Annotated in this window: 43 protein-coding genes; 26 read left to right on the top strand and 17 right to left on the bottom strand. The window is 65.8% G+C overall.

Going from position 1 to position 48398, the window contains the following annotated elements; all coding sequences use genetic code 11:
- Positions 1 to 3056: efflux RND transporter permease subunit (locus OC373_RS18115; RefSeq protein ID WP_261998235.1), on the top strand; the 3056-nt coding region annotated here is incomplete at its 5' end.
- Between the two features lie 30 nt (positions 3057 to 3086).
- On the opposite strand, the gene OC373_RS18110 is transcribed toward OC373_RS18115, so the two are convergent.
- From OC373_RS18110 to OC373_RS18100, 3 genes are read right to left on the bottom strand one after another with little or no spacing between them, the layout of a single operon-like run.
- Positions 3087 to 3335, bottom strand: coding sequence for a hypothetical protein (locus OC373_RS18110; protein ID WP_019183681.1), 249 nt, complete (start codon positions 3333 to 3335; stop codon positions 3087 to 3089).
- Entirely contained in the window at positions 3332 to 4684 is a 1353-nt protein-coding gene (locus OC373_RS18105) for a TFIIB-type zinc ribbon-containing protein (protein WP_261998234.1), read from the bottom strand. Before OC373_RS18105 ends, OC373_RS18110 begins: the two co-directional genes overlap by 4 nt.
- A gap of 21 nt (positions 4685 to 4705) precedes the next feature.
- Positions 4706 to 5845 carry an SPFH domain-containing protein gene (locus OC373_RS18100; RefSeq protein ID WP_261998233.1) on the bottom strand — a complete coding sequence of 380 codons (1140 nt, stop codon included), beginning with the start codon at positions 5843 to 5845 and terminating at the stop codon, positions 4706 to 4708.
- Between the two features lie 149 nt (positions 5846 to 5994).
- Here OC373_RS18100 and OC373_RS18095 point away from each other — a divergent pair, with 149 nt between their 5' ends.
- Together OC373_RS18095 and OC373_RS18090 are read left to right on the top strand one after the other, a co-directional pair.
- Positions 5995 to 6621 carry a sigma-70 family RNA polymerase sigma factor gene (locus OC373_RS18095; RefSeq protein WP_070425183.1) on the top strand — a complete coding sequence of 209 codons (627 nt, stop codon included), beginning with the start codon at positions 5995 to 5997 and terminating at the stop codon, positions 6619 to 6621.
- A complete protein-coding gene (locus OC373_RS18090) occupies positions 6618 to 7292 on the top strand; it encodes a ChrR family anti-sigma-E factor (RefSeq protein WP_070425182.1) in 675 nt (224 codons plus the stop codon). Before OC373_RS18095 ends, OC373_RS18090 begins: the two co-directional genes overlap by 4 nt.
- Here the strand turns inward: OC373_RS18090 and OC373_RS18085 are convergent.
- Positions 7282 to 9069, bottom strand: a complete 1788-nt coding sequence (locus tag OC373_RS18085) for a sensor domain-containing phosphodiesterase (RefSeq protein ID WP_261998232.1) — start codon at positions 9067 to 9069, stop codon at positions 7282 to 7284. The genes OC373_RS18090 and OC373_RS18085 overlap by 11 nt on opposite strands.
- A gap of 122 nt (positions 9070 to 9191) precedes the next feature.
- Complete coding sequence (locus tag OC373_RS18080) at positions 9192 to 10778, bottom strand: SDR family oxidoreductase (protein ID WP_261998231.1); 1587 nt, start codon at positions 10776 to 10778, stop codon at positions 9192 to 9194.
- 211 nt (positions 10779 to 10989) lie between these two features.
- On the opposite strand from OC373_RS18080, the gene OC373_RS18075 reads away from it, so the two are divergent.
- Positions 10990 to 11289 carry a hypothetical protein gene (locus tag OC373_RS18075; protein WP_070425179.1) on the top strand — a complete coding sequence of 100 codons (300 nt, stop codon included), beginning with the start codon at positions 10990 to 10992 and terminating at the stop codon, positions 11287 to 11289.
- A gap of 124 nt (positions 11290 to 11413) precedes the next feature.
- Here the strand turns inward: OC373_RS18075 and OC373_RS18070 are convergent, their stop codons facing one another.
- Together OC373_RS18070 and OC373_RS18065 are read right to left on the bottom strand one after the other, a co-directional pair.
- The gene (locus OC373_RS18070) at positions 11414 to 11608 is read right to left on the bottom strand and encodes a hypothetical protein (protein ID WP_019183689.1); all 195 of its coding nucleotides are present in this window, start codon (positions 11606 to 11608) and stop codon (positions 11414 to 11416) included.
- 6 nt (positions 11609 to 11614) lie between these two features.
- Complete coding sequence (locus OC373_RS18065; RefSeq protein ID WP_261998230.1) at positions 11615 to 11860, bottom strand: hypothetical protein; 246 nt, start codon at positions 11858 to 11860, stop codon at positions 11615 to 11617.
- A 181-nt stretch (positions 11861 to 12041) separates the two neighbouring features.
- Between OC373_RS18065 and OC373_RS18060 the strand changes: the two genes are divergently transcribed.
- The 4 genes from OC373_RS18060 to OC373_RS18045 are packed head-to-tail and all read left to right on the top strand — an operon-like array spanning position 12042 to position 16936.
- On the top strand, positions 12042 to 12587 hold the full coding sequence (locus OC373_RS18060; protein ID WP_261998229.1) for a sorbitol dehydrogenase family protein: 546 nt from the start codon (positions 12042 to 12044) through the stop codon (positions 12585 to 12587).
- Between the two features lie 46 nt (positions 12588 to 12633).
- The gene (locus OC373_RS18055; RefSeq protein WP_261998228.1) at positions 12634 to 14274 is read left to right on the top strand and encodes a GMC family oxidoreductase; all 1641 of its coding nucleotides are present in this window, start codon (positions 12634 to 12636) and stop codon (positions 14272 to 14274) included.
- Positions 14271 to 15668, top strand: coding sequence for a cytochrome c (locus OC373_RS18050; RefSeq protein WP_261998227.1), 1398 nt, complete (start codon positions 14271 to 14273; stop codon positions 15666 to 15668). Before OC373_RS18055 ends, OC373_RS18050 begins: the two co-directional genes overlap by 4 nt.
- Positions 15665 to 16936 (top strand): carbohydrate porin, encoded by a 1272-nt coding sequence (locus tag OC373_RS18045; RefSeq protein WP_261998226.1) that lies wholly within the window; start codon positions 15665 to 15667, stop codon positions 16934 to 16936. Before OC373_RS18050 ends, OC373_RS18045 begins: the two co-directional genes overlap by 4 nt.
- A 97-nt stretch (positions 16937 to 17033) precedes the next feature.
- Here the strand turns inward: OC373_RS18045 and OC373_RS18040 are convergent, their stop codons facing one another.
- Positions 17034 to 17438, bottom strand: a complete 405-nt coding sequence (locus OC373_RS18040; protein WP_261998225.1) for a response regulator — start codon at positions 17436 to 17438, stop codon at positions 17034 to 17036.
- Positions 17439 to 17599: 161 nt separating this feature from the next.
- Here OC373_RS18040 and OC373_RS18035 point away from each other — a divergent pair, with 161 nt between their 5' ends.
- Positions 17600 to 17956 carry a YkgJ family cysteine cluster protein gene (locus OC373_RS18035; RefSeq protein WP_019183696.1) on the top strand — a complete coding sequence of 119 codons (357 nt, stop codon included), beginning with the start codon at positions 17600 to 17602 and terminating at the stop codon, positions 17954 to 17956.
- A 32-nt stretch (positions 17957 to 17988) separates the two neighbouring features.
- Here the strand turns inward: OC373_RS18035 and OC373_RS18030 are convergent, their stop codons facing one another.
- Genes OC373_RS18030 through OC373_RS18015 form a run of 4 tightly spaced genes read right to left on the bottom strand, consistent with a single transcriptional unit; the run spans position 17989 to position 22643 of the window.
- Positions 17989 to 19101 carry an ABC transporter permease gene (locus OC373_RS18030; protein WP_261998224.1) on the bottom strand — a complete coding sequence of 371 codons (1113 nt, stop codon included), beginning with the start codon at positions 19099 to 19101 and terminating at the stop codon, positions 17989 to 17991.
- The gene (locus tag OC373_RS18025; protein ID WP_261998223.1) at positions 19098 to 20285 is read right to left on the bottom strand and encodes an ABC transporter permease; all 1188 of its coding nucleotides are present in this window, start codon (positions 20283 to 20285) and stop codon (positions 19098 to 19100) included. Before OC373_RS18025 ends, OC373_RS18030 begins: the two co-directional genes overlap by 4 nt.
- The gene (locus tag OC373_RS18020) at positions 20282 to 21298 is read right to left on the bottom strand and encodes an efflux RND transporter periplasmic adaptor subunit (protein WP_261998222.1); all 1017 of its coding nucleotides are present in this window, start codon (positions 21296 to 21298) and stop codon (positions 20282 to 20284) included. The genes OC373_RS18025 and OC373_RS18020 overlap by 4 nt, the downstream gene beginning before the upstream one ends.
- On the bottom strand, positions 21291 to 22643 hold the full coding sequence (locus OC373_RS18015; RefSeq protein ID WP_235318882.1) for a TolC family protein: 1353 nt from the start codon (positions 22641 to 22643) through the stop codon (positions 21291 to 21293). Before OC373_RS18015 ends, OC373_RS18020 begins: the two co-directional genes overlap by 8 nt.
- 202 nt (positions 22644 to 22845) lie before the next feature.
- Between OC373_RS18015 and OC373_RS18010 the strand changes: the two genes are divergently transcribed.
- From OC373_RS18010 to OC373_RS17960, 11 genes are all read left to right on the top strand, one after another.
- Positions 22846 to 24003: an alpha/beta hydrolase gene (locus tag OC373_RS18010; protein WP_261998221.1), complete on the top strand. Its 1158-nt coding sequence runs from the start codon at positions 22846 to 22848 to the stop codon at positions 24001 to 24003.
- Positions 24000 to 25622 carry a D-aminoacylase gene (locus OC373_RS18005; RefSeq protein WP_261998220.1) on the top strand — a complete coding sequence of 541 codons (1623 nt, stop codon included), beginning with the start codon at positions 24000 to 24002 and terminating at the stop codon, positions 25620 to 25622. Before OC373_RS18010 ends, OC373_RS18005 begins: the two co-directional genes overlap by 4 nt.
- 37 nt (positions 25623 to 25659) lie before the next feature.
- Positions 25660 to 27120, top strand: a complete 1461-nt coding sequence (locus tag OC373_RS18000; RefSeq protein WP_261998219.1) for a serine hydrolase — start codon at positions 25660 to 25662, stop codon at positions 27118 to 27120.
- A gap of 184 nt (positions 27121 to 27304) precedes the next feature.
- The gene (locus OC373_RS17995) at positions 27305 to 28303 is read left to right on the top strand and encodes a dipeptide epimerase (protein ID WP_261998218.1); all 999 of its coding nucleotides are present in this window, start codon (positions 27305 to 27307) and stop codon (positions 28301 to 28303) included.
- A 247-nt stretch (positions 28304 to 28550) separates the two neighbouring features.
- The gene (locus tag OC373_RS17990) at positions 28551 to 30782 is read left to right on the top strand and encodes a TonB-dependent receptor (protein WP_070425164.1); all 2232 of its coding nucleotides are present in this window, start codon (positions 28551 to 28553) and stop codon (positions 30780 to 30782) included.
- 111 nt (positions 30783 to 30893) lie between these two features.
- Positions 30894 to 31832: a hypothetical protein gene (locus OC373_RS17985; RefSeq protein WP_261998217.1), complete on the top strand. Its 939-nt coding sequence runs from the start codon at positions 30894 to 30896 to the stop codon at positions 31830 to 31832.
- A 52-nt stretch (positions 31833 to 31884) separates the two neighbouring features.
- The gene (locus OC373_RS17980; RefSeq protein WP_261998216.1) at positions 31885 to 32790 is read left to right on the top strand and encodes a LysR substrate-binding domain-containing protein; all 906 of its coding nucleotides are present in this window, start codon (positions 31885 to 31887) and stop codon (positions 32788 to 32790) included.
- A 119-nt stretch (positions 32791 to 32909) separates the two neighbouring features.
- Positions 32910 to 34073, top strand: coding sequence for an MFS transporter (locus tag OC373_RS17975; RefSeq protein WP_237393543.1), 1164 nt, complete (start codon positions 32910 to 32912; stop codon positions 34071 to 34073).
- A 164-nt stretch (positions 34074 to 34237) separates the two neighbouring features.
- Positions 34238 to 35893: an acetolactate synthase large subunit gene (locus OC373_RS17970; protein ID WP_261998215.1), complete on the top strand. Its 1656-nt coding sequence runs from the start codon at positions 34238 to 34240 to the stop codon at positions 35891 to 35893.
- 33 nt (positions 35894 to 35926) lie between these two features.
- Complete coding sequence (locus OC373_RS17965) at positions 35927 to 37309, top strand: aldehyde dehydrogenase family protein (RefSeq protein ID WP_261998214.1); 1383 nt, start codon at positions 35927 to 35929, stop codon at positions 37307 to 37309.
- 155 nt (positions 37310 to 37464) lie between these two features.
- The gene (locus OC373_RS17960; protein WP_070425159.1) at positions 37465 to 37986 is read left to right on the top strand and encodes a DUF6622 family protein; all 522 of its coding nucleotides are present in this window, start codon (positions 37465 to 37467) and stop codon (positions 37984 to 37986) included.
- A gap of 54 nt (positions 37987 to 38040) precedes the next feature.
- Here OC373_RS17960 and OC373_RS17955 read toward each other — a convergent pair whose 3' ends face one another.
- Positions 38041 to 39243: a hypothetical protein gene (locus OC373_RS17955; RefSeq protein WP_261998213.1), complete on the bottom strand. Its 1203-nt coding sequence runs from the start codon at positions 39241 to 39243 to the stop codon at positions 38041 to 38043.
- 191 nt (positions 39244 to 39434) lie between these two features.
- Between OC373_RS17955 and OC373_RS17950 the strand changes: the two genes are divergently transcribed.
- Entirely contained in the window at positions 39435 to 39965 is a 531-nt protein-coding gene (locus OC373_RS17950; protein WP_070425156.1) for a BRCT domain-containing protein, read from the top strand.
- Between the two features lie 141 nt (positions 39966 to 40106).
- Here OC373_RS17950 and OC373_RS17945 read toward each other — a convergent pair whose 3' ends face one another.
- A complete protein-coding gene (locus tag OC373_RS17945) occupies positions 40107 to 41684 on the bottom strand; it encodes a PQQ-dependent sugar dehydrogenase (protein ID WP_261998212.1) in 1578 nt (525 codons plus the stop codon).
- A gap of 65 nt (positions 41685 to 41749) precedes the next feature.
- Between OC373_RS17945 and OC373_RS17940 the strand changes: the two genes are divergently transcribed.
- The gene (locus OC373_RS17940; protein WP_261998211.1) at positions 41750 to 43228 is read left to right on the top strand and encodes an NAD-dependent succinate-semialdehyde dehydrogenase; all 1479 of its coding nucleotides are present in this window, start codon (positions 41750 to 41752) and stop codon (positions 43226 to 43228) included.
- 720 nt (positions 43229 to 43948) lie between these two features.
- Here the strand turns inward: OC373_RS17940 and OC373_RS17935 are convergent.
- Both OC373_RS17935 and OC373_RS17930 read right to left on the bottom strand, forming a co-directional pair.
- The gene (locus OC373_RS17935) at positions 43949 to 44308 is read right to left on the bottom strand and encodes a DUF6713 family protein (protein WP_261998210.1); all 360 of its coding nucleotides are present in this window, start codon (positions 44306 to 44308) and stop codon (positions 43949 to 43951) included.
- Between the two features lie 104 nt (positions 44309 to 44412).
- Complete coding sequence (locus tag OC373_RS17930; protein WP_156785655.1) at positions 44413 to 44502, bottom strand: fasciclin domain-containing protein; 90 nt, start codon at positions 44500 to 44502, stop codon at positions 44413 to 44415.
- Between OC373_RS17930 and OC373_RS17925 the strand changes: the two genes are divergently transcribed.
- The 3 genes from OC373_RS17925 to OC373_RS17915 all read left to right on the top strand — a co-directional run bounded on the left by OC373_RS17925 (position 44492) and on the right by OC373_RS17915 (position 46060).
- Entirely contained in the window at positions 44492 to 44776 is a 285-nt protein-coding gene (locus OC373_RS17925) for a hypothetical protein (RefSeq protein ID WP_261998209.1), read from the top strand. The two genes, OC373_RS17930 and OC373_RS17925, sit on opposite strands and share 11 nt — an antisense overlap.
- Before the next feature lie 134 nt (positions 44777 to 44910).
- A complete protein-coding gene (locus OC373_RS17920) occupies positions 44911 to 45660 on the top strand; it encodes a hypothetical protein (protein ID WP_261998208.1) in 750 nt (249 codons plus the stop codon).
- Between the two features lie 58 nt (positions 45661 to 45718).
- The gene (locus OC373_RS17915) at positions 45719 to 46060 is read left to right on the top strand and encodes a hypothetical protein (RefSeq protein WP_156785654.1); all 342 of its coding nucleotides are present in this window, start codon (positions 45719 to 45721) and stop codon (positions 46058 to 46060) included.
- Positions 46061 to 46191: 131 nt separating this feature from the next.
- On the opposite strand, the gene OC373_RS17910 is transcribed toward OC373_RS17915, so the two are convergent.
- Positions 46192 to 46332 (bottom strand): energy transducer TonB, encoded by a 141-nt coding sequence (locus OC373_RS17910; protein ID WP_261998207.1) that lies wholly within the window; start codon positions 46330 to 46332, stop codon positions 46192 to 46194.
- Positions 46333 to 47171: 839 nt separating this feature from the next.
- On the opposite strand from OC373_RS17910, the gene OC373_RS17905 reads away from it, so the two are divergent.
- Complete coding sequence (locus OC373_RS17905; protein WP_261998206.1) at positions 47172 to 48386, top strand: tetratricopeptide repeat protein; 1215 nt, start codon at positions 47172 to 47174, stop codon at positions 48384 to 48386.
- Positions 48387 to 48398 lie beyond the last annotated feature (12 nt).

Raw genomic sequence — 48398 nt, 5'->3', positions numbered from 1 at the left:
TCGCCGGTGGCCTGGCGGTGCTCAAGCTGCCGGTGTCGATGTACCCGGAAGTGGCGCCGCCCACGCTGACGATCACGGCGATCTACCCGGGGGCGTCAGCCACGGTCATCGAGGAAACGGTCACCAAGGTCATCGAGCAGCACCTCACCGGCCTGGACGGGATGCTGTACTTTTCTTCACAGAGTTACTCCTACGGGGGTTACGCCACCATCAGCATCGTCTTCGAGCCGGGCACGGACCTGGAGACGATCCAGCCACACGTACAGAATCGCGTACAGCGCGCGATGCCCTCGCTGCCCGAGCAGGTGCAGCGGCGCGGTGTCAACGTCTCAAAGTCCGGTGCGGACGTGCTGCAGATTCTGGGCTTCGTGTCTGAAGATGGCAGCATGGAGGCCGCCGATGTGGCCGATTACGTGGGCTCGTCCGTGGTGGATGTGATCAGCCGAGTGGAGGGCGTTGGCTTTGTACGTGAGTATGGCGGCAAGTATGCGATGCGCATCTGGCTGGATCCTGCTCGCCTTCACGCCTATCGTTTGACGGTCGATGAGATAGCGCAAGCCATTCGCGCGCAGAACGCGCAGATTGCGCTGGGCGAGATGAGCGGCGCGCCCGGCTTCGAGGCGCAGGCGATGACGGCATTCGTCGATGCGGGATCGCGTTTGTCCAGTGCTGCGCAGTTCCGGGCGATCATCCTGAGGGGGAATCCGGATGGAAGCCAGTTGCGGCTCGGTGATGTGGCCCGCGTTGAACTCGGCGCGGAAAGTTACGATTTCAGCAACCGACTCAATGCACGGCCCGCTGCCGCCATCGGGATCTACCTGGCACCGGGGGCCAACGCACTGCGCACGCGCGAGGCGGTAGACAAGGCATTGGAAAGCATGGCCCCGGACATGCCCGCCGGGCTGCGCGTCGTGGTGCCGTATGACTCCGTGCCCTTCGTCAAGGCCTCCATCCGCAGTGTCATCTCCACGCTGCTGGAGGCGATCGTGCTGGTGTTCCTGGTGATCTACCTGTTCCTGCAGAACTTCCGCGCGACCCTGATCCCGACGATCGCGGTGCCGGTGGTGCTGCTGGGCACGTTCGGCATCCTGTCCGCGCTGGGCTTCTCGGTGAACATGCTGACCATGTTCGCGATGGTGCTGGCGATCGGCCTGCTGGTCGATGATGCGATCGTGGTGGTGGAGAATGTCGAGCGGATCATGGCCGAGGAAGGACTTTCTCCGCTGGAGGCCACGCGCAGGTCCATGGGCCAGATCACCGGTGCGCTGGTCGGCATCGGCCTGGTGCTGTCGGCGGTGTTCGTGCCGATGGCCTTCATGAGCGGGGCCACCGGCGTCATCTACCGCCAGTTCTCGGCCACGATCGTCTCAGCCATGGCGCTGTCGGTGCTGGTCGCGGTCGTGATCACCCCAGCGCTCTGCGCAACCCTGCTCAAGCCGGTCAGGACCGGCGGGCATCAGTCACCACCGTCAGGCGCGCTGGCCCGGGCCTTTGGCAGGTTCAACACGGGTTTTGAACGCACCAGCGCCACCTATCAGCGCGGGGTCGCCGGTCTGTTGGCGCGTCCGTGGCGGAGCATGGCGTTGTTCGCACTGTTGTCCAGCGCGATGATCGTGCTGTTCATGCGGCTTCCCTCTTCTTTTCTGCCGACCGAAGACCAGGGAACGCTGGTGGTACTCGTACAGGGCCCGGCCGGTTCGACACTTGCCCATACCGAGGCAGCGTTGAAAGCGGTGGAAAAGCACTTCCTGGAGGATGATCCGGTGGTCGATGCCCTTCTCACCGTGGTCGGCTTCAGCTACTCGGGCATGGGGCAGAACAACGGGCAGGCCTTCATACGCTTGAAGGACTGGTCCACGAGAGGGGGTGATGACGAGGCGGACAAGGTGGCGGAGCGCGCCAGGTCCGCGCTTGCCTCATACCCGGGGGCCACCTTCCACGTGCTGACGCCTGCCGCCATCCCGGCGTTGGGAACGGCCGCAGGATTCAGCTTCTTCCTGCGGGATGGCATTGGCCAGGGCCATCCCGCGCTGTTGGAGGCGCAGGACAGGCTGCTGGCACTGGCGGAGGCCAGTCCGATCCTTGCTGGCATGCGCGCCAATGGGCTGAGCGACATGCCTTCGCTGCAGGTGAATGTGGATGCCGAACGGGTTGCGGCGCTGGGACTGTCGATCGATGAGGTCAACAGCACCCTGGCCACCGCCTGGGGGAGCCGTTATATAGACGACTTCAACGACCGCGGTCGGCTCAAGCGCGTCTACCTTCAAGCCGATGCATCGTTCAGGACGAGCCCGGATGACTTCGCACTCTGGTCGGTGAGGAATGCGGCGGGTGAGATGGTGCCGTTCAGCGCGTTTGCTTCGATCGAGTGGAGGCATTCTTCACCGAGATTGGAGCGCATCAACGGGATGCCCGCCCGGGAAATCCTCGGGGCAGCGGCCCCAGGGACAGGCTCAGGCCGCGCGATCGCCGAAATCGAACGTCTTGCCCAGCAGCTGCCGCCGGGCTTCGGCATCGAATGGACCGGCACGGCACTCCAGGAAAACGGTGCGACGTTGCAGACCCCGCTGCTGTACACGCTGTCACTGCTGATCGTGTTCCTGTGCCTGGCCGCGCTGTATGAAAGCTGGAGCGTGCCGACCGCGGTGCTGCTGGTGGCGCCGCTGGGCATCCTCGGCGCGGTGTTGGCCAACACCTTCCGCGGCATGGAGCGCGATATCTACTTCCAGGTGGCGATGCTGACCACAGTGGGCTTGACCAGCAAGAACGCGATCCTGATCGTGGAGTTCGCCAAGGAAAACCTGGAGAAGGGCGCCGGCCTGATCGAAGCGACGATGCATGCCGTGCGCGACCGTCTGCGCCCGATCATCATGACCTCGCTGGCCTTTGGCCTGGGCGTGCTGCCGCTGGCGCTCGCGTCGGGTGCCGGTTCCGGCGCTCAGCGGGCGATCGGGACTGGCGTACTCGGCGGCATGGTCGTGGGCACGCTGCTGGGTGTGTTCTTCGTCCCGCTGTTCTTCGTCATCGTGCAGCGGGGGTTCAACCGAACGCTTTGATGCCATCGGCAGTCAATGCCGATGGAGGTGTCATCCATCGCGCTGCACCCGCGTTCGGTACGCCGCCACATTGTCACCGCGGATGCGCCGTTCCTGCGTGCCCGTCACCGTATCGACCTTGCGGTCTGAACCGGTGACGGGCTTGGCGTCGATCGCGGTGTCGCGCTCGAACGCGTGGGATTTGTCGGTGTTGCGGTAGTACCGGTACAGCGCCCAGTACAACGCCGTTGCACCGGCGGGGCCGGCGGCAAGCAGCCAGAGACCACTGTCATCGCTCATGAGGCAGCTACCAGGAAGAAAAGCACGAGGGCTTCGATGATGGTGCCGGTGGTGAGCGCGGCCAGCAGCAGCTTCCACTGCTGCACCGGCACGCTGCCCATGGTTTCACCGGTGCGGCCGTTCACCGCGATGTAGTGCAGCATGCCGCCATTGCGGCCGGGTTGGTGGTAGGAGTACAGCCACACCGGCAGGTACATCGACACCCAGCGGGTGCCATGCACGTCCACGCGTTCACGTTCCCAGCGTACGCCCCGATCGTAGCGGCGCACCGAGCCTTCCACCTGCGCGCGGGCGATCGACAGCAGCTGGTCTTCCAGCCGCGGGCGCAGCGTCTCGACATCGAGGTTGCGCTTCTCCGAAGTGAAACCGGCCAGGTAGGAGGCGTTCCACTTCAGCGCGTTCTTGGTATCGAACGGCAGGATCGCGTTGATGATGTTGTTGGTATTGCTCTGGATGTCCAGATTGCCGCGTTCGGCGGAGGACTCCAGGGTCAGGTCGTCCACGGTGAAATCGACCTGGCGGTCCACCTGGTACACGTCGGCGTCGTAGTAGGTCTGCTTGTTCTTTTCGGTGCCGCGCGTGTACTGCCGCGTCTGGATTTCACCCTTGCCCGAGACGCTGGCACTGACGTTGCTGTCCACGATCATGTAGGGCAGGTAGACGCCGGTGACGTTTTCCGGCGTGAACTGGTCCTTGAAGGCTTTCAGCGCGAACAGGCGCCGCTTGTCCACGAACTGCCGGATCCGCGCGACCGCGTCGTCCTTGCTGATGCGGAACGGCAGCACCGCATCGGGCACCGCGCCGTTGGCGATCTGTTCGTTGACCCCGAACACGTGGCGGCACCAGTGGCAGCGTGCGGTCATGGTGCTTTCGGTGTTGATGGTGACTTCCGCCCCGCAGCCGGTGCACTTGAAGCTCATCAGGCTGGCGGTGCCAGTGTCGATGTCGCGCGCGCCGGACGCGACCACGGTACCGCGAAGCTCGCCGATCCCTTCGCCGAACCCGAACGCTTCCTCGACCCGGTCGCCGTGCCATTCGTGACGGCAGAACTGGCAGACCAGTACATCGGTGCCGAGCTTGAGCCGCACATCGCTGGAGCCGCAGTTCGGGCAGCGGTTGACGCCGTCCTTGAGCTCGGCCGCAGAGGTGTTCAGCGCGGCCGGATCGGGCGCCAGCACTTCATCGCGGATGGGCTGGGGCAGGGTGGCCGGGTCGATCGGGAAACTGCCCGGCACCGGCGGCACCTCCCGGGGCGAGCCTGGGCCGGTGACCGGCGCCGCGGGCGAGGGCGAGGGCGGCAACGGTGGCGGACCCGCCGGGATCGGCGGTGGCATCTTTGGGTCGGACATGGTGTCGGTGCGCTCGGTGTCTTACAGCCCCAGCGCCTTGGCCTTGAGCTTGTCGTAGTCGTCCTGGGTGATCAGGCCGAGATCCAGCATCTCCTTGGCCTTCTTCAGCTTGGCGACCGGGTCGTCCGCGGCCGGGGCGACCGGCTGCTGCATCCCGCCAACCCCGAGCATGCCCGAGGCCATGCCGACGCCGACCAGGCCGGCGGCACCGCCGTTCTCGCCCGCCGACTGGATGCCCTGGGCCACGCTGGCCTGCAGGTTGGAGTTGCCGCGCGAGCCGGCCAGCGCATCGGCGCGCTGCACGGTCTTGAGCAGTTCACGCGTGTTGGCGTCGTACTCGATCGAGACGATGGCGGTCTTGACGATGGCCAGGCCGCGATCGGACTTCCACTGGTAGCCCTGCTCGACGGCGGCGGACAGGCTCTGCGCGAAGCCCAGCGAGTCCTGCTGCAGCTTGGTGATCCGGTTGCCCTTGCCCGGGTCGTTCGTATACAGGCTGAAGGCCGGGGCCAGCGAGCCCACCACTTCGTTGAACAGCTGGCTGGCGGCGGCGTTGTCCAGATCGGTGAAATCGAACACCTGGCCCGGCTGCAGGTAGCTGGCCGGCACGAAGTTCTTCACGAACAGGATCGGATCGACGATTTTCAGCGTGTACGAGCCGCGCGTGACCGCGCCGACCTGCGTGCCCAGGAAACCATCGTCCCAGTAGATTTCGGACTGCGTGCCGAAGCGGTTGTCCGGCAGCTCTTTCAGCGAGACGAAGAATGCCGCCTGCTGCGACCCGGGCTGGCCGCCGAACTTGAAGCGTTCCCAGCTCTGCTTGATCAGCGGGCTGACGAAGCCGTCGCCGGCGAAGATCGACTGCGAGTTGGTATCGTCCGAGCGCCATTCATAGCCACCCGGCTCGGCGACGAAGCCGGTGATCGCGCCATCCTGGAACAGCAGCAGGCCGTAGCCTTCGGGCACGACGATCCTGGAGCCGTTGGTGATGATGTTGGAGGAGGCGCTGGCGTTGGAGCCGCGCCCGGCATTGGTGCCGCGCGGGACCGCCGCGAACAGCGCTGCCGTGGAGGGCAGGCCCGTCGGCACGGTGTAGAAGTCCTTCCACTGGTCGGCCAGAACACCACCCACTGCACCTGCCACCGCCTGACGAAGACCCATGACCAACTCCCTGTGATTCGTGGCCGGGCACCGTGCCCGCCATGCTCGGCCGACTATATCAGCAGCCAACGCACCTGCATCCAGAACGCCGCTTTGCTCGTACAAGCGCCATGAACCCGAAGTCGCCGATCCCCCGGAAGTGGCCTACCATGGAGGCTGACCCGCCTGTTGCCAGGATGACGCCCTTCGAGGCCGCCCGGATGATTGCCGCTCCCGCTCAATCCACGACGGAGATCAAGACCTGGGCGCCGGAAATGGCGGCGGTGGCCGGCTCGCGCGACCGCGAGTGCTTCCTGCGCATCTACGACCACTTCATGCCGCGTCTGTGCCGCTACCTGGGCGGGTTGGGGGCGGCCGATGGCGTGGCCGAGGATCTTGCCCAGGAAGTGCTGCTCAAACTGTGGAACCGTGCCGACCTGTACGATCCGGCGCGCAGCAGCCTGGGCACGTGGTTGTACCGGGTCGCGCGCAACATGCATATCGACCGCGTGCGCCGGGAACATATCTGGGTGCATGCCCACGAGGTGGTCGAGCAGGCCGCCGAAGAGGCCGACGGGGGCGGCTCGCTGGCCGAACGCCATACCGAGCACGTCAGGCTCAAGCAGCGGCTGGACGAACTCTCCGCAACGCAGGCCCGTTTGATCCGGATGTCCTATTTCGAAGCCAAGACCCACGCCGAGATCGCCACCGAGCTGCATATGCCACTGGGCACCGTGAAATCCCATATCCGGCGTGCGTTTCTGCAATTGCAGTCGCTGATGGGAGAGTCGCGATGAATCCTCGTCATCACCTGGATCCGACCACCGTCCTGGGCTTTGCCACCGGAACCCTGGCGCCGGAAATGTCGGTGGTCGCCGCGGCGCACCTGGAAGCCTGCGCCTACTGCCGGGAACAACTGCGCGCGGCCGAACGGGTCGGGGGACTGCTGCTGGAGCAGCAATTGCCGCCGCCCGGCGCGGAGGATCGCCAGGCCGCGCTTCGGCAGACCATGCTGACACGCCTGGATGCCGCGCCAGTGGAGGATGGCATGCGTGGCCAGGCAGCGGTGCGCGTCGCGCCTGGGCACGACCCGGATCAACTGCCGGCGGCGCTGGCACCGCATTTCGGAACGTCCTACCGCTCGCTGAAATGGCGGTGGATGGCGCCGGGTGTCCACTGCATCCGCGCAGCGGCGCACCCGTCGTTGATCATGCTGAAGATCGCCCCGGGCAAATGCCTGCCCATGCACAGCCACGGCAGCAGCGAGCTGACCCAGATCCTTCGCGGTGCCTATGATGATTCACTGGGGCATTTCGCCCCCGGCGATGTGGCCGATCTCGACAGCCAGGTCGAGCATCAGCCGGTGACCACCCCCGGGGTGGCGTGCATCTGCGTTTCAGCGCTGGATGCGCCCCTGGTCTTCAGCGGATGGTTCGCGCGGAAGCTGCAGCAGGTGTTCAAACTCTGACCGGGCAGGCCGTGATCGCGGCGGCTTCGAACACCTGCATCACCAAGGCCGGGGACATCGGCCGGGCAAGCAGGTAGCCCTGGACTTCATCGACCCCCATCGCAGCCAGCACCTCCACCTGCGCCTGATGCTCGACTCCCTCGGCCACGGTGAGGTAGCCCAGCTCATGCGCCAGATGATGGATGGCCGAGACCTTGGCGCGCGCCCGGGGATTGATGGCGATGCCATCGATCAACGATTTGTCCAGCTTCACGGTGTGGATGGGAAGGTCGGACAGATAGCTGAAATTGCTGTAGCCGCTGCCGAAGTCGTCGATCGCCACAGTGATGCCGGCCTGCGCCATCGCTGCGATATGGCCGATGGCCGGGGAGCCCGGGCGCAGCCATTCGCCCTCGGTGATCTCCAGTTCGATCATCGAGAACGGCAGCGCCCTGTGCTCGAGTTTGCTGCGGATGTCTTGCCATGCCGAGGCGTTGGACAGATAACTGCTGGAGAGGTTGATCGAGACCGGAATATCCAGCCCTTGGGCGCGCCACGCCTGGACCTGATCGAGCGCGGTGTCGAGCACCCAGTTGGTCACCTCATCCATCAGGGCGGTCCGCTCGAAGACCGGAATGAACTCGGCCGGGCTGATCGACCCCAGGGTGGGGTGGGTCCAGCGGATCAGGGCCTCGGCCGAGACCGGGCGCCGGCCGTCCAGGGTGAAGCGGGGCTGGTAATCCAGGTGGAAATCGCCGGCCTGCAGCCCGCGTTCGGCATCGGAGGCCAGGCGGTAGGCGCGGTGCATCTTTTCGTCGCGCTGTTCGGAGTACCAGCAGAACGGCCGCCGTGCGTCGAACGCACCGTGCATGCTCACCAGCAGCCGCCGCAGCAGGTCGTGGCTGTCTTCTTCGCCCGGTTCGACGGCGCAGATGCCGGCATGGAAGCGTGGCGACATCGGCACTGCCGCGGCCATCAGCGGGCGCAGCATGCGCGTTCTCAATTCCAGGATCAGTGCCTCCACCTGGGCTGCGGCCGGCATCTCGACCACGAAGGCAAACCGCGTCACCCCCACGTGGTAAACCGTGGCCACGCCCTCCAGCGCGGCACGCAGGCGGACGCCGGCGCGCCGGATCAAGGCCTCCAGCGGACGCAGGCCCAGCACCTGGCCCACCTGGTTGGCGCGTGGAATGTCGAGGATGTCCACCGCGACGGCGTAGGCCGTTCCTTCAGTGCAACGCGCCAGGATGCCGGGCAGATCCGCATGCAGCTGGTGCCGGCTCGGCAGGCCGCTGACCGGGTCCAGCCGACCGGACATCGCACGCAGCTCCAGCTGCGCGACGACCAGCTCGGCCAGGGTGGCCAGCTGATCCTGATCACCCTCGTTGAACGTGCGCGGGCGTGTGTCCATGACGCACAGGGCACCGATGGCGACCCCGTTCTTTGCCGCCAGCGGTGCGCCCGCGTAGAAGCGCAGATGCGGGCTGTCGGTGACCAGCGGGTTGTCGCGGAAGCGGGGGTCCTGGCGGAGATCCGGAACCACCAGCACGCCATCGGCGGTGACGGCGTGGGCGCAGATCGAGGCGCGGATGTCGGTCTGCGCCATGGGCAGGCCGATCCGGGAAAGGAAGCGCTGCTTCACATCCCCGAGGATCGAGACGAATGCCACCGGGGCATCGAAGGTGTAACCGGCCAGCGCGGTGAGCCTGTCCAGTGCAGGCAGGGACGCCAGACCGTCGACCTGCATGGCACTGAGGACCGCGCTGCGTTCGTCGCGTTGTGAGGTGGGGGGGCTCATCGTGATTCGACTGGGGGTGGAGGCCACGGCCGAAGCCGGAAAAGTGGGCCTCCTGTCCCTTGCCGCTCGAACCGGCGGCGTTCCTTCCAGGCTATACGTACGACACACGCAGCTGGATGCAGTTACCAGTCGGTGGGCGCGTAGTCCTTCAGGAACTGACCCCAGACGTGCTCACCGGTGTTGATGCCGTGGATGATCGGGTCGACGATGCGGGCGGCGCCGTCGACGATATCCAGCGGCGGATGGAAGCGCTCTTCCTTCACTTTCTTGGCTGCGATATCCGCCGGATCCTCGTCGGTCACCCAGCCGGTGTCGACGCTGTTCATGTGGATGCCATCGTTCTGGTAATCCGCCGCCGAGGTGCGCGTCATCATGTTCAGCGCAGCCTTGGCCATGTTGGTGTGCGGGTGGCGGGTGGTCTTGAAGTTGCGGTAGAACTGCCCCTCCATCGCCGAAACGTTGACGATGTGCTTGTCACGCTCGGGCGTGCGCAGCATCAGCGGCTTCAGGCGCGCATTGATGATGAACGGTGCGATGGCGTTGACCAGCTGGGTTTCCAGCAGCTCCACCGAGGGCACTTCGGCCATCAGCATGCGCCAGGAGTTGCGCCCGCGCAGATCCACCTGCTGCAGGTCCTGGTCCAGGCGACCGTCCGGGAACAGATGCTGCTGCGCCACCAGCTCATCGTCCAGCAGCGGCACCTGCGACAGCTCGGCGGCACGGGTCAGGCCGTTGGCGGCATTGAAGTCGCGGCCCTGGACCACCGGCAGCCCGGCCGAGGCGGTGGTGCCGAGGAGTTCGGCGCTGCGCAGGCCTTCGTAATCGCCGATCAGCTTGCGCAGCGTGTCCGGCACCTCGTGCAGCGGCGCGGTTTCACCGGCCATCATGTGCGCATAGAACTGCGGCGGGCGGCGCACGGTCTGGCAGGCGTTGTTGATGATGAAGTCCAGGCGCGGGCGGGTGGCCAGCAGTTCGCTGCAGAAGGCCTCCACGCTGGGGGTGTGGCGCAGGTCCAGGCCGTACACCTGCAGGCGGTGGCCCCATTCGGCGAAGTCGGGCTCTTCGGCGTAGCGCGCGGCCGAGTCACGCGGGAAGCGCGTGGTCACGATCAGCTCGGCGCCGGCGCGCAGCAGCTTGAGTCCGGCCTGGTAGCCGATCTTGACCCTGCCACCGGTCAGCAGCGCGACGCGCCCGCTCAGGTCGGCGGTTTCGGTGCGCTTGAAGAAGTTCAGCTCGGCACAGGCCGGGCACATCTGGTCGTAGAAATGGTGCAGCTGGGTGAACTTCTGCTTGCACACATAGCAGTGGCGCAGCTCCGGGGAATGCACCGGCTCCGGCGCGGCGGCGGCGTGCTCGCCATTGGAGGCGTCATGCAGGCCGGCGGCATGGGGCGGGAAGTAATTCGGGGTGCTGAACACGGGCTTGCGGCGCAGGGCGCGGATGCCGGTCTGCTCCAGCAGGGCCTCGGCCTTGGCCACCTTTTCCTGGTGGCGCTGCTTGGCCTGCTGTTTCAGCTTCGCCCGCCGCGCCTTGGGCTCGGGGTGGTAGACCTTCGCCACCACCTGGTGCAGGCGGGTACGGTCGGCGTCGGGCAGCGTATCGAGCACGCTGCGGTCGGCTTCGATGGCCTCCAGCAGGTCCAGCGCGGCGCGCAGCCGGTCGGTCAGGGGCAGGTCGTCGTCGGCAAGGGGCAGGGCGGTGGTATTCAATTCGGGTCCGGGAAAAGCAGCAGGAAGACAGGCAGGCGGGCGCCGCGCGGTGGCCCCCGACGGGGCATGCGCCGGCAGGCCGGGGCAAACGATGGGCGGCTATTGTCCCTGATCCTGGGATTTGGTGCTGAGCGGCGCCCGTCCCTGGCTCCACATCCGCTCCACACCGCGCCCCATAGAGTGGCCTCCACCCAATCGATGGCCCTTCCCCGTGAGCCTGCAGACCTCCGTGTCCCTTCCGCTTCCCCGGCGCCCGTTGCCGGACAGTTGCCACTTCGAGCTGCTGGATGTGAGCGCCCTGCAGGACCCGGGCAGCGGCCGTATCGTGCATCTGTACTCGATGGTGGCGCGGTGCCTGTCCTGTGAGGTGGTGTTCAACGCCCGGGAAGGGGAAGGATTCGTGAGCACCTCGGCGGCGCGCCTGCTGCGCTGCCCCACCGGCTGCGGCGAGCAGTCCCTGAAGGGGGCCGCATTGCGCCAGTGGCGTGCGGCGGGCGTGTGCGGCACCTGATCCGATCCGGGCAGCCGCATGAGCATGCGGACACGCCGTCGCAGGGTGCAGATCTGCCGGCCGATGAGCACGCCAGATCCAAGAGCAACGTCCAGACCTGATCGGGCACGAACGTCGCGCTCGCTCAGCCTGACGCGAGCGAGGCCTGCAGCGCAGTGGCCAGCGCGGCGTCACCATTCACCAGTTCGGCCCACTTCAGGGTGAGGCCATTCCGCTTTCCCTTCGGCACCAGCTTCAGGCCGTCGGGATCGATGGTCAGCGTGTATGCCTGGTCGCCGATCTGGACCTCCCGGCGCACCGGTTTATCGAGTGGGGTCATGGGGGGTCACGGCTTCGGCGGGGATTCGCGCTTCGGCTCCGCGCTGGTCCCGGTGCCGTGCCCGGAGTCCTGCGCCTCGGAGGCGGCCGTTCCACTACCGCCACCGGGCACGTTGCGCGACGTATCGTTCGCGGCCGGGGCAGCGGCAGGCTGCTCGATCGTATCGGCGTGCTTGCCTTGATCAGTGTGCTCGGCCTGGCTGCAGGCAGACAGCGCCATCGTGGCAAGGGCGGTGAGCAACAAGGTGCGCATGACGATTCTCCGGGAGTGATACCACTCCGGTTTGTAACGCTGAGGCTGTTGCTGATCCGTGATCACCTCGTTGATCACTCTGTGACGACAGCGGCATGGAGTACCCTTGCCGCCGTCGATGCTTAGCCGTTCCGTGGTCTGCGGGCGGGGAGCCGGCGTGTTACGGAGCAGAGTAGACATCATGAGTATTCCCGAGGGAGTGGACGAGAACCGGCACAGGCACGGCCTCACACGAAGAGGCTTCCTTCTTGCGGTTGGTTCGGTTTCGCTGCTCGCGGCCTGTCGTGATAAAGCGCCTGCGGTGGCAACGCCCGCCGCAGCAGCGCCGGCGGCCAGGACCGATACCCCCTTTCTCTCGCTGTCCCGCGCCCTGACCGACAAGCACGACCTCGACCCGGCCACGGCCGAACGGATCGAAAAGGCGTTTGCCACCCTGCAGCCCGACCTGCATGCGCAGTTTCCTGCCCTGGTCACGCTGGCCGGGCAGGTGAGCGGTGCCACGGCGCTGGTCGCCGCCGCCGGCGAGGCCCAGCCCGCGGCCCTTGCCATCATCACTGCCTGGTATACCGGCACGGTGGGCAAAGGGGTCCATGCCGTGACCGTTTCCTATCGCGATGCGCTGATGCAGCGCTGCGTGGACGATGGCCTTTCGCCACCGACCTATGTCCAGGGCGGACCCGCCTGGTGGACCGCTGAGCCGCCGGCCCCGATTCGAGCCCACGCATAAGCCTGCGCGGTTCTCTTTTCCCTGTTACTGATCTGGAATCCCTCTCATGAAAGCTCCGGTTTTCCGTGATGGCGACGTCGATGCCGACGTCGTGATCGTCGGCTCGGGCGTCGTCGGTGCATTGATCGCCCACCAGCTGGTGCGCGCCGGCAAATCGGTCCTGGTCCTCGAGGCCGGGCCCCGCTTGAACCGCTCCGATGTGGTCGAGAACTGGCGCAACGTCAGTTTCGAGCGCCGTATCGGCAGCGACTTCCAGGGGCCATTCCCGCAATCGAAATTCGCGACGGCGCCGCTGTATTTCCCCGCCAACGACTACGTCGGGCTGACCGGGCCCGATGCCAGCAGCTTCCATCAGGGCTTCATCAAGGCCGTCGGCGGCACCACCTGGCACTGGGCGGCGTCGTGCTGGCGCCATCTCCCGGTCGACTTCAAGATGCAATCGGCCTATGGCGTCGGTCGCGATTGGCCGATCAGTTACGAGGACATCGAGCCGTACTACTGCCGTGCCGAGGAGGCCATGGGCGTGTCCGGGCCGAACGACCCGGCGCAGCAGAGCCCCTCGGAGCGCTCGAAGCCCTACCTGGCCGACATGATTCCCTGGGGCAACGGCGACAAGGTGTTCGCCGAGGTGGTCAATCCGCACGGCTACAACCTGGTGCCGATTCCGCAGGGGCGCATGATCAAGCCGTGGAATGACCGGCCTGCCTGCTGCGGCAACAACAACTGCCAGCCGATCTGCCCGATCGGGGCGATGTACAACGGCGTGCACACCGTCCAGGCCGCCGAGGCGCTGGGCGCCAAGGTATTGGCCGAATCGGTGGCGTACAGAATCGATACCGACGACCAGAACCGGGTCACCGCGATCCACTGGTATGACAGCGACAAGGTGAGCCACAAGGCCACCGGCCGCAGTTTCGTGATCGCCTGCAACGCGCTGGAAACACCGCGCCTGTTGCTGCTGGCCGCCAACGAACAGAACCCGAACGGCATTGCCAATTCCTCCGACCAGGTCGGCCGCAACATGCTGGACCACTCCGGCTTCCACTGCTCCTTCATTGCCGACCGGCCGATCTGGCTGGGACGTGGTCCGGCGCAGTCCAGCTGCATGGTCGGGCCTCGCGACGGGGCGTTCCGCTCGGAGTACTCGGCGACCAAGATCATCCTCAACAACATCAGCCGCGTGGCGATCGCCACCGACCAGGCCTTGAAGATGGGGCTGGCCGGTGAGGCCCTGGATGCGGAAATCCGCCGCCGCTCGATCTACGGGGTGGACCTGTCGATCAGCCTGGAGCCGCTGCCGGATCCGAGCAACAGGCTGACGCTCTCCAAAACCCGCGTCGATGGTCATGGTCTGGCCTGCCCGGACATCCATTACTCGCTGGGCGATTACGCGCGCAAGGGCTACGACAAGTCCTGCGAGCAGCTGCGGCACATCGGCACGCTCTTCAATGCCGAAGAGTTCGTCATCACCACGGCGCTCAACGCCAACAACCACATCATGGGCTCGACCATCATGGGTGCCGACCCCCGGGATTCCGTGGTCGACGGCGACTGCCGCGCGCATGACCACCCGAACCTGTGGCTGCCGGGTGGCAGCGCGATGGTCTCGGCCAGCGTCGTCAACAGCACCCTGACCATGGCTGCGCTGGCGCTGCGCGCGGCCGATGCGATCGAGCGTGCCGCATGAAGACCTTACTCCTCATCGCGTTCGGCCTGCTGGCCGGTGGCAGCCAGGTTGCACGCGCCGACGAGACGGTCGAGCGCGGTCGCTACCTGTCCGTGGCCGCCGATTGTGTGGCCTGCCATACCAGCCCGAAGCAGGGCAAGCCGTACGCGGGCGGTTATGCGATCGCCTCGCCACTGGGCGAGATCTGGGCCAGCAATATCACCCCGTCCAAGAGCCATGGCATCGGCAACTACACGGAAGGCGATTTCGCCAAGGCGGTGCGCGAGGGCGTGCGCAAGGACGGCGCGCATCTGTATCCGGCGATGCCCTACACCTCGTACGCGAAACTGACCGACGAGGACATCCACGCGCTGTACGTCTATTTCATGCAGGCCGTCGCGCCGGTCGATGAAGAGGCGCAGACCACCGAGCTGCCGTTCCCCTTCAGCGTCCGCTCGTCCATGGCGGTGTGGAATCTGCTGTTCCTGGACAAGACGCCCTTCAAACCTGATCCGGCGCAGAGCGCGCAGTGGAATCGCGGCGCCTATCTGGTGGAAGGGCTGGCGCACTGCTCCAGCTGCCACAGCCCGCGCGGGTTGATGATGCAGGAGGTGGGTGGCAAAGCCTTCGCCGGCGGTTCGTTGGGTGACTGGTATGCCCCCAACATCACCTCCCATCCGATCAGCGGCATCGGCGGCTGGAGCGATGACGAACTGGCCCGATACCTCAAGACCGGCCGGGTGGAGGGCAAGGGACAGGCCGGCGGCGGCATGGCCGAGGCGGTGACCAACAGCCTCTCCAAGCTGCGCGATGAAGACATCAGCGCCATTGTGACCTACCTGCGGACCGTGCCTGCGGTGGCCGACAAGGACGCCACCCGTGCCGCCTTCGCCTGGGGCGATGCCGCCAAGGCGCCCGGTGAGCAGCCGGTGCGCGGCACGGACGCGCCGATCACCTCCGGTGCGGTGCTGTATTCCGGCCTGTGCGCCAGCTGCCACGGGCCACAGGGCGAGGGCAGCAAGGACGGCTATTACCCGTCGCTGGTGCACAACAGCACCGTCGGCATGACCCGGCCCCAGAACCTGGTGGCCACCATCATCGGCGGCATCGACCGCGAGGTGGATGGCCAGCATGTGCTGATGCCGCATTTCTCCGAGGGCTCTTACGTCCAGGCGTTGAGCGATGCCGATATCGCCGCCGTTGCGACATATGTACGGACCAACTTCGGCCCCGGTGATCAGGTGACGGAAGCGCAGGTCGCGCTGATCCGCGACGGCGGTGAGAAGCCCTTGCTGGCGAAGATCGCACGCCTGTGGCTGCCGCTGCTCATTCTCGGGCTTGCGGCGTTCGTGGTGGTGATCGCGATGGTGCGACGCGCCTGGAAGAAACGCAGGCTGCGGAGGGCCTCAGCATGAAATACACCCCCTGTCTGATCACCCTTGGTCTGTTGGCGGCCGCGACCAGCATGCCGGCCTGGGCGGCCGACGCCGAGGCGCCCAAGCCGAAACCGGTGGATACCATCGCCCAGACACCGCTGAGCGCGGCGTGGGCGGCCCGGATATGGCTGCAGGACCGCGGTGTGACCCCGAGCGCCCGGATCGTGGTCGCCACCGGCGTCAACAGCGACGGCTACAAAGGTACTGGCTGGTCCACCGCCGAGCACGTCGACGTCGGCGCGTTGATCGACACCGGCAAGGCCTTCGGTGTGGACGGCACGATGCGCGTGGTCTTTTCCGACCGCTTCGGCAACGCGGTCAACGACCGCTCCACCGGCTCCTACGTGCAGAACCAGGCCTTCTACGGGCAGGGCCAGAACCTGCGTTTCAATGAACTCTCCTACGAGCGCTGGCTGCTGGACAAGCGCTTGAGCCTGAAGGGCGGCTTCTACTCGATGGGCAACGACTTCGGTGGTCTGCCCTATACCTGCAATTTCAACAACAACGGCCAGTGCGGCCACCCGCTGGGGCCGATCTACAGTTCCGGCTGGCTCGACAACCCGACCGGCCAGTGGGGCCTTCGGGTGAAATGGGCCGACCCTTCCGGCTGGTACGCGCAGACCGGCATCTATGACGTCGTGCCGATGCGCAAGCAGGCCGGCAGCGGCTTCCGGGTGTCCGACCGTGGCAAGACCGGTCTGTTCCTGCCTGTCGAAGTGGGCTACAGCCACGGCAACACCGGCGCGCATTACGGCGGCACCTACAAGGTGGGCTACTACCTGGACACCTCCAACGCCGACGATATCGGCAATCCGGCGGCGCCACGTGCCTCCCATCGCAGCGGCTCCTACATCCAGCTGGCGCAGCGCGTGCTCAAACCCGAAGGCGACACCGTGCGCGGGGTGTCGGTATTTGGCGTGGCCACGCGCGCGGATGCCAGGACCGGCCTGATGCGTTACTCGTGGGAGGCCGGCCTGAGTTGGCGCGGTGTCGTGGCCTCGCGCGAAGACGACGTGCTCAGTCTCGCCTGGACCCGGCTGGACATCTCCGACCGCCTCGCCCAGTACCAGCGCATTACCGGCAAGGACGTGCAGAGCAACGAGCAGTTCGTCGAGCTGAACTACGGCGTGCAGGTCACCCCGTGGCTGATCCTGCGGCCCGCGGTGCAGTACGTCGCGCGGCCGGGTGCGTATGACAGCCGCCCGGACAGCTGGGTGTTCACGCTGCAGGCGCAGGCGACGCTTTGAGGGGGGGGCACAGGGCGCCCGTAATGCAGGCGCTCTGTCCCGGGACCATGCGACCGCGCGGTCGGTGCGGTCGCGGCGCTGCGTCGTCGCTGGGGCTCTAGGCCTGCTGTGCGTTGCCCGTTTTCCCCGGTCCTGTGGCCAGCGCTTCTGCCACCCGTTGCTGCAACACGCGGATGTCAAAGGGCTTGGACACGAACAGCACCTTTTGATGGGCGCGTGGCACTATCTGGTGATAGACCGCGGAGGCGAACAGGAAGGGGGTGCCGGTGGCGGCCAGTCGGTCGGCCACGGGGAAAACAGATCCGTCGCGAAGCTCCACGTCGAGGATGGCCGCATCGAATCGTTGGCCGGTGAGGGCGCTGAGCGCATCCGTCACGGAATCAGCGGTGACCGCCGTATGACCTGCCTCCTGCAGCACTTCGATGAACAACCGGGAGAGCTCGGCGTCGTCTTCAACAACCAGTACGGTACGGCCAGTAGGTACAACAGTGGAACGGTTCATGGGGGTGGGACAGAAGAAGAGGCCTCCATGGTGTGCCTGCACGCGTCAAGGACGAGGGAAGGGCCGTTGCCTGTCCGTTGACACGCGCCGGCCGGCAGCCGCCGCCGCGGCCGCCGGAGGCGTAAAATGGCCAGCCGCTGACGCTGACGAGTGCCCTCCCCATGCCCTATGCGACCCGTGACGCGATCCAGCGGCTGCGCGAGCAGATTCCTTCGTTCCGCTGCGTGGTGGGGTGCCACGACTGCTGTGGGCCGGTCACCGCCTCCAGCGAGGAAGTGGCCCGCCTGCCGCTCAAGAGCGATGCCGAGCATGCCGCCGCCCTGGAAGCGCTGAGTTGCCCGTATCTGGGCGCCAATGGCTGCGAGGTCTACGAAGAGCGGCCGTTGATCTGCCGCATGTTCGGGACCACGCCTACGCTGCGCTGCCCGAACGGCCAGCGACCGGTCTACATGCTGGATGAAAGCGTCGAAGCCGAGATCCACCAGTTTCTGCGCAGCACCCGCCAGGTCCTCATCTGACGGGCACTGTGGCTGTGCGGGACGCCATGCCCTCAGCTCGACCTGCGGGCGCCCAGACGCCAGACGGCGAGGCCCCCGTACAGTGCCAGCAGCGCCGCCAGCGTCCATATTTCGTGGCTGACTTCGCTGAGGCTGGCATCCATCTGGTTCAAGCGCACCATCAGGTTGATGCCGGGCGTGGTGGGCAGCAGGTGCGCCAACGCGACCAGTGCCGGCGGTGAGGTGACCGCCGGCCAGGACAGGTTGGCCAGGAAGAACAACGGGATCGAGCAGGCGATGACGACCTGGAACGCACGCTCGCGGGTGGCGAAAAAGCTGCCCACGAACAGGCCGAACGCCACCGTGGCTGCGATGAACAAGGCGCCGCCCAGCAGCTGCCCGAGCGGATTGCCACCGCGCGGATAGTCCTGCACCCACGCGGTGAACCCGGCGTAGTAGAGCAGGCCGAGCAGGCCGATCGCACCGAAGCCGACGGCCATCCCGGCCAACGTCGGCAGGTCGAAACGCAGCCGCCGGCCCAGCGCCAGCCGCCGCGCACCGAGCAGCACGCCGATGCCCATCAGCAGGGTCTGGTGCACGATCAGTTCGGCCACGCCGGGGACGATCGCGCTGCCGTAGCCCTCCTGGGTGTTGAACAGCGGGCGTTGCACCAGGGTGATCGGCGGTGCCTGCGGCGCGCCCATGAAGGCCGCCTGGGACACCGCCGCTTCCCGGGCGAACGCGGTCAGGGCATCGGCCACGCCGCCGAGCACCCAGCTGGCGCGGCCCAGGTAGGCGCCGTTGCCCATCAGCACCAGATACCCGTTGCCCCCACGCAGGATGTCGCGCTCGAGGTTGGCGGGGATCAGCAGGATGCCTTCGGCCCGGCCGGCTTCCATTTCATTCCGGGCCTGGTCGACGCTGGCCGGCTGGTCGACGATGCGCACCGTGCGCAGCGCATCCACGCGACGCAGCAGTTCCCGGCTGGTCGCGCTCTGGTCGTGGTCGACCACCACGATGGGCAGATTGGTCGCCACCTGGTGGCGGTAGGCAGCCGGGTAGAAGAACGAGTACAGCACCACCGCGCCCACCATCAGCACGACTGCGTAGCGGTCGGTGAGGACCGTGCGCAGGGTCAGGCGCAGGCTGCTGCCGAAGCGGCTCATGCGCTGGCTCCGGACGCCGCGGCCGGCGTGCCCGGATCGGCAGCCCGCGCGGCGGCGATCAAGCGCCACCCCCCGATGCCGCCCGCCACCAGCACCATCAGCAGCAGGGTACCCAGCGGCCACAGGGAAACACTCCACGGGGCGCCGACGAACTGCTGCTGGGTCTGCAGTTTGACGTAGGCGGTCAGGGGCAGCAGCGCGTTCCAGATGCGGGTGAACAGTGGCGCATCCACCACCGGGAACGTCGCCCCGGAAAATGCCAAGGCAGTCCCGATGCTCAGGCCGATCGCGGAGAGCGCGCTGCCCATGTCGCGGGTGAGCCCCACGAACAGCAGCGCCACCGCCGCACAGGCCAGATAGAACAGCGGCTGGCCCAGCATCAGCAACAACGTGCTGCCGGCGATGCCGTCGCCACGGACCCGCGCGAGGTAGAGCACACCGAGCGCCCCGTAGGCCGAAAACAGCACGACATAGGGCGCGATCTTGCCGACGATGGCCGACCACGGGGCGTCGCCGAGCCACGCGCGCAGGTGCCCGTCGCGCACTTCGCGGCCCAGGCTGGCCGCGACCGCCAACGCCAACCCCAGCGACAGAACCGCCGGAAACAGCAGCGGCAGCAGGAACAGCTCATAGCTGCGTGCCGGGTTGTGCAGGATGTCCGACTGCACCGCGATCGGCGGCGCGCGCAGCTTGGCCGGGCCCACCTGCTTGGCGATGCGCCCGCCCAGCAGGCGCGCATTCCAGGCGCTGACGGCTTCAACGATGTCGCGCACGGCGGACTGGCCAGTGGTGAGATAGGTGGCGTTGTAGTACGCGAACACCGTGCCCTGTTCGCCACGCAGGGCGTTGCGGGTCGCATCGCGCGGCACCAGTACGACGGCGAACACGTCCAGCCGCCGCAGCTGCGACTGCGCATCGGCCAGACTGATCGGCTGGCTGGCCACGCGCACCCCGGGGCTTGCATCGAGCATCCGGGCCAGCTGCCGGCTCTCGGCGCTGCGGTCCAGATCGACGACGGCGATCGGGATATCGCGCATCACCGAGGCCGCGAACAGCCACGCCATCACGCCCAGCATCAGCGCTGGAAGCAGGGTGACCAGCAGCAGATCGGCACGATCCTGACGCAGGTGCTGCAGCTCGCGCTGCAGCGAGGCGGTGATGCCCGCCCACGCCCGGCGGTTCATCCCTGCGGCCACGCGAACAGCACGCTCATCCCCGGCCGGAAACCTTCGATGGGGGCGACCGGGCGCAGCCGGATCTCGAAGCTGCGCACGTCATAGCCGGACGACTGCCGGGTGGCGCGCCAGGTAGCGTAGTCGCCCGCCGGATTGATGAAATACACCTCGAAGTCGGCGTTGCGGTCCAGCGCGGGAACGCTGCCGTGCAGGCGGCTGCCCACCTTCAGGCCGCCCATCTGCGACTCGCGCAGGTTCACCGAAACCCACATGTGGTCGATGTCGACCAGGGTGAAGACCGGGTAGCCGGCCGGCACCAGCTCGCCGATATCGGACATGCGCTTGTTGATCTCGCCGGCCACCGGCGCGCGGCCGTTGACCTCATCGCGGGCAGCGTTGACCTCGGCCACCGCGCCCTGCGCCTGGCGGACCTGGCCCTGCGCGGCGCGCTTGTCCTGGTCACGGGCGCCGGCCAGCGCCTGGTCGTACTGCGCCCGTGCGGCATTGGAGAGCTCGCGCGAACTGCGCGCCTGCGCCAACGCTTCATCGCGCTTCTGCCGGGTCATGACCCCTTCGTTGAACAGGTTCTGCACGCGCTGATAGGTCGCCTCGGCCAGGGTGGCACCGGCTTCGGCACGCTTCCAGTTGGCCTGCGCAGCGCGGATATCCTCGCTGCGTGCACCTTCGTCGGCCTTGTCGGCCACGGCACGCGCCGCTTCCAGTGCACCATGCGCCTGCTCTTCCTTGGCCGCCACTTCCGGACTGTCGAGCACGAACAGCACCTGGCCGGCCTTGACCCGGTCGCCTTCGCGCACCTTCAGCTCGGCAAGACGCGCGGTGATCTTCGCGGCTACGTTGATGGTGTCGGCGTCGGCCATGCCCTGTAGCTGCTCGGCCGGGGTGCGCCAGGCCAGCCAGAGGCCGACCACCACGACGACCACCAGGGCCAGGCCAATGAGGATGCCCGCCTTGCGCTTCTTCGGCGGCGGCGCGTCGGCCGCGGCCTGCAATGTGTCATTCATGCGCGATCACCTCGTCGCCCCGGCGGCGGAATTCTTCGTATCGGTCCATCTGTCCACTGATCTCCAGCAGCTGTGCCAGCGCTACGTCGTATTGATAGGCGGCCTGCGCGCGTTCCACCTGCGCGCCCCCCAACCCCAGCCGTGCATCGATCACGTCCAGCGAGGTCGCCTGGCCTTCGCGGAACGCCAGCTCCTGAAGGCGCAGGTTCTCACGGTTCTGTTCGATGCTGCTGTCCAGCAACAGGAACTGCTGGCGGGCGGTGTCCAGTTCGTACCAGGCCTTGCGAACGCCCAGCGTCACCTGGTTCTCGGCCTCGCGAAGGCCGGCTTCAGCCTGCTCCTGCTGCGCGCGGGCGGCGCTGATCTGGGCCGGGCGCGAGCTGGGCGAGAGGAAGGTGTACTTCAGGCCGATGCCGAACGCCCAGTCCGGATCGGTCAGCATCTCGTCGCGACGGCGGAAATCGTACTGGCCGAACAGGAACACGGTGGGTTTGAGCTTGGCCTGCTGCACGCGCACGCCTTGTTCGGCCTGCGCCACCAGGGCGCGCAGACGGGCGATCTGCGGCTGCCGGGCCTGGGCCTCGCGTTCGAAAGTGGGCAGTGCACCGATCGGCGCGCGATGCACGAACAGCGGCGACACCGGGCGGACCTCGCCGCCGCTGCGGAGCAGGGTGGCCAGCGCTGCCTTCAGGGTCTGCAGATCGTTGAGCGACTTCTGGTAATCGCGCTCGGCCTTGTCGCGGGCCACGTTGGCCTGCAGGCGCTGGGCGCGGGTGGCAAAGCCCTCGCGCTCAAGCTTCAAGGCGTCGTCGAGGTGGCGCTGCAGGCCATCGCGGACATCCCGCCGCACATCGACGGCCTGCTCGGCAAGGCGCTGACCAAAATAGGCCTGGGCCAGCTGCACGCTCAGCGATTGCCGCTGCGACTCGCGCTCGGCACTTGCCTGGTCGGTCGCGCCGGCCGCCGCCTGCTGCGCCGCCGGGATCAGCCCGCCGGTATACAGCGGCAGCACCGCGGTCACCACCGGGCGGGTACGCCAGTCACGCTCGGTGAACTGCAGCGGCGAATCGATACCGAAGGCTTCGGCAACCGGGGCCAGCGAACCCAAGGGGAGGGTGAGGGTCTTCTGGAACTGCAGGCGGCGCACTTCACCGGTGATCTCCGGCAACCGCAACAGGCGGGTGGCGTCCTGCAGGTCCTGTTTGTTGCGCACCGACGCATCGGCGGCGGCCAGCGCATCGGAGACCTGCTCCAGCCGCTGCTGGGACTGCTGCCAGTCCAGCGCGGGGATAGCGGCGGCGCCCGGGGCGGGCTGGGCGATGGCCAGGCCACTGAAAAACAGCAGGGAGAGACTGGAAAGTCCTTTTAACGCGCGCGTTGGCGGCCAATGCCGGCTCACGAGGGGGCAGCTCCGTGGGGTGTGACGGCAAGAGGGTAGTGTGCGTCGCGTGAAGTGCGGGTCTTCACAACGGTGACCGTGGGAACCCGGACAGTGGCGCAGTGCACATTGACAATTCTCCTATCAGGACGTTTATATCCCATTCGGGATGATTGTCTGCCGCATGGGGTGGTCCTCCCTTGAACGCCGCGCGAGCCGGAACCGCGGGGCGATACGCGCTTCAGTACGCCCTTCAAGAGAGCACGACATGACAGCAGTAAAGGGTTGGCGGCGGTTTTGGCGATGGGTGAAGTGGATCCTGCTGGGTCTGTTGGCCCTCGTGATTCTCCTCACCCTGGTGGGCGTCGTGTACGAGGCGCTGGCGCGCCGGAACGCGGCGGACGCGCACCCGCTGCGCGGCGAGATGGTCGACATCGGCGGGCGGCAGATGCATATCGAGTGCCGGGGCAGCGGCTCGCCGACGGTGATCTTCGAATCCGGCCTGGGCACAGGCGGCACCCTCGACTGGACCCGCGTGCACGACCGGATCGCCCGCTTTACCCGCGCCTGCGCCTACGACCGTGCCGGCATCATGCGCAGCGACGCAAAGGATTCCCCGCAGCGTGCATCGGCCGTGGCTGATGATCTGCATGCGTTGTTGAAGGGCGCCGGCATCACCGATCCGCTGGTGCTGGTCGGCCATTCGATCGGCGGGCCCTACATCCGGACCTATGTGGGTCGCTACGGCGATCAGGTCGCCGGGCTGGTGATGGTCGACCCCTCGCATCCAGATCAGATCACCCGGCTTGGCAGCGTGGTCAGCATCAACGTCCACCCGAAGAAGGTGTCGCTGTTGATGCATACCGCGACGGCACTGTCGCGGACCGGCCTGGTGCGTTTCCTGTTCTCGCGCGCCGATCATGGTCCCCGCCCCGAGGATGAGGCGGCGGAGATCACCGCCTTCTCCAGTGCCTCGGTCAAGGGCGCGACCGCTGAAGTGGATGGTTTCGACAGCACCATGGACGATGCCCGCGCGGTCACCTCGTTTGGCGATCGCCCGGTGATCGTGCTGACCGCGCTGAAGCCGTTCAAGCCCGAGGAGCTGGAAAAGATGGGCCTGACCGCGGAGGAGGGCGCCCGGTTCAAGCAGGAATGGCGCACCCTGCATGCCGAGCAGGCCGCCATGTCCAGCCGCGGGCAACAACAGATCGTGAGCGACGCCGGCCATTACATCCAGATCGATCAGCCGGATCGGGTGGTGGACGCGGTTCGTGAGGTCGTGGATGACGTGCGTGCAGACGCGCGTACCGACAAGGAGATGAAATGATGAAGCGCACTCTGCTCTGGGCCGGTGTGTCGATGCTGTTCGCCGCCCATGCGGCCGCCGCCGACTATGACCTGGTGATCCGTGGCGGCCGCGTACTGGACGGTGCCGGCAACCCCTGGGTCCGTGCCGATGTGGCGGTCAAGGACGGGCGGGTGGCACGGGTCGGCCAGGTGCCGGGGACCGGCACCCGCGAGATCGACGCGCGCGGGCGTTATGTGTCGCCGGGCTTCATCGACATGATGGACCAGTCCGGCGCGGCGCTGCTCAAGGATGGCGCCGCGGAGAACAAGCTCCGCATGGGCGTGACCACGCTGATCGGCGGCGAGGGCGGACCGCCGGTGCCTGCGGCGGGGATGCCGGGATACTTCAAGCAGCTGGAGACGCAGGGCATCGCGGTCAACTTCGGCACCTACTACTCCTCTACCCAGGCCCGCGTGCATGTCATGGGCGATGCCGCCGGTGCCCCGACACGCAAGCAGCTGGATGCCATGGGCGAGCAGGTCAGGATCGCGATGGAGGCCGGTGCGTTCGGTATCTCCAGCGCGTTGATCTATGCGCCCAGCAGCTTCCAGAGCACCTCGGATCTCATTTCGCTGGCCAAGGTGGCCGCGCAATGCGATGGCTTCTACGCCACCCATATGCGTGACGAAAGCGAGGGCGTGGTCAAGGCGATCGAAGAAGCGATCGAGATCGGTGAAAAGGGCGGCGTGAAGGTGGAGATCTTCCACTTGAAGGCGGCCTATGCACCGGAGTGGGGCAAGCTGATGCCGCAGGCGCTGGCCACGATCAATGCGGCGCGCGACCGCGGTGTCGATGTCGCCGCGGATCTGTACCCATATACCGCCGGCGGCACCGGGCTGGAGATCATCGCGCCGAGCTGGGTCTGGGCCGATGGGCTCGAGAAGGGCATCGAGCGCGTGCGCGATCCGAAGGTACGCGAACGCATGAAGAAGGAAGTCGCCGCTGGATCGATGCCCGGCTGGTCGAACCTGGTGCACGCCTCGGGCGGTTTCCAGAACGTGCGCCTGGCCAACAGCTTCAGCGACAAGTACCGGCGCTTCCACGGCAGGACGCTGGCCGAGATTGGTGCCGAACTGAATCTGGACCCGGCCGATGCGGCCTGGGATATCGCGCTCGAAGGGCTGCCCAACCGCGCGGTCGCGCTGTATTTCATGATCAGCGAGCAGGATGTGCAACTCGCGCTGCGCCAGCCCTGGGTCAGCATCGGCAGTGATGCCGCGGCGGCGGTGAACTACGGCAGCGAAGGCGCCATCGGCCTGCCGCACCCGCGTGCCTACGGCACCTTCCCGCGGATCATCGCCGAGTATGTCAAGCGGAACCAGGTGCTGACGCTGGAGGATGCCGTCCGCAAAATGACCGGCTGGCCCGCGCAGCGGATGGGCTTGAGCGACCGCGGGCTGATCCGTGAGGGCATGCGCGCGGACATCGTGCTGTTCGATCTGGACACGCTGGACGATGTGGCGAGCTGGGATGCACCGGCCGGCGCGCCGACCGGCATCGAGACCGTCATCGTCAACGGCGTGGTGAGTTTCGAGGGTGGCAGGCACACCGGCGCCCGGGCGGGCTCGGCGCTGCGCCACGCCTGCCACACGCGCTGATCCACGTGCGCGCCACACCAACTTCAGGACCCACCTCATGATTCGATACTCCTCCCGCTGCAGCGTTCTGGCCCTGGCGCTCGCCGCCTCCGCGCCGGTGCTGGCGGCCGCACCGCCGATCACCAGCGCGGACGATCTGGGTACCGCGGTCTCGGCGCAGCTTGCGTGTGCGGGCATTTTCGTGGCCAACCGCACCGAAGCCGACGTCCTGCGCGATGACGTGCATGCACTGGCACCGTTCACCAGAACGGTCGCGCTGTCGGTGGATCGCAAGGCCGGGACGGTCACCGCCTCCGCGCCCGGTACGCCGACCCGTACCGCGCTGTATCGCCCGGCGGTCGGCTGCACCCTGACCACCGGGGATGTTCCGTTGAAGGCCCTCAAGACGCAGGCGGGGCGGCTCAAACCGCTTGCTCCCTTGTCGGCGCGCCCCTGGCCCGAGGGCGACACGCCCGTGCCTGCGCTGCAGGCGGCGGCTGAAGCGAAACTTGACCGGGCCGCACTCGATGCCGCGGTCAGCGCCGCCTTTGATGAGCAGAACGTCGGCGGCTATCCCGACACGCGGGCGATCGTGGTGGTGCAGGGCGGGGCGATCGTCGCCGAACGCTATGCGCCCGGCTTCAACCAGGGCACGCGCATGCTGGGCTGGTCGGCGACCAAGAGCATCATGGGTACGCTGGTCGGCCTGTTGGTCGATGACGGCGTGCTCAAGCTGGACGAGCCGGCACCGGTGCCCGAGTGGAAGGGCGCCGGCGACCCGCGCGGCGCGATCACGCTGCGCCAATTGCTGACGATGTCCAGCGGGCTCACCTTCGTGGAGAGTTACAAGCCCGGTAACGACTCGATCAAGATGTTGTTCGAGGCCGGCGACATGGGGGCGCTTGCCGCTGCGTTGCCGCTGGAGCACGCGCCGGGAACCTTCTGGAGCTATTCGTCCGGCACGACCAACATCCTGTCGCGGATCGTCTTCGAGGCCACCGGTGGGACGCTGGAAGGCATGACCCGGTTTGCACAGACGCGGCTGTTCGAGCCCGCAGGGATGCGCAGTGCACTGATCGAGCCGGATGAATCGGGTGTGCTGGTCGGCAGCTCGTACGGGTACGCGACGGCACGCGATTGGGCGCGGTACGGACTGCTGCATCTGAACCACGGCGAGGCGGGCGGCAAGCGGCTGCTGTCGCAGCAATGGCTCGACTTCGCGGTGACACCGACCCCGGCCTCTTCGCGCCCCTCGTACGGCGCGCAGCTGTGGCTGAACCGGGCCGAGGCCGGCGGAGAAGGACGCAAGGTGCTACAGGATGTCTCAACAGATGCCTTCATGGCGATGGGCCATAACCACCAGATCGTGGCCGTGATTCCCTCGCAGGATGCGGTGATCGTGCGCCTGGGCTGGACGCCCGAAGGCCAGAAGTTCGACTGGAACAAGTACCTCTCGGAGATCGCGGCCGCGCTTGCGCCCGCCGCCACCGCCGCTACCGCCGGTCCCGCCGCCCAGTAAGCAGCAAAGCAGGGCAAGAGGAGGGCGCCGAACCCGGCGCCCGTTGACAGTTCTCGTAGGAGAGAATTAATGTCTCAATGTGAGAATTACTCACCATGAGGCAGGGAAACCAGATGTGCTTGATCCAGCTGTTGGGAATGCCCGCGTTGACGCGTGACCGCGCCGCAACCGGGGCGGACGTCTGATGCCCCGCCTGAAACTCGGTATCGCCGTCGACGCCCTGCGCCTTGCGGCACCCTTCCGCATCTCCAGCCACGTGTTCGACAGTCGCCTGGCCGTCCTCGTCACCCTGGATGACGGCACGCACATCGGGCGTGGCGAGGCGACCGGGGTGTACTACCTGGGCGAAGACGTGGAGACCATGCGCATCCAGCTGGAAGCGGCGCGCGATGCGATCCAGGCGCATCCCACGCGCGAGGAGCTGCGTGCGATCCTGCCGGCCGGCGGCGCGCGCAACGCGGTCGATGCCGCCCTGTGGGAACTGGAATCCAGGCAGACGCGAACGCCCGTGTGGGCGCTTGCAGGGCTGGAGGCACCGCGGCCACTGCCGACCACCTTCACGGTCGGCGCCGATGAGCCGGCCGCGATGGCGGCGGCCGCTGTGGCCTACCGTCAGGCGCGTTCGATCAAGGTCAAATTGACGGGCGATCTCGATCTGGACATCGCCCGCGTTGCGGCCATCCGCGCGGTACGGCCGGATGTGTGGCTGGGCGTCGACGCAAATCAGGGGTATCAGATCGGCGATCTCGACCGGCTGGCCACCGCCATGGTGGACGCCGGTGTGGCGCTGATCGAACAGCCGCTGGCCCGCGGGCGCGAGGCCGATCTCGATGGATTCGTCTCGCCCATTCCGCTGGCCGCGGACGAAAGCGCGCTCACCCTGGCCGACGTGGACGGCCTGGTGGGTCGCTTCAACGTCTTCAACATCAAGCTCGACAAGTGCGGCGGCCTCACCGAGGCGCTGCTCATCGCGCAAGCCGCGCGCGACGCGGATCTGGGCGTCATGGTCGGCTGCATGGTCTGCAGCAGCCTGGGCGCTGCGCCGGGCTTCGTGGTCGGGCAGTTGTGCGATCTCGTCGACCTGGATGGCCCCACCTTCCTCAAGCAGGACCGCACGCCTGGCGTCGTGTATCGCGACGGCACGATCTGGTGCGACGAGGCGGTCTGGGGCGCCGCACGCTGAGGCGCGGGGCGCGCCTGGCTCACGGTTTGATGTCAATGCTGCGTCGCAGGATTGACAGTTCTCTGAACAGGACTATTGTGTCCTACATGGGCTTGTAAGCAGCCATTCGTCCCCAGGAGCGTCATTGCCAGGCCGGCCCCCACCCCAGAACGCCGGGGTGCCCTGACTGCCGCATTCCGTGCCCATTGCCGTGGGCTCCCAGCTTCGCTACCGAGGTCTCATCACCATGAGTCACTGTTCGCTCCGAATGAACGCGTTGTCGCTGGCCTGCGCTGCAGGCATCCTGGCCCTGGGGTGCAGCGCCACGGCACTGGCACAGGTCGCCGCCGAGAATCCCGAGCGCGATGACGTGCATACGCTGGGCACGGTCACCGCCACTGCGCAGAAACGCGTGGAAGTGGTGACCGACATCCCGATGTCGATCAGTGTCATCAGTGAAGAGCAGCTCGATCGCCTGCAGGTCAACAACATGAACGACCTGGCCGGCCTGGTCCCCGGCCTGCAGATCACCAGCCTCGGCGCGCCGGGCCGCTCGACGATCTCGATCCGCGGCATCACCCCGATGGGCAACACCGCCTCGACCTCGATCTACGTGGACGATGTGCCACTGACCGCGAATGGCTCGCTGTCCGGCGCCACCTCGGGCATGTTCGACCTGCTTCCCTACGATGTGCAGAACGTGGAAGTGCTGCGCGGTCCGCAGGGCACGCTGTACGGTGCCAGCGCGCTGGGTGGCGTGGTCAAGTACGTCACCAAGCGGCCGGACCTGGAGTACTTCGCGGGCCGCGCCGGGGCGACGATGCGTGTCGTCGACGATGGTGGACGGGTGGGTCATTCCGAACGCGCTGCGGTCAACGTGCCGCTGGTGAAGGGTCAGCTGGCCCTGCGCGCCAGCTATGCCGAGCAGACCAGCCCGGGCTGGATCGACAACAGCGTCCTGCATCGCCGCGACACCAACGACGTGTACCAGAACGCCGGCCGCCTCTCGCTGCTGTGGAAAGCCTCGGACACGGTGGACGTGCTGCTCACGGCGATGCGCCAGGAAAACAAGGGGGACAATTTCGCGACGGTCGCCCTGGACCCGGTCACGTTCAAGCCGAAGCTGCCGGGCTACTCGAACGAGTACCTGTTCCTGCAGCCGAGCACGATCAAGTACGACGTGTACGGCCTGACCGTGGATTGGGACGTGGGCTGGGCCGACTTCACCTCGGCCAGCAGCTGGATGAAATCCAACTCCTGGCGCCTGCAGGACCAATCGGTCGAGTACATTCCGCTGCTCGGCCAGAAACCCGGCGTGGGCCCGGTCATGGCATACGCCGGCCTGGACACGGATATCGAATTGAAGAAGTGGACCCAGGAATTCCGCCTGACCTCCAAGGGCGACAGCCGCCTGCAATGGCAGCTCGGCGCGTTCTACACCGATGAAGACGCGGCCTACATCGAGCGCGGCAGCGCCTTGAGCCCGGCCTTCAACCCGGTGCTCGATCTGTTCACCGCCTCGGTGCTGACCACCTACAAAGAGAAGGCGCTGTTCGGCAACGCCACCTGGAAATTCACCGACCGCTTCGATCTGGCCCTGGGCGTGCGCCATGCGCGCAACGACCAGGAGTTCCGCCAGACCCTCGGCGGCCCGCTGGGCGGTGACGGGGTGCAGCGGATCACCGAATCCTCCGAGAGCGTGACCACCTGGAGCGCCAGCCCGCGCTTGTTCCTGGGCGAGGACACCATGGCCTACGTGCGCGTAGCCACCGGCTACCGCGCCGGCAGCCCGAACCCCATCCTGCCGGCCGCGCCGGAAGTTCCCGCGCAGGTCAAGTCGGACACGTTGATCAACTACGAAGCCGGCCTGAAGAGCCACTTCTGGGACCGTCGTGCGCTGGTGGAAGTGGCCGCCTTCCGCATCGACTGGGATGACATCCGCCTCAATCTGCTCACGGCCCAGGGCATCTCCTATGGCGTCAATGGCGGCGAAGCACGCAGCCAGGGCGTTGAGTTCACCGGCGCACTGATGCCCATCGATGGGTTGCGCCTGAGCAGCAGCCTGACCTACACCGATGCCAAGCTGACCGCACCGATTCCGCCGGCCCGCCCGGGCGGCCCCAACCAGGCCGAATCCGGTGCCCAGCTGCCGCAGGTGCCCGAATGGGCCGGCAGCCTGCAGGCCGATTACCAGTTCCCGACGCGTGGCGACTGGGGCTGGAGCGTCGGCGGCGCGCTGCGCTACTACGGCGAGCGTGCGGCATCGGTGGCGTCGACACAGTCCTTTGACCTGCCCAGCTACACCACGGTGGACCTGACCGCCGAAGTCAGCAGCCAGAACACGACCGTGCGCTTCTTCGTCACCAATCTCACCAACAAGGACATCTACGTGGCGGCCGGCAGGACGATTCCTGCGGCCGGTGCGCAGCAGTACCGGCGCTGGAATGCGGTGATGATGCAGCCGCGCACGGTGGGTGTGTCGTTGGACTACAGCTTCTGACCGAACGGGCAGGGCGGTGCGGCACCAGCGGGTGCCGCACCGGCCGATACGCGGTGCCGGAGCGGATATGCTTGCAGGGGTCAGATTCCCCCACCCGCAGGCCGCAGCGTGATGAATGTCAGAAGCTTTTCCGTCCTGCCTTGCGTGGGGGTGCTGCTGTGTGCAGCGCTGCTTGTCGGCGGATGTGCACGAACGACACGGGAAACCGTGTTCTCCTCGGGCACGCTGAAGGTGGTGGCCGTTACGGAAAGCCGGCTGGATATCAACGTCAGCAAGTATCAGCATTACACGACGTACGAGCTTTACGTGGACGGCAAAAAGCTGTCGGACAAGGCTTTTTCGATGCTCCTTCAGGACCCTGACGCCACAGACGACGAGTTCGTGCATGCCGATGCGGTGGTGCTGGACGAAGGCGCGATCCTGATGGCATCGCACAGCCGCGACAGCTCACGCTGCTGGACCACGCGGCTCTCCGCCAACGGGGGCAGGGCGACGCTGGAGACGATCCTGCAGGGCACCGTCGACTGCGGCATTCGCCCGGCACCTGCAGGGTGGCGGGCGATCTACGACGACCGCAGCGATCTCATCCTGATCCGTGAACACCCTTTCCAGGTCCATCCCATGGCGGGGTATTGGTACGTCCTGTGGATCGATGGCGACGTCGCCGCGCTGTACCAGAAAGATCGCGACCATGAGCGTCTGGTCGTCAAGCTGGCGCGGATTTCCTCCGATACCACGCTTGCCGAGCAGGCACTGCCGATGCACACCTACGCCGAGCCTGACCTTCTGCATGCCTCCCCTGAACTGCGCCGGCAATGGCTGTTGGACAGCTTTACGGTGTCCATGGGGGATGCCCCCTCGATCCAGCTGCGGCCTGATCATCAACTGGACACGATCACGCCGGAGGTGTGGGCGGAGTACCAGGAGAACGACCGGCAGAACAAGGCGCTCGACGCGGACGCACGGGCTGCCGGAGATGCCTGGATCGAGGCGCAGCGCCGGGAGCTGATGGACGCGGACGCCACGCGGGGTCTGCCGAAAAAGCCGTGATTTGCTATGTTGGGCCGGCTCAATCCCGGCATTCACGAGGTCTGGCGTTTCAGTGATCGAGACCCGCCTGCTCCAACAGTTCATCGCGGTCGCCGAGGAACTGCATTTCAATCGCGCTGCCGAGCGGCTGCACATGGCGCAGCCGCCGCTGAGCCAGGCCATCCGCAGGCTCGAAAGCGCCTTGGGCACGCCGCTGTTCGTGCGGACGCACCGCAGCGTCGCGTTGACGCCGGCCGGAACCGCATTTCTCGATACCGCCCGCCGCACCCTGCAGTCGCTGGAAACGGGCGTGGCGCAAACGCAGCGGGTGGCCCAGGGCATCGAGGGCCATCTGACCCTGACCTTCATCAACATCGCCCCGTATGCCGCGTTGCTGCAGGCGCTGCGCCACTTTCGAGCGCTCAACCCGGGCATCGCGTTCACGATGCTGGAGGCCACCACCCAGGAGCAGGTAAACGCGCTGGAACAGGGCAGGGCGGATATCGGCTTCATGCGCACGCCGGGCACCACGACGCCGCACCTGCGCATGGAGCGCCTGTTGAGCGAACCGATCTGCGTGGCGCTGCCGGCCGGCCACCGCCTTGCCGCGGAACCGGGCATCCACCTTGCGTCGCTGAAGGAGGAGGCGTTCGTCGCCTCGCCACGGTCACTCGGCAAAGGATTTCATGACCAGCTGATCAGCCTGTGCCAGGCCGCCGGGTTCGTGCCCGATATCGTGCAGCAGGGCCGGCAGATGCAGACCCTGATCGCGCTGGTGTCCGCCGGCTTCGGTATCGCGTTGCTCCCCGCTTCGCTGGCGATGGAGGCCCGCGAGGATGTGGTGTTCCGGCCGCTTCAGGTGGATGCGCCGGAGGAAGCGTCACGGCTGGACCTGTTGATGGCGTGGAACGAAACCCGGCCGTCAGCGATCCGCGACCGCTTGCTACAGGCAGTCCTGCAGACGCGTTCTCCGCCCTGAGGTGACGAGACGCGCGGCGTCTTGCTGCGGTATGAAACCCGTCCTTCACCCGCGCATGGCCAGGCACTAGGCTTCTGCGGCCCTGCTGTGAAGGACCCGCCATGCCTGCTGCCATCTACGTGTTCTCGCTGTGCGCCTTTGCGTTCGGTCTGTCCGAATTCGTCGTCGCCGGCATATTGACCGCCATTGCCGACGACCTGGGCGCGCAGATTTCTCTCGTCGGGACGGCCATCGCCGCCTATGCCCTGGGCGCTGCCATCGGTGCGCCGTTCATCACCGCACTGGTCGCCCATTGGCGGGACCGGCAGATCCTGCTGCTGGCCACTGCGTTGCTGGCGTTGGGCAGCCTGCTGATGAGCGCCTCGCCGAACCTGGTCACCCTGCTGGTCATTCGGTTTGTGGTCGGCCTCGGCCACGGGGTGTTCATGGCGGTAGCCTCGGACGCGGCGACCCGGCTGGTGGACCCGCAGCGGTCCGGCCGAGCGTTGTCAGTGGTGTGGATCGGGTTGACGCTCGCGCTGGCCTTCGGCGTGCCGATCGGGACCTGGCTGGGCAGCGCGTGGTCGTGGCGCGTAGTCTTCATGGCGATTGGCGTGCTCAGTGTGGCCGGCATGCTCGGGCTGGCACTGTGCATGCCCAGCGGCCATGCCGGCTCCACCCGATCCCGGGGCGGTGCGTGGAAGGGCGTGAAGGCCATCACCCATCCGCAGCTGCTGACGACGGCCGGCATCGGCGCGCTGGTCAGTGTCGCCACGTTCTCGTTCTTCACCTTCGTCTCGCCCTATCTGCAGCAGATCACCGCTGTGGATGTGCAGTGGCTGAGCCTGGGGATGCTGCTGTTCGGCACCTGCGCGATCGCAGGCAATCTGCTCGGGGGATGGCTGGGCGATGCGATGGACGGGGATCGCAGCCTCCGGCTGGCGTTGATCGCGCTGGCGTTGAACCTGATCGGGCTCTACGGCTTCGCACGTATCCCAGCCTTGATGATGCTCCTGATCGGCACGCTGGGCATCTGCTTCTTCTCGATCGTGACGCTGCTGACCCTGCGTCTGCTCAGGCAGGCCCAACGGCTCATCCCCGCTTACAGCTCTGTGGCCGCGGGGTTGAACATCGCCTCGTTCAACCTTGGAACCGCGCTGGGCGGTGCCTTGGGCAGCCTCACGATCAGCTACGCGACGCTGGCCTCGGTACCCCTGACAGGCGCCGTGGCCGCGGCGCTGGCGGCAGTCGTGTTGTATCTGCAGAAGCGAGGGATGCGCGCGCCGGCAGCCTCAACCGGCTGAGTAGCGACCGAGCGCCCCCATCCACATACCTCCGTGAACAGCCGGGCGTAGTTGCTCCCGAGGATCTTTTCGATCCGCGCGTCACGGTGCCCGCGCTGGCGGCCACACGGCAGCGACATCCGCCCCGGTATAGTGACCCTGACTTCACCGCAAGGATCGAAGCTATGCAGAAGGGCTCGGATCTACTGGTCAAGGCGCTGGAAAACGAGGGCGTCGACCGCATCTTTGGTGTGCCGGGCGAGGAGAATCTGGACTTCCTGGAGTCGCTCCGGACCTCGCGCATCGAGTTGGTGCTCCCCCGCCACGAGCAGGCGGCCGCGTTCATGGCAGCCACCCACGGCCGGCTGACGGGCCGGCCCGGCGTATGCCTGGCCACGCTCGGCCCCGGCGCACTGAATTTCTCGACCGGCGCGGCATATGCCCACCTGGGCGCGTGGCCGATGATTCTCATCACCGGCCAGAAGCCGGTCATGAGCGCCAAGCAGGCACGGTTCCAGATCGTGGATATCGTGGCGTCGATGAAGCCGCTCACGAAAATGACGCGCCAGATCGTCAGCCCGGCCGCCATTCCGGCCACCGTACGCGATGCGTTCCGGGTGGCCATGGAAGAGCGCCCCGGGCCGGTGCACCTGGAACTGCCGGAGGATGTCGCAGGTGAGGAGGTGGAGGATGTGCCCGTCATCCCCATCCACCCGCTGGAACGTCCCATCGCACCCTCTGCCGCGCTCGACCGGGCGGAAGCGGCGATCCTGGCCGCCAAACGCCCATTGGTGATGATCGGCGCGGCGGGCAGCCGGCCATGGCTTGCCGAATCACTCTCCGCATTCGTCGCGCGCACGCGCCTGCCGTTCTTCAATACACAGATGGGCAAGGGCGCGGTCACCGGCGGCTCCAACCTCTACATGGGCACGGCCGCGCTCTCCGAGGGCGACTACGTGCACGAGGCGGTCGCCCGCGCCGACCTGATCATCGCCATCGGCCATGACACCATCGAAAAGCCACCGTTCCTGATGAAGAGTGGCGGCGGACCCAAGGTCGTGCACATCAGCTTCCAGTCCGCGACCGTGGAGCAGGTCTACCAGCCGGATATCGAAGTGCTGGGCGACATCGGGGCTTCGGTGGATGCCCTGGCCGAACGGCTGGAAGGGCGGTTGCCTGCGGACGAGGGCATGATCGCCCTGCGCCAAAGAATCCTGGCCCGCATCAACGACCGCGCCGAAGAGGACCGTTTCCCGGTCACGCCGCAGCGGCTGGTGCACGACGTGCGCCAGTCCATGCCGGACGACGGCATCGTCTGTCTCGACAACGGCATGTACAAGATCTGGTTCGCCCGCAACTACCGCACGCACGTGGCCAACACGCTGCTGCTGGACAACGCGCTCGCCACCATGGGCGCTGGCCTGCCGTCGGCGATGATGGCAGCCATGCTGTACCCGCAGCGCCGCGTCATGGCCGTATGCGGTGACGGTGGCTTCATGATGAACTCCCAGGAGATGGAAACCGCGGTACGCCTGGGGCTCAACCTGGTGGTGGTGATCCTCAACGACAGCGCCTACGGCATGATCCGCTGGAAACAGGCCGTGGATGGCTTCGACGATTTCGGCATGCGCTTCGGCAATCCGGATTTCGTGAAGTATGCCGAAGCCTACGGTGCGAAGGGGAGCCGGGTGACCGCGGTCGAAGCGCTGGTGCCGATGATCGAGGCCGCTTTCGCCGGCGGCGGCGTCCACGTGCTGGATGTACCGATCGACTATGCCGAGAACACCCGCGTGCTGGTCGATGAACTGCGCAACCGCACGCCGGACGTGGGCTGTGATTGATCGTCATCCCTGATGCTGAGCGAGGAACCCAACATGCTGACTGTCGTCCAGGCGTTCGACCGTGCCCCCATCGCCGAGATCGGGTTGGATACCGCCGCTGCCCTGGAGCGCAAGCTCAGTGCCGCCGAGCGGGTATTCAAGGAGCGCGACGGCTGGCTCGCGCCGCACCAGCGCATCGCGATCCTGCGCCGGCTCGCCGCGCTGATGGACGCCAGGCGTGATCATCTCGCGCTGCAGATTGCCCGGGAGGGCGGCAAGCCGCTGCCGGACGCCATCGTCGAAACCACGCGCGCCATCGACGGTGTCCACAACGCCGCCGACGAGCTGCGCAACTTCGCCGGTCGCGAAATCCCGATGGGGCTGTCGGCCGCGGCGGAGGGTCGCTGGGCGTTCACCACGCGGGAGCCGATCGGCGTGGTTGCCGCGATCTCTGCGTTCAACCACCCCCTGAACCTGATCGTCCACCAGGTGGCGCCGGCCATCGCCGTCGGGTGCCCGGTGATCATCAAACCTGCCTCCGCGACGCCATTGTCGTGCCTGGAATTCGTCGCGATGGTGCACGAGGCCGGGCTGCCCGAGCCGTGGTGCCAGAGCTTTCTGCCGGAGGGCAACGACCTGGCCGAGGCGCTGGCCACCGACAAGCGGGTGGCCTTCCTGAGCTTCATCGGCTCGGCCAGGGTAGGGTGGTCGCTGCACGCCAAGCTCGCACACGGTGCGCGTTCGGCGCTGGAACACGGCGGGGTCGCCCCGGCCATCGTCGATCGCAGCGCCGACCTCGGCAGGATCATCGAACCGGTCGTCAAAGGCGGCTACTACCATGCAGGCCAGGTGTGCGTCTCCACCCAGCGCGTCTTCGTCCACCAGGATGTTGCCGATGACTTTACCCAGGCGCTCATCGCACGGGTCGAGCGCCTGCGCACCGGCGACCCCACACTGAAGGACACGGATGTCGGCCCGCTGATCCAGCCACGCGAGGCCGACCGCGTCGCCGAATGGATTGACGAAGCGGTAAGTGGCGGTGCGCAACTGGCCACCGGCGGCAAGCGACTTTCCGAGACCATGCTGCAGCCCACGGTGCTGCTGGATCCGGCCAGCGACGCAAGGATCACCACGCAGGAAGTGTTCGGGCCGGTGGTGGCGGTGTATCGCTATACCGACCTGGACGAGGCGATCGCGCGTGCCAACGCGCTGCCCACCGCGTTCCAGGCGAGCGTATTCGCGAAGGATATCGATATCGCCATGCGCGCCGCCAACCGGCTGGATGCCTCGGCCGTCATGATCAATGATGCCACCGCGTTCCGGACCGACTGGATGCCCTTCGCCGGGCGCCGCGAGTCGGGGTATGGCACAGGCGGCATCCCGTACACGATGCGGGACATGTCACAGGAGAAGATGATCCTGATGCGCAGGAGCTGATCGGGCAGGCGACGTCTACGGCGCTGGCTGCGTAATGTACGTCCGGATGCCTGACACCTGTCACTTGTGACGGGTCGGTGCAAAGCGAGAATGGACCCATTCCCGCACGGCGCTGCATCGCCGGCACCCACCCAGCTCAAGGACGCCCCGTGAACATGCTGCATCCCCTTCTCTCGAACACCCCGGTGTGGGTCTGGGCGCTTCTGGTCTTTCTGGTCGCACGGGGCGTCGCCGCCATGAAACCTGGAGAAACCTCGCTCACGAAACTGGCCATCGTGCCGACCCTTTTCGTGGCGTGGGGCATCGTGTCGATGAACCACCGGTTCGGCAATGCCTGGGACGCGTGGGGTCAGTGGTCGGTGGGCATCGGCGCAGGCGTGGGCCTTGGATGGCTGCTGCTGCGGCGGGCAACGCTCACCCTGAATCCGTCCACGGGAAAGCTGTGGCGCAGTGCGGACTACAGTCTCCTGCCGCTGCTCCTGGTGACGTTTGCGGTGAAGTACGGCTTCGAGTGCGCGCTATCCGTATCCCCCTCACTGAGCGCGGACGGCAGTTTCCGCGCCGCGTATCTGCTGCTGTCTGGGGGGTTCACAGGCATCTTCCTAGGCAAGTATCTGCGGTACCTGCGCGCGTCCCGGCTTGCTGCACCGGACAGGACCGTGGATGCGGTGGGCTGAGTTGGGGCCGGCGCACATCGGCGGTCATGTTGATTCGCTTGACCACCATGCAGCTTACGGCGATGCCGGCTTCACGACGTAGCGCTCCCAGTAGCCGGCAAGCTGAGCCGCCTTTCGGTCGCTCAGCTCGCTGCCGAGGGTCTGCCGTATCCCTGCTGCTTCCTCACCACGTTCGGCACGGTACAACTCGCGGGCCGTCTCGAGCAGCGCCCGCTGGCGTACGTTGAGGTTACCGAAGGGGTCGAAGTAAGAGTCAAGGCGTGACGCGTCAGCCACCCCGGTCCACGTGAAGCGTGCTTCGCCCGCCTCCGTGGCAACGGATCGGTACCGGTCCACGGCCATCGCCGGCGTGGCCCTGCCTTCCAGCACATCCAGGCGCGTCTGCAGCAACGCGACTTCAGGCGAGTTGCGCTCTACCTTGAGGGCTTGCACCGACTCCCGAACAAACGCGCGGTCCATGTTGCCGGTGCCGGACTGGACGCCCAGCAGATTGAAGCTGGCGACAGCGGCACGGTACTCACGGCGCTCCTCCCGGTGCACCAGCGCCTCACCGGGTTCGCCGAGGCTGGACGGCTGCACGATCCGCAGGTCCGGGGAAGCGGCCAGGATCGCTTCGATGTCCCGCTTGTGGAACTCGCCAACCACCACGACAACCGTGCCGCCGGGGCGCGTTTTCGCCGCGGCGGCTACCCGCTGCGCCTGCAGGTAGGTGCGATAGAGATACAGCCTGCGCGGCAGGTCATCCGCTGCCCGCTTGGCCGGCGTTGCGGCCCACTGCGCGATCCGTTCCACGTTCTTTGCCTCGTCGGCGTGGAAGAGATCCCGCGTGAGCTGGCTCGGGGAGGGGAATGAAAGGAACTGCTGGAACCCGCTGGCAGGGCGCAGTTCCGGCGGCGCCCCCAGGTCCAGGCCGAATCCAAGCTTGGCATCTTCGACGGGTGGCTCCCAGTCGATGGGACACAGGTCGATCGCGTTGCGTCGGGCGAAAGGAACCACGACGTCCTGAACTTCGTAGGTGAACTCGTAATAGTCATTGCGTGCGAAGGCCTCCGGCGACCGCTCGATGCAGATGGCATCGGGCCTGGCATGCGCCAGGAAGGCCGCAAGGCGGGCAGGGCGGTCATTTCTGGCCACAAGCTGGGCAGCGTGGTCCACGCCAAGCACGATCACGGTTGTCGTCCCGTCGGCGGCCTTGGAACCTGCTCCGGCCGTCGCACACATCAGCAGCAGCGCTGCCGAGAAAAATAGACGCCTCACACGTACTCCCTCCATTCCATTGGATCCAACATAGCGTGCACAGCCCCCTGGCTCGTGTGCCATTGGTTGTAGTCACGCGCCCTGTGGCTGTGCGAACGGCTGCGCTCCACCGAGTTCTACGCCGATGTGACTGCCGATCTGCAGCGATTGCACGGAATTCTGGGGGCATCGTTGCGGATACGCACATCTCCGTGGAAGAGCTCCGCGCCCTGTCAGATTGGATGGCAGATCACGAGCACCTGAGGACATGCTGGCCATTCGACGAGGTGGGGAGCCTCATCACAGGCGTACTCGCCGACGGACAGATAGACCCGAAGGAACACGCGTTGCTCCTCGCATTCTTTGCGGAGTTCACGCCACTGCTCGACGACCGTACGATTACCAACCCGCTCGTACTGAAAGAACAGAGGATCGTCGGCTTGTGCGCCGTGGATCCCGAGATCAACTTTCTGGATAGGGGCTTTTGCTTTACCGGTGCGTCGTCACGCTTCACCCGCACCGAGTTCCAACAGATCGTCGAGAGGCTCGGGGGATCGGCCCACTCGGCCCCATCGAAGAAGGTCCACTACCTGGTCATCGGCGCGGAAGGCAATCCTTGTTGGGCCTTTGCCTGCTACGGGCGCAAGGTCGAAAAGGCCATTGAGCTTCGTAAATCAGGGTCACGTGTCGTACTCGTCCACGAGCTCGACTTTCACGATGCATTGGCCGACCACGGCGGCTGATTCGCCTGGGCCGCAAACAGCCTTAGGGCCAGCGATACACCCAGCGTCGGTGGCCCCATGCTTGCCTTCGGCGCGCGCCTGCTGGCGAGCGTGAGCGTGCGGAGTCAATCCTCCGCACACGACTTCACCTGAGCGGCATGCTCACAGGGTTTCGTCCGGTATCAGTCGCAGCACCTTCCCGTCCGCCCCATCGGTGAGCGCATAGACGGAGCCATCTGCAGCGACCATGACGTCACGAATCCGTTCACCCAATTCGACGAGCAGCCGCTCCTGGCGCACCACGCGATCACCGCCACGAACGAGCCGGCGGATACTCCGCTCACGCAATGCAGGCACCAGCAGATCTCCCTGCCATCCCTTGAAGAGGGCGCCTTGATACACGGCAAGACCGGAGGGTGCGATGGACGGCGACCAGATCACCTCAGGGTCCTCGAACGCCTTGTGCCGGGTAAACGGGCTCACCCGTGCAAATGGGTAGTCGATCCCGTGACTGACCATCGGCCAGCCGTAGTTCGCGTCCGGTCGAAGTCGGTTGAGCTCGTCACCGCCGCGCGGCCCGTGTTCGCTGACATAGATGGAATCTGTGACAGGGTCATGCGCGATGCCCTGCGGGTTGCGATGCCCGGAGGTGTACAGGGTCCCCACGCTCGCGCCAGGCGCGAGCTCTATGCGCATCACCTTGCCCAGCGAGTTGCGCACATTCTGCGCTTCCTCCCGGCGGGCACTACCGTCGCCCACGGTCATCAGCAGGGTGTGCGCGTCGAGAAAGGCCAAACGGCCGCCGTTGTTGCCGTCGCTGGCTTTTGGCGTAGATTCGAAAAGAATCTCCACCTGTTCCATGGACCACGCATCGCCAACGCGTTCCAGCGCGCCACGGATCAAGCGAACACCCACGCCACGTTGATCTCGATAGCCCTGCGTCAGATAGACGCGGCGATCGGTCTCGAAATCCGGCGACAGCGCAATGTCCATCAGGCCGATCACGCGTTCACGCTGATAGCCCGCGGGCATTTTGGATAGATTGACGTCCACACGTGCACCGGCGCGGTCAATCAGCTTCAGGCGGCCAGCCATTTCGGTGACGAGCAGCGTTCCGTCGGGCAGTTCCGCCAGCGACCACGGCCACTGAAGGCCGCTGGCGACGGTCGCGACCTGGTAGCCTCCTGCCGCAGGCGGCTGTGCACGTTGCGCCGTCGGCTGCATCAACATGAATGAGGCAAGCGGCAGCAGCACCAGGCCAGCCGGCAACAGCCAGGCCACGCCGCCGTGGGGGGGCGTTTCGCGCACGGTACGCGCCCTCAGCGTGTAGCTCACATAGCCTCCCACCAGCCCACACAGACTGAGCAGGGCGAAGCCGGGAATCTCCCGGATGGCGGCCACGGCCGGCATCGGAATCACACTGCGCAGCAGCGCCAGCACGACCGCCAGCCCGGCTACGCCGGCGAGCAGAGCGCAGGGCAGGGCATGGAGGCCAAGCCGACGCAGAATTGGCTGCAGACATGACGCAAGCACGCCGCCGGCCAGCGAAAAGCTGAACATTACAGGTCCGAACCAAGCCAGATCTTCCACGGTGACTGCGACCCGTGCCGGCCAGCTGACGTCCAGGCCCAGCTGGGTAAGGGCATGCAGATTGATCTGGGTCTGGAGCAGGCTGGCAACAGCGGCCGTGGCCAATGCAGCAGTGAGGGTGATCGAGACTGTTCGCAAACAGGAGCGCATGCAGGGAGTTCTTCAAAACAGGCCGAATCCACACTCTAGCAATGAGATCCGGTGAACCTCCAGTGATGCATTCCGTTGAAGAATTCACAGCGGAGGAACTGCACGGCGGCGACCCTCTACGGACCTCCCCTCTACGTAAAGCCTCTCTTCCCATGCCAAACAAGCAACTCACGACCATCAATCCGCTGACCGAAGAAGTGCTCGCCACCTATTCCTACATGTCGGACGACGACGCCGCCGCCACGGTGAAGGCAAGCCACGACGCATTTCTTCAGTGGCGTCTGCGCAGTCTGGATGAGCGAGCGAAAGTCATCGCAGACATCGCCAAGGCGCTTCGTGCGCGCAAGGAAGAGTTTGCGCAGCTGATGACCGACGAGGTCGGCAAGCTCATTGAAGACAGCCGTACCGAAGTCGAGCTGTGCGCCAGCATCTGCGACTACACCGCCAAGCAAGGGCCCGTCGCCCTGGCCGATGAAGAGCGCGACGTGGAGGGCGCCACCGGCATTGTGACTCACGCCCCGATCGGCGTGGTTTACGGCATTCAGCCGTGGAACTTCCCGGCCTACCAGGCCATCCGCTATTCCATCGCCAGCCTGATGGCGGGCAACGGGGTGTTGCTCAAGCATGCCGAGAGCTGCACCGGGAGTGGCCTGCTGCTGCGTGACATCTACGAAAGCGCCGGGCTGCCCAAGGGGCTGTTCGGGGTGCTGCTGATCACCCACGACCAGTCCAATGACATTGTGGAGAACGACCTGGTGCGCGCGGTGACACTGACCGGGAGCGAGGCCGCGGGGCGCACCGTGGCCGCCAAGGCCGGCGCGGCACTCAAGAAGACGGTGCTTGAGCTGGGCTCGAATGACGCCTATCTGGTGCTGGACGACGCCGACCTGGAGCTGGCGGTGGCGACCTGCGTCAAAGGCCGCCTGTTCAACAACGGGCAGACCTGCGTCAACGCCAAGCGCTTCATCGTGACAAAGAAGAATTACGAGGCCTTCGTGAGCGCCTATGCAGAGGCCTTCGAAGCGATCCGGATGGGCGACCCGAATGCGGACCGCACCCAACTCGGCCCGATGGTCTCCAAGGCGCAGCGCGACAAGCTACACGAACAGGTGACCACGAGCGTCTCCCAGGGGTCACGCCTGGTGGTTGGCGGCGAAGTGCCGGACCGCACGGGCTGGTTCTATCCGGCCACGGTGCTGGCGGATGTGGCGCCGGGGCAGGTGGCCTACGAGGATGAGCTGTTCGGCCCTGCAGCGGCCATCATTCGCGCGGAGGACGATGAGGATGCGATGCGAATCGCCAACGACAGCCGCTACGGCCTGGGCGGCGGCATCTTCAGCCGCGACGTGCAGCGTGCCCGGGAGCTGGCCACCAAGTACTTCGACACCGGCATGATCTTCATCAACACCTTCGACGTGGCATCGCCAACGCTTCCGTTTGGCGGTGTGAAGGCGTCGGGCTATGGTCGCGAGCATGGTCCGGAAGGTCTGAAGGAGTTCGTGAACGTGAAGTCGATCAAGATTGCCGCGAAAGCATCGGCTTGATTTCAGCACCGGCGCCGGGCTGTAGGACTCTGCGCCTGCGTGCGGTGGCCGAGCCGGGTAGGGCGTCGGGCGCAGGCTTGAAGCGGTAAGCTTCCCCCAGCTACAGGGGGAAGCTCATGCTCAAAAGGATTTCAGCAGGATTGCTGCTTTTTTCGCTTGCCTGCTCTTCGCAGGCGCAAGTGCACTCTGCAACGGGTCCCCGACCCAAGCCGTTGCCTCCGGCGCCCAAGGCTGCCTACAACTCGATGTCGAAGGGCACCACGCCGTTCAATTGCGAAGAATTGGCGTGGCCGAATCACCCACATCCCGGCATGAAGGCTTACTGCGAACGCGTTGAGGCCCGTACTCTGTCAGCTGAGGCCCAACGCGCCGGGCGCCCGGGACCGTCGGACAGCGTGATGAAGCTGCCATCCTTGGGATCAGAGGACTCCAAGCGTTCGGGAACAGCATGTATCGGCGGTCAGGCGTTCCGGAAACTCCCGAATGGATGGGAGCAGGTCCATGCTGCTGCAGGCGGCTGGCAGCGATGTCGGGAGCGGTAGCCAGGGGTGCGAATGGGGTTTTGTGTCGGCTACTCAGCGTGCGAACTCCTCCGCACCACGTTGCTGCGTAGGCCTATGCAGCGGACAAGGATGTCCATCAACCGCATTGCTTAGATTCCGGGCCTGACCGGTCCGCTGCGATCCTTGCTTCAGATAAATTGGCTGAGCGCTTTTTGCATCATGGACGACGGCGAAGGGTAGTCAGAAGAAGTCCTGCACCAGCAAGCAGACACGCAGCTAGGGCCGCGATCGAAAGCGGCAGATGGAACTTCTCGTGCCCGGCCGCAGCGAACAGGACATGGATTCCTGCTGTCGCCATCCCGGTAGCCCCGCAGACGACGGCGTAGGCTCTGGCGGAAGGCTTGGCCAGGACTACCTGCCGATAGCCGTGAAGCAGTACACCAACGGCGACCAGGTTGAATACCAGGAATCCCTGAACCCCGCCTGGCACCCGGAACATGTCCCATTCGTGCCAGAAAGCCGCATCGATCTGATGAAGGATCAACGATAACAGTGTTGCCAGATACCAACGCTCCATGAAGACTCCGTCCTTCTTCTCGGGCGCGAGTCTATCAGTGTCCGATCACTGCCCGACCGGGCACGACGGAGCCCACCTACCGCGATGGGCCCCGCCGGCAAGTGTCACTTCGGCATCAGCACGCTGTCCACCACGTGCACCACGCCGTTGGACTGCATGACATCAGCGTCCGCGCGCGTTCGCATGGGGCTCATCCCCCTGGAAATCCAGGAAAAGTGCTTCCTCTATTACGCAGGGGAAACGCTCCACCTGCACCGCAGCTGGACCGGCTCCCGCATCGCCCGGGTGCACTTCGCGCCCGACGGCGACGGGTTGCGCGCGACCAGCGCCGAGGTCAACCGCGAGCCTCAGCAGTACACGGCTACCGATGATGCAGCGGACATCGATCTCATCGAGCGGTTGGTACGCGAGCTGGGGCCTTCCCAACAGTATCTCGCCGAGCGGCGTACTGCGATCTGCGGTCGTTGATCCTCTGCTCGGGCAGACATGCATGACGTGCGCAGCAGAAAGTACTCAATGTTCCTGTGTTCGGGCCGATAAGTAGCCATGGACTTGGGCGGTTGCGCCTGCGTCGCCTCTTTGAACGCAAAGGACTGTGTTGCATGAAGACAGTATTGGAGCTTGTTGCCGATCGCGCCGCGTCGGACATTGCTCGCATCTTCCCAGAGAACTGGAGCTCGCCCAAGGCCGGCCGGAACATCAGAGATCTGGTGGCCTACGCACTGGCGGGGGTGAACTATCGGGCCGCTGTTCGGCAGGTGCGCGCTGAGGGCGAGCCTCGCTACCCCAACCCGCTGCCATTCATGGACGCGGTTCCAGATCACGATGGGGAGTTCAGCCTGGGCGTCGCCATCAGGGACGCCTTCGACTGGCTCCAATTCGAACTCGTCGCTTGCGGAGGTGTGTTGACCAGCGTGTCCAAGTCGAGGCACGGGCCAACTGCCATGCTTGTTCGTACGCGCTTGGACGTGGTCCGCAGTCAGACGATCGAGGATCCAAACAAGAGGGCGTTCACGGCAATCGTTCTCGCGACCGATCACGGACAACTGCTCGATGAACTGGAGCTTCTTGCCGACCTCAAAGGATCATGGGAGCTTTCGAACTTTGAGTATGCGCTTGCTGGTGATGGCGATGCCATTGGTGTTCACGTCACGGTCGATCCTGAGGATCGATTCCGCACCAGGAAGCGCCGCAGGTGGGCTGCCCCCTCTGTTGATGTATCCAGGAAGCGATCCGCCCTGAGCGATTCGATGGCCGGCGTCTACAACCCCTCCTATGAAAGTCGCGTGTGGGTTCCCTTGCTACGCGATGAGCAGGACTGGTGGCTGGAGCAGTGGCCACCCAAGCAGTAGCGGCCTTGCCGCATGACCCACACCGCGAATGGAATCAACGTTTTTCAAGGAGAGCAAGATGGCTGAAGAAAAGAAGGCAGTGACGCTGAGCAGTGCGGATCAGAAGAAGGTAAATCGACTTGCGCGGGAAGGGATGAAGCTGGTCGACATCCGTCGGGAGCATTTCCCGGAGGTCAAGTACGCCGCGCTCCGCGCCGTGGTTCTCGATACGGGTTCGCAGTCAGCGATTGGTCGCTTCAAGGCGATCAACAAGGAACTGGCTCTCATGGCAAAGGCGACTACGGGGGCGCAGCGCAAAGAACTTGCTGCTTCACTGAGTGCGCGCATCAAAAGCCTTCATGAGGACTACATCAGGAGCGCAAAGAAGCTGGACCAGGTGCGCGACGTCCTCCAGAAGTAGCCCGGTGCAGGAAGCCCACCAAGAGTTCAAGGCAGCTGCCCGGCGCTGATCAGCCGGGCAGCTGCTCTACTCATGAAAGCGAGGCCGGACTTCCCAGCGCCGCGTTGAGAGCGATCAGTTCAGGGCGAACGTCACCGGCCATCGATGGTTGCCGGGTTGAAGGTCCATCGCCGCGCGGCCTCCTTGGCGGCGCGATCCAGGTCGCTGTTACCGGAGGATGTCTCCACCGACACATCGGTGGGATAACCCTGCGCATCGACATCGACCCTCACCCGGACAACGCCCTCGATGCCAGCGCGGAAAGCTGTCGGAGGTGGCGCGGGGCAGGGGAGGAACGAATGGTGATGTCGGTGGAACCGGGTGATTGCTCGGGTGCCGCATTGTCTTCCCGGGGAGTCACATCATGATCCTGCGCGGGCTTGTCCTGTTCTGCAGGCCGGTCTTCAGCTACCGGCTGGGAGCGGGGGGGGGATCCGCCGCTCGCGGAGCGGCCCTGGTTGTCGCGCAGCTCTCCATGATGCGATTGGTGATCCAACCCTGGATGTCACGGCAGGCATTGAAGTTTCCACCCTGACACTGCTGTTGTCCGTCAGCGCTTTCCCTGTGGTGTCGTCCACGAGAAGCAAGGATTTCGGCTTATCAAAGAATGCAGGCCCAATCGATGCGATGTAGCCCTTTGAGTCCAGCGCGTAGTCCTAGTTCTCGGCACCTTGGCCCGTAGGAAGGTGCCGGTAGGCAAATCACGCAACGCCAGCGAGGACAGCGCCAACCAGCAGTAGCGCTGGCCAAGGGCTCCGCCGGGCATTCCGCTCGGCCTTGCTTTGCCTGAACTGCAGCGGCGCTGTATCGCCAGCTGAAGCTGTCGCGGCCTGTTGGGGCCCAAGGCGTGTCGCCATTGACGGGCATGCCAGAGGCCGGCTGCCAGGCATCGAGGGCCGCTGTCATCACGTACGATAAAGACCAGAGGGCATCGGGTCACTGCTGGCGAGATCTAATGGGTGCGGGAACTGGCCACTCTCGTGTACCCGCTCCATACCGCCTACATGACGTCGTTGCGGCGCTCGCGGCAACCGTTAGAATCTCACCAACCTATTGAATTCTGCCACGCAAGATGATCGATGACATTGAGCTTGCCATGGTGCTCGACCCTGAGCTTGGCAGGCTGTACGAGAGCGGCAAGAACCTGAGTGGAGAGGCCCCGGCACTCAGCCTTTCCCATCTTCGCGGCTTCGCCCATAGATTCTGTACGCTCGTAGATGAGCCCAATGCTCAGAGTAGTGAGCCCCTTGCACAGAAGATTCGAAACCTCGGCACTCGCGGAATAGCGAACCGGCCTGTGTTGAGTGCTCTGGGTGTACTGCATTCCAACGGCAACATAGCGGCTCATCCCGAGCACCACGGCTACGCTTCACACGACTTCGGTGGCATGTCCAAGCTGTCACTCGACGCCGCTCTGCGGCTTCTGAAGGAGCTTTACTGGCGAACGCATCAAGTCGAAGTTGACTGCATCGTAGCCCCCGTGAAGTCCAACGCTCTATGGCAGATGTGTGGGAAAGCCATGCTGGACGGTGATCCGGAGGCAATGTTCCAGGCCGGATCGTACTTCATGGAGTGCTCGAGTCCCGCTGGCCGCCAGCCTTACGAACTTTCTGCCCGAGAGTGCGTCGCTGCTGAGGAAAGCCTGGAACAGGCACTCTTCTGGATGCGCAGGGCCGCAGTCAAGGAGCACGTCGGCGCAAGCTACTCATTTGGACATCACCTTGTCAGCGAGTCAACGCCAACCGATCCGCAGCACACCCGTGGACAGAACTTCATCGCCCATGCCGCCAGGGCGGATCTTCCTGATGCGCTTGTGTATGTAGGCAATGCCTACCTGCACGGAAATGGAATCTTCCAGAAGGATCCCGCGCTGGCCAGGGAAATGTATGAAAAGGCCGTACGGTCAGGTCATCCGGAAGCGCTCGCGCAACTGGGAGCAATGCTATCTCTTGGGATTGGCGGCATCGCGGACAAGGCGGCCGCAGCCAGGTACACAACCGAGGCTGCCAATGCCGGTGACCCCCAGGCCCAATACAACCTTTCCGTGATGTATCTACACGGGGACGGCGTCCAGAAGGACATGGCAACGGGGCTTACCTATCTTCAGGAGGCAGCGTCCCAAGGATATCCAGACGCCATCTATAACCTTGCGGCGTCGATTGAGGGTGGGCTCATCCCCGGACAATCCGAACTCGACGCTGAGGAGCAGTACATTCGTGCGCTCCAGTTTCCCGACTACAGGATGGTCGGCAGGGAATCATTACGTACAGGGCCAAAAGCTGCCTAAGCGACTGAATTT

This window comes from Stenotrophomonas sp. Ste96 (assembly GCF_024519495.1).
Lineage (GTDB): Bacteria > Pseudomonadota > Gammaproteobacteria > Xanthomonadales > Xanthomonadaceae > Stenotrophomonas > Stenotrophomonas bentonitica_A.
The sequence above is the reverse complement of the archived record's forward strand: the minus strand, read 5'-3'. Positions and strand labels throughout refer to the sequence as shown.

Coding starts and splice junctions, on each gene's coding strand:
- OC373_RS17965 (WP_261998214.1), top strand. CDS start 35,927: ATGCTGACTGTCGTCCAGGCGTTCGACCGTGCCCCCATCGCCGAGATC.
- OC373_RS17930 (WP_156785655.1), bottom strand. CDS start 44,502: ATGAGCCCCATGCGAACGCGCGCGGACGCTGATGTCATGCAGTCCAAC.
- OC373_RS18000 (WP_261998219.1), top strand. CDS start 25,660: ATGATTCGATACTCCTCCCGCTGCAGCGTTCTGGCCCTGGCGCTCGCC.
- OC373_RS17990 (WP_070425164.1), top strand. CDS start 28,551: ATGAACGCGTTGTCGCTGGCCTGCGCTGCAGGCATCCTGGCCCTGGGG.
- OC373_RS18060 (WP_261998229.1), top strand. CDS start 12,042: ATGAGTATTCCCGAGGGAGTGGACGAGAACCGGCACAGGCACGGCCTC.
- OC373_RS18090 (WP_070425182.1), top strand. CDS start 6,618: ATGAATCCTCGTCATCACCTGGATCCGACCACCGTCCTGGGCTTTGCC.
- OC373_RS18040 (WP_261998225.1), bottom strand. CDS start 17,438: ATGAACCGTTCCACTGTTGTACCTACTGGCCGTACCGTACTGGTTGTT.
- OC373_RS17925 (WP_261998209.1), top strand. CDS start 44,492: ATGGGGCTCATCCCCCTGGAAATCCAGGAAAAGTGCTTCCTCTATTAC.
- OC373_RS18050 (WP_261998227.1), top strand. CDS start 14,271: ATGAAGACCTTACTCCTCATCGCGTTCGGCCTGCTGGCCGGTGGCAGC.
- OC373_RS17960 (WP_070425159.1), top strand. CDS start 37,465: ATGCTGCATCCCCTTCTCTCGAACACCCCGGTGTGGGTCTGGGCGCTT.
- OC373_RS18085 (WP_261998232.1), bottom strand. CDS start 9,069: ATGAGCCCCCCCACCTCACAACGCGACGAACGCAGCGCGGTCCTCAGT.
- OC373_RS18110 (WP_019183681.1), bottom strand. CDS start 3,335: ATGAGCGATGACAGTGGTCTCTGGCTGCTTGCCGCCGGCCCCGCCGGT.
- OC373_RS17905 (WP_261998206.1), top strand. CDS start 47,172: ATGATCGATGACATTGAGCTTGCCATGGTGCTCGACCCTGAGCTTGGC.
- OC373_RS17920 (WP_261998208.1), top strand. CDS start 44,911: ATGAAGACAGTATTGGAGCTTGTTGCCGATCGCGCCGCGTCGGACATT.
- OC373_RS18045 (WP_261998226.1), top strand. CDS start 15,665: ATGAAATACACCCCCTGTCTGATCACCCTTGGTCTGTTGGCGGCCGCG.
- OC373_RS17970 (WP_261998215.1), top strand. CDS start 34,238: ATGCAGAAGGGCTCGGATCTACTGGTCAAGGCGCTGGAAAACGAGGGC.
- OC373_RS17995 (WP_261998218.1), top strand. CDS start 27,305: ATGCCCCGCCTGAAACTCGGTATCGCCGTCGACGCCCTGCGCCTTGCG.
- OC373_RS17935 (WP_261998210.1), bottom strand. CDS start 44,308: ATGGAGCGTTGGTATCTGGCAACACTGTTATCGTTGATCCTTCATCAG.
- OC373_RS18005 (WP_261998220.1), top strand. CDS start 24,000: ATGATGAAGCGCACTCTGCTCTGGGCCGGTGTGTCGATGCTGTTCGCC.
- OC373_RS18020 (WP_261998222.1), bottom strand. CDS start 21,298: ATGAATGACACATTGCAGGCCGCGGCCGACGCGCCGCCGCCGAAGAAG.
- OC373_RS17940 (WP_261998211.1), top strand. CDS start 41,750: ATGCATTCCGTTGAAGAATTCACAGCGGAGGAACTGCACGGCGGCGAC.
- OC373_RS18010 (WP_261998221.1), top strand. CDS start 22,846: ATGATTGTCTGCCGCATGGGGTGGTCCTCCCTTGAACGCCGCGCGAGC.
- OC373_RS18065 (WP_261998230.1), bottom strand. CDS start 11,860: ATGCGCACCTTGTTGCTCACCGCCCTTGCCACGATGGCGCTGTCTGCC.
- OC373_RS17945 (WP_261998212.1), bottom strand. CDS start 41,684: ATGCGCTCCTGTTTGCGAACAGTCTCGATCACCCTCACTGCTGCATTG.
- OC373_RS18105 (WP_261998234.1), bottom strand. CDS start 4,684: ATGTCCGACCCAAAGATGCCACCGCCGATCCCGGCGGGTCCGCCACCG.
- OC373_RS17915 (WP_156785654.1), top strand. CDS start 45,719: ATGGCTGAAGAAAAGAAGGCAGTGACGCTGAGCAGTGCGGATCAGAAG.
- OC373_RS18055 (WP_261998228.1), top strand. CDS start 12,634: ATGAAAGCTCCGGTTTTCCGTGATGGCGACGTCGATGCCGACGTCGTG.
- OC373_RS18095 (WP_070425183.1), top strand. CDS start 5,995: ATGGAGGCTGACCCGCCTGTTGCCAGGATGACGCCCTTCGAGGCCGCC.
- OC373_RS18100 (WP_261998233.1), bottom strand. CDS start 5,845: ATGGGTCTTCGTCAGGCGGTGGCAGGTGCAGTGGGTGGTGTTCTGGCC.
- OC373_RS18035 (WP_019183696.1), top strand. CDS start 17,600: ATGCCCTATGCGACCCGTGACGCGATCCAGCGGCTGCGCGAGCAGATT.
- OC373_RS18070 (WP_019183689.1), bottom strand. CDS start 11,608: ATGACCCCACTCGATAAACCGGTGCGCCGGGAGGTCCAGATCGGCGAC.
- OC373_RS18025 (WP_261998223.1), bottom strand. CDS start 20,285: ATGAACCGCCGGGCGTGGGCGGGCATCACCGCCTCGCTGCAGCGCGAG.
- OC373_RS17985 (WP_261998217.1), top strand. CDS start 30,894: ATGAATGTCAGAAGCTTTTCCGTCCTGCCTTGCGTGGGGGTGCTGCTG.
- OC373_RS18030 (WP_261998224.1), bottom strand. CDS start 19,101: ATGAGCCGCTTCGGCAGCAGCCTGCGCCTGACCCTGCGCACGGTCCTC.